General features: G+C 61.2%; 46 protein-coding genes, 1 tRNA gene and 2 pseudogenes. 19 read left to right on the top strand and 30 right to left on the bottom strand.

Going from position 1 to position 49,113, the window contains the following annotated elements; translation table 11 throughout:
• From FCU66_RS04150 to FCU66_RS04135, 4 genes are all read right to left on the bottom strand, one after another.
• On the bottom strand, positions 1-497 hold a 497-nt coding region (locus tag FCU66_RS04150), incomplete at its 3' end, for an alcohol dehydrogenase catalytic domain-containing protein (RefSeq protein WP_168992245.1).
• 372 nt (positions 498-869) lie between these two features.
• A complete protein-coding gene (locus FCU66_RS04145; RefSeq protein WP_136619443.1) occupies positions 870-1,781 on the bottom strand; it encodes an agmatinase in 912 nt (303 codons plus the stop codon).
• Positions 1,782-1,842: 61 nt separating this feature from the next.
• On the bottom strand, positions 1,843-2,349 hold the full coding sequence (locus FCU66_RS04140) for an ester cyclase (protein ID WP_136619442.1): 507 nt from the start codon (positions 2,347-2,349) through the stop codon (positions 1,843-1,845).
• 89 nt (positions 2,350-2,438) lie between these two features.
• The gene (locus FCU66_RS04135) at positions 2,439-3,173 is read right to left on the bottom strand and encodes an SDR family oxidoreductase (RefSeq protein ID WP_136619441.1); all 735 of its coding nucleotides are present in this window, start codon (positions 3,171-3,173) and stop codon (positions 2,439-2,441) included.
• Here FCU66_RS04135 and FCU66_RS04130 point away from each other — a divergent pair.
• The 3 genes and pseudogenes from FCU66_RS04130 to FCU66_RS04120 all read left to right on the top strand — a co-directional run bounded on the left by FCU66_RS04130 (position 3,145) and on the right by FCU66_RS04120 (position 5,619).
• Complete coding sequence (locus FCU66_RS04130; RefSeq protein ID WP_246093767.1) at positions 3,145-4,155, top strand: AraC family transcriptional regulator; 1,011 nt, start codon at positions 3,145-3,147, stop codon at positions 4,153-4,155. The two genes, FCU66_RS04135 and FCU66_RS04130, sit on opposite strands and share 29 nt — an antisense overlap.
• Positions 4,156-4,246: 91 nt before the next feature.
• A pseudogene (locus FCU66_RS04125) lies at positions 4,247-4,657 on the top strand (M41 family metallopeptidase); the annotation flags it as partial.
• Positions 4,658-4,851: 194 nt separating this feature from the next.
• Entirely contained in the window at positions 4,852-5,619 is a 768-nt protein-coding gene (locus FCU66_RS04120) for a GNAT family N-acetyltransferase (RefSeq protein WP_136619439.1), read from the top strand.
• Positions 5,620-5,632: 13 nt separating this feature from the next.
• Here the strand turns inward: FCU66_RS04120 and FCU66_RS04115 are convergent, their stop codons facing one another.
• From FCU66_RS04115 to FCU66_RS04075, 9 genes are all read right to left on the bottom strand, one after another.
• Positions 5,633-6,451, bottom strand: a complete 819-nt coding sequence (locus FCU66_RS04115) for an MBL fold metallo-hydrolase (RefSeq protein WP_136619438.1) — start codon at positions 6,449-6,451, stop codon at positions 5,633-5,635.
• A 3-nt stretch (positions 6,452-6,454) separates the two neighbouring features.
• On the bottom strand, positions 6,455-7,267 hold the full coding sequence (locus FCU66_RS04110; RefSeq protein ID WP_136619437.1) for a TatD family hydrolase: 813 nt from the start codon (positions 7,265-7,267) through the stop codon (positions 6,455-6,457).
• Complete coding sequence (gene metG / locus FCU66_RS04105) at positions 7,267-8,817, bottom strand: methionine--tRNA ligase (RefSeq protein ID WP_136619436.1); 1,551 nt, start codon at positions 8,815-8,817, stop codon at positions 7,267-7,269. The genes FCU66_RS04110 and metG overlap by 1 nt, the downstream gene beginning before the upstream one ends.
• A gap of 141 nt (positions 8,818-8,958) precedes the next feature.
• Complete coding sequence (locus FCU66_RS04100; protein ID WP_136619435.1) at positions 8,959-10,014, bottom strand: DNA polymerase III subunit delta'; 1,056 nt, start codon at positions 10,012-10,014, stop codon at positions 8,959-8,961.
• Positions 10,011-10,685 carry a dTMP kinase gene (gene tmk / locus FCU66_RS04095; protein WP_136619434.1) on the bottom strand — a complete coding sequence of 225 codons (675 nt, stop codon included), beginning with the start codon at positions 10,683-10,685 and terminating at the stop codon, positions 10,011-10,013. The genes FCU66_RS04100 and tmk overlap by 4 nt, the downstream gene beginning before the upstream one ends.
• 142 nt (positions 10,686-10,827) lie before the next feature.
• Positions 10,828-11,994 (bottom strand): D-alanyl-D-alanine carboxypeptidase family protein, encoded by a 1,167-nt coding sequence (locus tag FCU66_RS04090; protein ID WP_168991967.1) that lies wholly within the window; start codon positions 11,992-11,994, stop codon positions 10,828-10,830.
• A gap of 103 nt (positions 11,995-12,097) precedes the next feature.
• Positions 12,098-13,330 (bottom strand): septal ring lytic transglycosylase RlpA family protein, encoded by a 1,233-nt coding sequence (locus tag FCU66_RS04085; protein ID WP_136619432.1) that lies wholly within the window; start codon positions 13,328-13,330, stop codon positions 12,098-12,100.
• 881 nt (positions 13,331-14,211) lie between these two features.
• A complete protein-coding gene (locus FCU66_RS04080) occupies positions 14,212-14,481 on the bottom strand; it encodes a hypothetical protein (protein WP_136619431.1) in 270 nt (89 codons plus the stop codon).
• A 503-nt stretch (positions 14,482-14,984) separates the two neighbouring features.
• Positions 14,985-15,188, bottom strand: coding sequence for a DUF3606 domain-containing protein (locus FCU66_RS04075; protein WP_136620933.1), 204 nt, complete (start codon positions 15,186-15,188; stop codon positions 14,985-14,987).
• Between the two features lie 439 nt (positions 15,189-15,627).
• Between FCU66_RS04075 and FCU66_RS04070 the strand changes: the two genes are divergently transcribed.
• From FCU66_RS04070 to FCU66_RS04060, 3 genes are all read left to right on the top strand, one after another.
• Entirely contained in the window at positions 15,628-15,873 is a 246-nt protein-coding gene (locus FCU66_RS04070) for a tyrosine-type recombinase/integrase (protein ID WP_136620934.1), read from the top strand.
• 73 nt (positions 15,874-15,946) lie between these two features.
• Positions 15,947-16,036 (top strand) — tRNA-Ser (locus tag FCU66_RS04065).
• A 204-nt stretch (positions 16,037-16,240) separates the two neighbouring features.
• Positions 16,241-18,028: an AAA family ATPase gene (locus tag FCU66_RS04060; RefSeq protein ID WP_136620935.1), complete on the top strand. Its 1,788-nt coding sequence runs from the start codon at positions 16,241-16,243 to the stop codon at positions 18,026-18,028.
• Between the two features lie 168 nt (positions 18,029-18,196).
• Here the strand turns inward: FCU66_RS04060 and FCU66_RS04055 are convergent, their stop codons facing one another.
• A complete protein-coding gene (locus FCU66_RS04055; protein ID WP_136620936.1) occupies positions 18,197-18,727 on the bottom strand; it encodes a hypothetical protein in 531 nt (176 codons plus the stop codon).
• A 97-nt stretch (positions 18,728-18,824) separates the two neighbouring features.
• Positions 18,825-19,691: an MBL fold metallo-hydrolase gene (locus FCU66_RS04050; protein WP_136620937.1), complete on the bottom strand. Its 867-nt coding sequence runs from the start codon at positions 19,689-19,691 to the stop codon at positions 18,825-18,827.
• Positions 19,692-19,765: 74 nt separating this feature from the next.
• Between FCU66_RS04050 and FCU66_RS04045 the strand changes: the two genes are divergently transcribed.
• The 7 genes from FCU66_RS04045 to FCU66_RS04015 all read left to right on the top strand — a co-directional run bounded on the left by FCU66_RS04045 (position 19,766) and on the right by FCU66_RS04015 (position 26,156).
• Positions 19,766-20,389 carry a TetR/AcrR family transcriptional regulator gene (locus FCU66_RS04045; RefSeq protein ID WP_136620938.1) on the top strand — a complete coding sequence of 208 codons (624 nt, stop codon included), beginning with the start codon at positions 19,766-19,768 and terminating at the stop codon, positions 20,387-20,389.
• Positions 20,390-20,657: 268 nt separating this feature from the next.
• On the top strand, positions 20,658-21,485 hold the full coding sequence (locus FCU66_RS04040; RefSeq protein ID WP_136620939.1) for a sterol desaturase family protein: 828 nt from the start codon (positions 20,658-20,660) through the stop codon (positions 21,483-21,485).
• A gap of 11 nt (positions 21,486-21,496) precedes the next feature.
• Positions 21,497-22,195 carry a DUF2161 domain-containing phosphodiesterase gene (locus FCU66_RS04035; protein WP_136620940.1) on the top strand — a complete coding sequence of 233 codons (699 nt, stop codon included), beginning with the start codon at positions 21,497-21,499 and terminating at the stop codon, positions 22,193-22,195.
• Positions 22,196-22,251: 56 nt separating this feature from the next.
• Complete coding sequence (locus tag FCU66_RS04030) at positions 22,252-22,659, top strand: DUF930 domain-containing protein (protein ID WP_168992086.1); 408 nt, start codon at positions 22,252-22,254, stop codon at positions 22,657-22,659.
• Between the two features lie 174 nt (positions 22,660-22,833).
• Positions 22,834-23,493: a TerC family protein gene (locus FCU66_RS04025; protein WP_136620942.1), complete on the top strand. Its 660-nt coding sequence runs from the start codon at positions 22,834-22,836 to the stop codon at positions 23,491-23,493.
• Between the two features lie 143 nt (positions 23,494-23,636).
• A complete protein-coding gene (gene rimO, locus FCU66_RS04020; protein WP_136620943.1) occupies positions 23,637-24,950 on the top strand; it encodes a 30S ribosomal protein S12 methylthiotransferase RimO in 1,314 nt (437 codons plus the stop codon).
• Between the two features lie 99 nt (positions 24,951-25,049).
• On the top strand, positions 25,050-26,156 hold the full coding sequence (locus FCU66_RS04015; protein ID WP_136620944.1) for an acyltransferase family protein: 1,107 nt from the start codon (positions 25,050-25,052) through the stop codon (positions 26,154-26,156).
• Between the two features lie 48 nt (positions 26,157-26,204).
• On the opposite strand, the gene FCU66_RS04010 is transcribed toward FCU66_RS04015, so the two are convergent.
• The 8 genes from FCU66_RS04010 to FCU66_RS03975 all read right to left on the bottom strand — a co-directional run bounded on the left by FCU66_RS04010 (position 26,205) and on the right by FCU66_RS03975 (position 34,641).
• The gene (locus tag FCU66_RS04010; protein WP_136620945.1) at positions 26,205-27,272 is read right to left on the bottom strand and encodes a BMP family ABC transporter substrate-binding protein; all 1,068 of its coding nucleotides are present in this window, start codon (positions 27,270-27,272) and stop codon (positions 26,205-26,207) included.
• Between the two features lie 50 nt (positions 27,273-27,322).
• Positions 27,323-28,243 carry an ABC transporter permease gene (locus tag FCU66_RS04005; RefSeq protein WP_136620946.1) on the bottom strand — a complete coding sequence of 307 codons (921 nt, stop codon included), beginning with the start codon at positions 28,241-28,243 and terminating at the stop codon, positions 27,323-27,325.
• Positions 28,243-29,373 (bottom strand): ABC transporter permease, encoded by a 1,131-nt coding sequence (locus tag FCU66_RS04000; RefSeq protein ID WP_136620947.1) that lies wholly within the window; start codon positions 29,371-29,373, stop codon positions 28,243-28,245. The genes FCU66_RS04005 and FCU66_RS04000 overlap by 1 nt, the downstream gene beginning before the upstream one ends.
• Entirely contained in the window at positions 29,370-30,947 is a 1,578-nt protein-coding gene (locus tag FCU66_RS03995; RefSeq protein ID WP_168992087.1) for an ABC transporter ATP-binding protein, read from the bottom strand. Before FCU66_RS03995 ends, FCU66_RS04000 begins: the two co-directional genes overlap by 4 nt.
• A gap of 304 nt (positions 30,948-31,251) precedes the next feature.
• Positions 31,252-32,229, bottom strand: a complete 978-nt coding sequence (locus FCU66_RS03990; protein WP_136620949.1) for a quinone oxidoreductase family protein — start codon at positions 32,227-32,229, stop codon at positions 31,252-31,254.
• Between the two features lie 29 nt (positions 32,230-32,258).
• Positions 32,259-33,077 carry a phosphatidylcholine synthase gene (gene pcsA / locus FCU66_RS03985; RefSeq protein WP_136620950.1) on the bottom strand — a complete coding sequence of 273 codons (819 nt, stop codon included), beginning with the start codon at positions 33,075-33,077 and terminating at the stop codon, positions 32,259-32,261.
• Positions 33,074-33,688, bottom strand: a complete 615-nt coding sequence (locus FCU66_RS03980; protein ID WP_136620951.1) for a DUF1326 domain-containing protein — start codon at positions 33,686-33,688, stop codon at positions 33,074-33,076. The genes pcsA and FCU66_RS03980 overlap by 4 nt, the downstream gene beginning before the upstream one ends.
• A gap of 14 nt (positions 33,689-33,702) precedes the next feature.
• On the bottom strand, positions 33,703-34,641 hold the full coding sequence (locus FCU66_RS03975; protein WP_136620952.1) for a DUF2182 domain-containing protein: 939 nt from the start codon (positions 34,639-34,641) through the stop codon (positions 33,703-33,705).
• A 70-nt stretch (positions 34,642-34,711) separates the two neighbouring features.
• Between FCU66_RS03975 and FCU66_RS03970 the strand changes: the two genes are divergently transcribed.
• Together FCU66_RS03970 and hspQ are read left to right on the top strand one after the other, a co-directional pair.
• A complete protein-coding gene (locus tag FCU66_RS03970) occupies positions 34,712-35,920 on the top strand; it encodes a UbiH/UbiF family hydroxylase (RefSeq protein WP_136620953.1) in 1,209 nt (402 codons plus the stop codon).
• Between the two features lie 163 nt (positions 35,921-36,083).
• Positions 36,084-36,407: a heat shock protein HspQ gene (gene hspQ, locus FCU66_RS03965; protein WP_056587784.1), complete on the top strand. Its 324-nt coding sequence runs from the start codon at positions 36,084-36,086 to the stop codon at positions 36,405-36,407.
• Positions 36,408-36,479: 72 nt separating this feature from the next.
• On the opposite strand, the gene FCU66_RS03960 is transcribed toward hspQ, so the two are convergent.
• Entirely contained in the window at positions 36,480-37,109 is a 630-nt protein-coding gene (locus FCU66_RS03960) for an invasion associated locus B family protein (RefSeq protein WP_136620954.1), read from the bottom strand.
• A 232-nt stretch (positions 37,110-37,341) separates the two neighbouring features.
• Here FCU66_RS03960 and FCU66_RS03955 point away from each other — a divergent pair, with 232 nt between their 5' ends.
• Both FCU66_RS03955 and FCU66_RS03950 read left to right on the top strand, forming a co-directional pair.
• The gene (locus FCU66_RS03955) at positions 37,342-39,162 is read left to right on the top strand and encodes an extracellular solute-binding protein (RefSeq protein WP_136620955.1); all 1,821 of its coding nucleotides are present in this window, start codon (positions 37,342-37,344) and stop codon (positions 39,160-39,162) included.
• 17 nt (positions 39,163-39,179) lie between these two features.
• Entirely contained in the window at positions 39,180-39,860 is a 681-nt protein-coding gene (locus FCU66_RS03950; protein ID WP_136620956.1) for a DsbA family oxidoreductase, read from the top strand.
• A 38-nt stretch (positions 39,861-39,898) separates the two neighbouring features.
• Here FCU66_RS03950 and FCU66_RS03945 read toward each other — a convergent pair whose 3' ends face one another.
• Complete coding sequence (locus tag FCU66_RS03945) at positions 39,899-40,345, bottom strand: hypothetical protein (RefSeq protein WP_136620957.1); 447 nt, start codon at positions 40,343-40,345, stop codon at positions 39,899-39,901.
• A gap of 604 nt (positions 40,346-40,949) precedes the next feature.
• On the opposite strand from FCU66_RS03945, the gene FCU66_RS03940 reads away from it, so the two are divergent.
• Both FCU66_RS03940 and mgtE read left to right on the top strand, forming a co-directional pair.
• On the top strand, positions 40,950-42,842 hold the full coding sequence (locus FCU66_RS03940; protein ID WP_168992088.1) for an ABC transporter ATP-binding protein/permease: 1,893 nt from the start codon (positions 40,950-40,952) through the stop codon (positions 42,840-42,842).
• 273 nt (positions 42,843-43,115) lie between these two features.
• Positions 43,116-44,480: a magnesium transporter gene (gene mgtE / locus FCU66_RS03935; protein ID WP_136620959.1), complete on the top strand. Its 1,365-nt coding sequence runs from the start codon at positions 43,116-43,118 to the stop codon at positions 44,478-44,480.
• A 119-nt stretch (positions 44,481-44,599) separates the two neighbouring features.
• Here mgtE and FCU66_RS03930 read toward each other — a convergent pair.
• From FCU66_RS03930 to FCU66_RS41625, 5 genes and pseudogenes are all read right to left on the bottom strand, one after another.
• Positions 44,600-45,749 (bottom strand): annotated as a pseudogene (locus FCU66_RS03930) (serine hydrolase domain-containing protein).
• 32 nt (positions 45,750-45,781) lie between these two features.
• Positions 45,782-47,173, bottom strand: coding sequence for a glutathione-disulfide reductase (gene gor, locus FCU66_RS03925; RefSeq protein WP_136620960.1), 1,392 nt, complete (start codon positions 47,171-47,173; stop codon positions 45,782-45,784).
• 220 nt (positions 47,174-47,393) lie between these two features.
• Positions 47,394-47,993, bottom strand: a complete 600-nt coding sequence (locus FCU66_RS03920) for a DUF2059 domain-containing protein (protein WP_136620961.1) — start codon at positions 47,991-47,993, stop codon at positions 47,394-47,396.
• On the bottom strand, positions 47,980-48,711 hold the full coding sequence (gene rpiA, locus FCU66_RS03915) for a ribose-5-phosphate isomerase RpiA (protein ID WP_136620962.1): 732 nt from the start codon (positions 48,709-48,711) through the stop codon (positions 47,980-47,982). The genes FCU66_RS03920 and rpiA overlap by 14 nt, the downstream gene beginning before the upstream one ends.
• A gap of 175 nt (positions 48,712-48,886) precedes the next feature.
• A partial coding sequence (locus FCU66_RS41625) for a hypothetical protein (protein ID WP_210239717.1) occupies positions 48,887-49,113 on the bottom strand: 227 nt, incomplete at its 5' end.

Raw genomic sequence — 49,113 nt, 5'->3', positions numbered from 1 at the left:
TAGCAGATCTTGTCGAAGGGCGCGTCGGGATTGACCTTGGCCAGCGCGATCTCGGGCAGCACGGTGAAGTTCGAGAAGGTCGAGCAGCCCATGTAGTGAAAAATCTTGTCCTTGCCGATCGAGAAGCGCGACGAGCCGTCGGGCATCAACCCTTGCCCCTGCGTTGCGCGGATCGCCGTGCACAGATTGGTTTTTCGCGACAGGCAAGACGGGCACTGCCGGCATTCGGGCGTATAGAGCGGAATGACATGGTCGCCCTTCTTGACCGAGGTGACACCCTTGCCGACATCGACGACGACACCGGCGCCTTCATGGCCGAGGATCGCCGGAAACAAGCCTTCGGGATCGGCGCCAGACAGCGTGAATTCATCGGTGTGGCAGATGCCGGTCGCCTTGATCTCGACCAGCACCTCGCCCTCGCGCGGACCCTCGAGGTCGACCTCCATGATCTCCAGCGGCTTTCCAGCGGCGACAGCGACAGCGGCGCGGGTTTTCATCAGGCGTCCTCCAATGCGTTTTGCCGGTTTGCCCGCCGGGCATATCGCGCGTGTCTTCGCAGGGTTTCGACGCCGATATCAGGATTTCACGCAGCGCAGGGCACTTGCCGGCCTGTCTCTGCCGGAACAAAAGGATCTCGGCTATCCGGCGGATGAGGCACCGGCGGATGTAGCCGCACGCGGCCGGAACCTCTAGCAATTCTAGGGAAGTCCGAGCGGGTGTGGTCGATAGGGGACTTCCCTCCGGGAAGCCCAATGCCATTCGATGTTGAATGCCACGTTGCGATCCGAGGCTGAGGCCCGAGTCTGGGTATCCTCTCGGCAACGGATGCAACCTTGTCGGGCCGTCATGCTACGAGAGGAAGCCGGGTTTCAAACCTGCCGCACGATGGTGCCGACCACATTGACGAGAAGGCGCGCGGCGGTCAGGGCCGACAGGCCGTCAATGTCGGCGGGAGGATAGAACTCCACCAGGTCGAATCCTGCGATCCTGGCGCGCTTGCCGAGGCCGGCGACCAGGTCGATCACCTGCGTGTAGGTGAGGCCGCCGGGCGTGCGCGCCGCCACGCCCGGCATGATGCTTGGATCGAGGCTGTCGCAGTCAAGGGTGACGACGACCCGCGCGCCTTCCGGAATATGCCGCAGTGCGGCTTCGACGCCCTGGGCGTGGACCTCGCGGGCGGTCACGAAGCGGCTGCCATAGCGCCGTGCCGCTTCGATTTCGGTGAGACGCGCGCTGCCGACGCTGCGCAGGCCGACCTGCACGATGCCGGCGACATGCGGCATCTCGCTCGCCCGGCGCATCGGGCTCGAATAGCCGTGGCGTTCTCCATCCACGTCGTCGCGCCAGTCGATATGGGCGTCGATCTGCAGGACCCAGACCGGCCCGTGATCGGTAAAGCTGGCGAGGAAAGGAATGGTCGTGGAACAATCGCCGCCGAGCAGGATCGGTACTGCCGGCAATGCCAGGATTTCGCGCATTTTCGCCTCGATCCGGGCCCGGTTGCCGGCATTGTCATGCATGGTGGTCAAGATATCGCCGGCGTCGATGCAAGTGACCGGCTTGCCGCCGAACAGCGGGCCGCCGAGATCGAAATCCCAGTGCTCGATGAGCGCGGCATCGTCCTGGCTCGCAGCGCGGATGGCGTCGGCCGCCAAGGCATGGCCGCTGCTGTCCTTGCCGGGATAGGTGCTGCCGTGACCGGCCGCGAAAATCACCGCATGGGGCATGCGGCCATCGGCGAGGCGATCGGGAAAGCCGAGAAAGGGAGGCGAGGCGGTCATTTGTCGATGGGCTCCGGGTAGCAGCGCAACTGCCTGACCGAGGTCATTGAGGGGGAACCGGTCAGGCCATCATGCCGAGTTGCTTGATCAGGTCGAGCTGGTCCGAGCTCAGCCAATATTCGAGAACCTTGCCGTTCTCGACGCGCAGGAAATCGGCGCCAGCAAACCTGATGGCCGTGCCAGGCTCGGCCTTGGCGCCGGGGAACCCGCCCTTGTATGTGCCGCTCGCCAGCCAGCGCCCCGCGATCATGCCATCACCGAACAATGGCTGGACCTGGACTTCAAAGACGAAGGGATCGATGGCGGCGTGCAACTGGCCGATCCAGCCGGCCATGCCCTCAGGTCCGGCATAGATCGACAGATCCTCGCCTCCCAGCGGGGACATGTGCAGCTTGTAGTCCGGCGCGATGATCTGGTCAGCCATGGCCAGATCGCCATTCCACATGGCGATCCATTTGTCCCAGATCGTAGCCAGTTCGTCGTCGTTCGTCGGCTGTGCGGTGCTCATCGCAGTCATTCCCAGCAGCGGAATTGCCGCCAACGTTGCGCTCATATCACGTCGGTTCATTTTTCAGCGCCTTGATTATCGTGAAAACACTTTTGACCCGCTTGCCGAGGGGCGGGGAGCGGCCGTCGATCCATCACATAAACCGACCATCAATCCTGAGCCGTCGGTCGTATGACGATGCTGCCGACGTCCACATCGGCCGGTTGCTCGATCGCGTAGGCGACACCGCGAGCGATAGCATCGGGCGAGATGGCGAGGTGGCCGATGCGCTTGCCCATGACTTCCTTGACGGCCGGATCGGTCATTGAATCTGCAAAGTTCGTCGAGATCATGCCTGGTGATATTTCGGTGACCCTGAGGTGTGGTCCAGCCTCCTGCCTCAGGGCTTCGGTGATGGTGCGCACAGCGTTCTTCGTCGCCGCATAGACGCCCATGGTCGGGAGGATCTTGATCCCGGCCGTCGAGACAATATTGATGATGTGCCCTGATTGCTGACGTTGAAACACGGGCAGCGCAGCGGCGATTCCATAGAGCGTGCCGCGTAGATTGACATCGATCATGGCGTCCCAGTCTTCCACGCGCAGAGCATCGAAGCGCGATATAGGTCCAATCCCCGCATTGTTCACGATGACGTCGAGCTTGCCGCCCCGCTCGATCGCCACGCCGACGAGGGCCTCAAGATCGCCGCGCTGGCGGACGTCGGTCGTCTTGTATACGGCCTTGCCTCCCGCGGCCGCAATCTCGTCGACGACGGCGGACAGCTCATCCTTGCGGCGGGCGCCGAGCACGACGAAGGCCCCACGTCGGGCGAGAAGCTTTGCTGTCGCACGCCCAATTCCGCTGCTTGCGCCTGTGATGGCGATGACCTTGTCAGTTATACTCATTGCAATTCTCCTTCACTACAGAGATAAGGCATCGGGCAAGATTTTATATATCGGAACATCCATGAATTTATCGCAATCGTCTAACACGACGACTGATCCTCTATCCGACGTGCTGGCCGCCCTCGGCGCGACAGTGACCCGCCGCACGCGGCTGGAAGCCGCAGGCCACTGGGCCCTTGAATTTCCGGCTCTTGATCGACTGAAGTTCGTGGCCTTGTTGAGAGGAACCAGCTGGTTGATCGTGCCGGGGCGAGACGCTCAACTAATGAGCGCAGGTGACGTCTGCCTGATCGGACGCACGACCTACGCGGTGGCCAGCGACCCGACACTGCCGCTTCTCGACGGTCGGGCCCTCTATGACGGCCGCGACGTCGTGCGCCTTGGTGGTGACGAGACAATCTGCATCGGGGGAAGCGTCACGTTCTCGCCGGGAAACGCGGACTTCCTGCTCGACATGCTGCCGGGCTTTCTGCTGGTTCCTCGATCCTCGACGGCATCTGGTGCGGTGACGACGATCCTCACGCTTTTGAATGGCGAAGTGGGACGGGCCGCCATGGGAAGTCAGATCGTGAGCGCCCGCCTGGCCGATGTGCTTCTGGTGGAGGCGATCCGCGCCTACGCGGAAGGAGCCCAGGGCATCCAGACCGGATGGCTTGGCGCGCTCTCGGATCCACGGCTCGGCCGTGTGCTCCGCGCCGTTCACGGGGATGTTGCCCGGTCATGGACGGTGGCGCAACTCGCCAGTGTGGCCGGCATGTCGCGGGCAGCCTTCTCGGCAGCGTTCACCCGCCAGGTAGGACAGCCGCCGCTCGGCTATGTGCGGGCGTGGCGCCTTGCTCTCGCTCATGCGGCGTTGGCGCGTGGCGATGCTGACATAGCAAGCATCGGCAGTAAGCTCGGCTACATGTCGCAGAGTGCTTTCACGCACGCCTTTCGACGCGCCTTTAGGACTACCCCGAAAGCTGTCGCTCGAACACGATGATCGGCGACGGATAGAGTCTTAGCCCGACAGAAGAGGACGGGGAGGAGGGACGTTTTTCGACGAGCAGGTCTTTCCGGAGCGCACCAAGGTCGGCTTCCTCGACCGGATCGCCGTCGCGCTTGCAGGACTGGCAGACGAGGAGATTGTGTTCGGTTCGAGGTCTGCTGGAGGAGGGGGAAGGAAAGGTTCCGACCTTCACATCGCCACCGTGACCGCCCAGCAGGTGGAAGCCGCCTACGGGCTGGGTGCAGGCTTCACGTTCCTGTCGGGGGCAAGCGAGGAAGAACTGCTCGTGACGCTGCATATGAACGGCGGCTTGCAGGCCCGGGTGGAACACGTCCTTGCCGTGGAATTCCGTCGCGCGAAGAAGCTCGCTGAAGAGAAGCGAACCGAGCTCGAAAGGATCGCCGAAGCCTTGCTCCGGAAGAAAACGCTTTCGGCGGAGGACGTGTTATATCTGATCGGCCTGCAGCCGCGCTTTTGCCTGGACCCGCCCCATTAAGCTGACCGCCGGCAGCGGAACCGTCCTTCCAGTTCCGGTCGACCTGCGCTCCGCAACCCGCATCGCAAAGTCGCATAAGATAGATTATGGAACTGACGCATTAGCCAAGAACGGGAAATTGCCGCTGATTTTCATAGGCTTGAGCCAATTGTGGCGTATTGCCTTGAGCGGATAGCCAACGCTAGGCTGTCGAAATGACGAGAGCAAGCAGCCAGATCGAAGCGGCGATCGAGGTGTTCGTGCATGGCTTCAGCGCCGACAGAAGCCGCACCTTTCCTTACGAGGCCAGCCGCGTCGGACCGTTGTGGCTGATGCGCGACGCCGAGCGCAAGAATCCTCGCGACTACCGTGGCGAGGAATGGGTCGTCCATGATGTCGCCGCTCAAGAGGCCGATGCCATCGTGCGGCAGCATGCACGGCCGGGCTTTGCCATTTCCGTTGCGATCGCGAACGAGGATCCGGACGGGCCGACACGAACCGCCTACAAAGCTCTCGGCTATCGGCTGCTTCGGACCGAAGGCTTTTTCGTCCACCGATTGCGCCAGATTCCGAGCCCGCCAGCGGTTGCTGTTGCTTCGGTCGAACGCGTGCAGACAGCCGAACGGGCGGCGCAGTTGGGAAAGATCATCCGCAGGCAGCCGATCGCGGACGATTTGCTCGGCGACAGCGCGCCGTTGCGCCAGTATGTGGCAGTCGATGGCGCCGATATCGTTGGGCGCGTGCGCAGCCTGGATGCCGTGGGAGCCACGTGGTGTTCGAGCATGTATGTCGAGCCTTCGCACCGTCGTCGCGGCATTGGCCAGGCTTTGATGTCGAAAATGTTGCACGACGATCGGGCGCGCAGGTCGAGGTACTCGGTGCTGGCTGCAACCCATGCCGGGGCGCTGCTTTATCCCCGGATGGGCTACGAGCGGATCGGAACGCTGCTCATATTTGCACCAAGGAGCCGAAAGTCCTCATGAAAGTCTATTCGCATCACACTGATTCATAAGGGATTTCAATCGCCATGCCGTCATAGGCGGGTTCGACGTTGGCTGGTGTCTCGGCCATCACCGTGGCGTAGTCGAGCGGCACGTGCATATGCGTCAGCACGGCGTGTCTCGGCGCCAACCGCTCGATCCATTCAAGCGCTTCTCCAAGTGACAGGTGACTTGGATGCGTCCGGTACTGCAGCGCGTCGATGATCAGCACGTCGAGGCCGCGCAGCTGTTCGGCGGTGGCCTCCGGAAAGCCACTGATGTCAGGGCAATAGGCGAGCGCGCCGATGCGAAAACCGAGCGATATGATGTCGCCGTGGATCTGCGGCAGGGGCTCGAGGGTGAGGGCACCCCCCTCTCCTTCGATGACCACCGGTCTGGCGTGGTCGATGAGATGCGGCTTGACGATCGGCGGATAGGAACTGCCTTGCGGCGTCTCGAAACAATATCCGAACGCTTCCCGCAGCCGAAGCATTGTTGCGCTGTCAGCATGGACATCGATCAGTTGGCGCTGATCGAGGACGAAACCACGCAGATCGTCGATGCCGTGGATGTGGTCGGCATGTGGGTGCGTATAGACGACCGCATCGATGCGTTTGACGCAGGCCAGCAGCATCTGCTGCCGAAAATCCGGTCCGGTGTCGATGACGACACTCGTGCGGCCGCCGTTCGCCGCGATCCGCTCGACGAGCGCGGCGGTGCGCATGCGCCGGTTCTTCGGGTTGTCCGGGTCGCAATTGCCCCAGTCGCCGGTGATGCGCGGCGTACCGGGCGACGAGCCGCAGCCGAGAATGGTGAGGCGCAGGCGGTCGGTCATCGTTCAGGCACTTTGCTCGGGCCAAGCACTTTGCTCGGGAGGTCGCGGCATCTTCCCGAACAGGCGGAAGAAATTGTTCGTCGTCAGATCAGCGATTTCAGCCTCGCCGACGCCGATTGTTTCGGCCAGCACCCTGGCGGTATGGGCGACATAGGCCGGCTCATTGCGCTTGCCACGAAACGGCACGGGCGCCAGGTAGGGCGCGTCGGTTTCGACCAGCAGGCGGTCATGCGGCACATCGGCGGCAATGGCGCGCAACTCAGCTGAATTCTTGAAGGTCAGGATGCCCGAAAAGGACACGTAGCCACCGAGAGCGACGCCCACCTCGGCAAGTCGGCGCCGGGAGGAAAAGCAATGCAGGATGAAGGGGAAGGCGCCCTTCCCTGTTTCATCCTCGAGAATGGCAGCCATATCGGCATCAGCATCGCGCGAATGGATGACCAGCGGCAGCCCCGTTTCACGGGCGGCGGCGATGTGATTGCGAAAGCCTTGCGCCTGTGCGTCGCGTGGCGCCTTGTCGTAGAAATAGTCGAGACCGGCCTCGCCGATCGCCACCACCTTCGGGTGGGCGGCCAGCCGCACCAGATCGGCCGACGTCACGTCCAGCTCTTCCGCCGCATTGTGCGGATGGGTGCCGACCGAACAGTATACTTCATCGAAAGTATCTGCGATTTCAAGGATTTGCTGAAACCGCTTCACGCGGGTTGAGATCGTCACCATGCGGCCGATTCCGGCCGCCTTGGCGCGGGCGACAATGGCCGCCCGCTCCTCGGCGAAATCTGGAAAATCCAGATGGCAGTGGCTGTCGACGAGCATCAGACGTTCGCGTCCGGCTGTTCGACGTAACGCGGAAACACCCCTTCCGGCACGGGCAACGCAGTGCCCGGCACCAGCGCATGGTCCGCGTGGACATGCGCGAAATCGCGCCTATCCGCCGGGACCGCCAGCAGATCGAGCAGTTTGTTGGCCGAGCCCGGGACGAAGGGCTGACACAGCACCGCCACGCGGCGCACGACCTCGGCGGTCGTCCACAGCACCGTTTCCATTCGCTCCGGATTGGTCTTCTTCAGCGCCCATGGCGCCTCGCCGGCGAAGTATCGGTCGGCTTCCGCCACCACGCCGAAGATCGACGCCAGCGCCAGATGGATGCCCTGCTCGGCCATCGCCTTGCGCGCCGTATCGAGAGCGGCGGCGGCCTGGTCCAGGATCGCCCTGTCGGCATCCGTCAGGTCGCCACGTTGCGGCACCACGCCGCCGCAATTCTTGGCGATCATCGACAGCGAGCGCTGCGCCAGATTGCCGAGACCATTGGCAAGGTCGGCATTGGTGCGGTTGACGATCGCGTCATGGCTGTAGCTGCCGTCGTTGCCGAACGGCACCTCGCGCAGGAAGAAGTAGCGCACCTGATCGAGACCGTAGTGCTCGACCATCGCGAATGGATCGACGACGTTGCCAACCGATTTCGACATTTTCTCGCCGCGGTTGAACAGGAAGCCATGCGCGAAAACGCGCTTTGGTAACTCGATGCCGGCCGACATCAGAAAGGCCGGCCAGTAGACCGCATGGAAGCGGACAATGTCCTTGCCGATGATGTGCGTGGCCGGCCAATAGCGCCATTGCTCGGCCTTTGTGTCGGGATAGCCGGCGGCGGTGATGTAATTGGTCAAGGCGTCGACCCAGACATACATCACATGCTTGTCGTCGCCTGGCACCGGCACGCCCCATTTGAAGGTCGTGCGCGAGATCGACAGATCCTTCAGCCCGGACTTGACGAAGCTGAGCACCTCGTTGCGGCGCTCAGTCGGACCGACGAAGTCGGGCTGGCTCTCATAAAGCGCCAGCAATTTGTCCTGATAGGCGGAAAGCCGGAAGAAATAACTTTCTTCCTCGTTCCATTCGACGGGCGAGCCAAGCGGTTCGCGACGCACGCCATCGTCGCCGACAGTCGTCTCGCCCTCGTCGAAATAGGCTTCCTGGCGAACCGAGTACCAGCCGCTATAGCGGTCGAGATAGATGTCGCCATTGGCGGCCATCGCTTTCCAGATCGCCTGGCAGGATTCATAGTGGCGCGGTTCCGTCGTGCGAATGTACTCGTCATTCGAGCCGCCCATCGCCTCGGTCATCGCGCGGAAAATCGCCGAATTGCGGTCGGCCAGCGCCAGAGGCGTTATGCCTTCCTTCTCGGCCGTCTGCTGCATCTTGAGGCCATGTTCGTCGGTACCGGTCAGGAAGAACACGTCCTTGCCGTCCAGGCGCTGGAAGCGAGCCAGGGCGTCGGTTGCAATGACCGTATAGGCGTGGCCGATATGCGGCTTGCCGTTCGGATAAAAGATCGGGGTGGTGATGTAGAATGTGTCGCGTGACATGAATGAACCGTCATGAATGTCTGAATGGAAAGGCGTGGCGGTGGATATCGCATCGGGACGGCGATTGCCATCCCGAGCCCAATGCATGCCGCCCAAAAGTGGCCCCGGTTTTGGGGACAACGGCATGCATCGAAAAGGCCGTCACATTCGCATTGCAGAATTCAGGCGGTCGATCATGGTCAGGGCGTGCTGCTTCTTGTCGAGATTGTAGGTGTCGGTCTCAGATATAGCGTCCAGCGCCTCATGCCAAGTGTCCGACAGGGTTTTGGCCCGTGCGAGATCGCCCGCCAGCGCTGCCTGGCTTGCCGCGTCCGACAACAGGTCCAGCGCCCGGCGGTTGAAGATATCGAACTGGATCGCCTGGTCGCGGCCGGCCACCGCTTCGGCAAGGCGAAATGCGCCGCCGACATCGCTCTTTCTTCCCGTAACCAGGGCGTCGAGCGTCGAGGCGATCTCCAGCCCGCCATACTGCGTCAACAGGATGGCGTTGCGGGCGCTGCCCCCTGCCCGCTCGACCAGTGCCGCGCGCGCAGCCGGGTCGTCCGGCGGCGGCGGTTCCGCCGTTTCCAGCACCGCCATCAGCTCGTCGGCGTCGAGTGGCGTCAATCGCACCACCTGGCAGCGCGACCGGATCGTCGGCAGCAGGCTGCCCGGTGCGTGGACGATCAGGATGAACAGGGTTCGTGCCGGCGGCTCTTCCAGATTCTTCAGCAAGGCATTGGCGGCATTGGTGTTCATGTCGTCGGCGGGGTCGACAATGACGACCCGGTAGCTGCCGTCATGCGAGGTGAGCGACAGGAAGCGGCTGACTTTGCGGATTTCATCGACAGTGACGACTGTCTTGAAACTCTTGGTCTTGTCGTTCAGCGGCCGGGTCAGATGCAGCACGCCGGGATGCGCCCCGGTGGCGATCTGGCGAAACAGCGACGAAGCCGGATCGGGAGTAGCAAGGCTTTCCGGCGCCTGCGTGAAATCCGGGTGCTTCAGGAGATGATGCGCAAGATGGAAGGCCAGCGTCGCCTTGCCGATGCCGACCGGTCCGGAGAAGATCAGCGCATGCGGCAGCTTTCCCGCACGATAGGCAGCGGTGAGCATGCCCGCAACCTGGCTATGCCCGACCAGGCGTCGCGTTTCGGATGGCTCCGGCACGCCGTCCAGCGTGTCGTGCTGTTCGGGTGCGATGCGCTCAAAAATCATGCCGGTGTCGCCTGCCTGTCGCGCGCCGGCGTTCTCGCTTCCAGCGCCGCGAAGACGGCGGCGGTGACGACATTCTCGACCGCATCGGGATCGACGGCTGCGTCGACCACGATACAGCGTTCCGGCTCGGCCGCCGCGATCGCCAGAAACGCCTCGCGGCGGGCCTGGTGGATCGCCAGCGTCTCCTTTTCGAAGCGGTCGGCGACTGCCTCGGTGCCGCGCCGCAGCGTTGCGCGCCTCAACCCTTCCGCCGGATCGATGTCGAAGATCAGCGTCATGTCCGGCATCATGCCGTTGATGGCGACCTGCTCCAGCGTCTCCATGAACACCGGGTCGATGCCGCCGGTGACGCCCTGGTAGACGCGCGAGGAATCGAGGAAACGGTCACAAAGCACGATGGAACCACGCTCGACCGCCGGCCGGATGACCTGCTCGACATGATCGGACCGCGCGGCGGCAAAAAGCAGCGCTTCCATCTTCGGCCCGAAGGGTTCGGCGGCGCCCGAAAGCAGCACGTGCCTGACCGCTTCGGCGCCCGGCGAGCCGCCGGGTTCACGGGTAAGGAGGACATCGTATTTCTTGGCGCGCATCTTCCTGGCCAGCCGCTCGATCTGCGTCGACTTGCCTGCTCCTTCGCCGCCTTCGAAGGTGATGAAAAATCCGCGCGCCAATCGAAAGGCCTTTGTCCTTGCATGAGTGGATTGATTGTAGCGCTCTAGATAGTCCGCGTTCGGGAAAACGTCCATGCCGTCGATTTTTTGCTTCTATGCATGTCGTTTCCCCAAAACCGGGACCACTTTTGGGCGACATGCCTTAGCGCAGCCAGCCGACCGCCAGTTCCTTGACGGCATCGAGCGCGCGCTGCGGCAGCGTGCCGACGCCGATCGACTCGGCGGCGAAAAGCGGTGTCTCCTGGCTCAACGTGTCGCCGATCCAGACACGCAGCGCACCCACCGGCTGCCCCTCCTCCACCGGTGCTGCAACCGGGCCGTTGTAGACGATCCTGGCGGTCAGCTTGTCGCGGTTGGTGATCGGCAGGAAAATGTCGATCGGGCCCTTGGCCTTCAGCGTCACCCCGGATTTGGCGCCGCCAAAAACCTGGGCCTCGCCGACCACTTCGTCCTTGGCGAAGATCTCGGTCTTCTCGAAGGAGCGAACGCCCCAGTCGAGCAGCTTTCGCGCCTCCTCGGCGCGCTCCTTGTCGTTGGCCAGTCCGCTCATCGCCGCGATCACCCGCGTGCCGTTATGGCTGACCGAACCGACGATGCCGAAACCCGACACCTCGCTCGCGCCGACCGCCAGGCCATCGGCGCCGATATCCATCGCCAGAAGCGGATTGCGGTTCCTCTGCGAGATCTTGTTCCAGGTAAAATCCTTCTGGCCATAATAGCGATAGAAATCCGGATAATCGCGCCACAGGTGCACGGCGAGCAGTGCCAACTCGCGCACGGTCGTCTGCTGGCCACCCGCCGGCAGGCCGGTCGAATTGACGAAAGTCGAGGTCTTGAGGCCGATCTGGCGGGCGCGTTCGGTCATCTGCGCAGCAAAATTGTCTTCGGATCCGGACATGCCTTCGGCGATGACGATGCAGCCGTCATTGGCCGCCTGCACGGTCACGCCTTGAATGAGGTCCTCAAGCCGGATCGACGACTTGAGCTTGGCAAACATCGTCGATGTTCCCGAAGGCGCGCCACCTTTGCGCCAGGCGTTTTCACTGACCACGAACGTGTCGTCGAGCTTCAGCCGGCCCGACTTGATCGCGTTGAAGACCACTTCCATGGTCATCAGCTTGCCCATCGAGGCCGGCTGTATCGGCTTGTCGGCATCCTTCGAAAACAGCACCGTCCCGGTCTCTGCGTCGATCATGAAGACCTGCGCGGCCTTGGTCTCGAAAAGCTGCGCACGGGCCGGAGCCTGGGAAAACAGCAGCAGGCCAAAAACCAGAAGCCCGGCGAGAGGCGGGAGCAAGCGCAATTGCATGATGTTCGACCCGTTGGCCGGCACGGCCGGCAAGCCCGCGAAAAGTATCAGGCTTTTTGCGCGGCGGATCAACCGCGCAGCGGAAATCCGCCCCGGCTTGCGCTCAGTTGCGCACAGCCAGCGCATCGGGCGCGCCATGCGACCATGCTGCCTGCAGCAAATCATCCAGATTGCGGTGGCCATCGGGATAGAGATTGACCGAATACCAATCCTCGCCATCGAGTTCCGAACGCTGGATCTCGATCTTGCCATATGCGGCGAGCTGGGCGGCAATGCGCTTGGCCTCCGCTGCATCCTCGAACGAACCCGCCGCGACGTAGTCGGTGGACGGACCGGCCGGCGGCGGCTGGCGCTTCCACGATTGAAGCACGTCGGCCGGCGACATGCCGTCGCCACCCAGCGCGGCGAAAGCATTGGAGGCGCGTTCCACCCGCTCGTCCGCATAGGACAGCGAGGCCACGGCAAACGGTGATTGCGGCGGCAGACTGATTTCCGGGCGCTCCGGCACGATCGGGCCGAAATCGGGCAGCGCCAGATCGCCGTAAGCCGGCGTCTGCGCGGACATCACCGGCTGGACCGAATCTGAATCGGTCAACTGCCCCGGAAACGGCACGGCAGCAGTGCCGGCAGGCAGGCTTGGCGAAGGGCCGTTCATGGCGACCATGACGCCGGTCGGCAGTCCGTTTGACGGGTCCGGCGCCCTGTTGCCGGGGTGGTAGGAGGCCATCAGATACTGGTCGTCGTCGCCGTCGAGCGGTGCACGGCCGACATATTCGACCTTCACTTGAGCGGTGCCGATGTTGGCATAACCAAGCATCTGGGCGGCGCGCTCCGACACATCGATGATGCGGCCTTCGTGATAGGGGCCGCGATCATTGACGCGAACGATGACCGAACTGCCGGTCTTGAGATTGGTGACGCGGGCATAGCTTGGCAGCGGCATGGTCGGATGCGCCGCCGTCAGATGGGTCATGTCGTAGACTTCGCCATTGGCGGTAAGCCGGCCGTGGAAGGCATCGCCATACCAAGAGGCCAGGCCGACCTTGGCGTAGCGCTTGTCTTCCTTCGGGTAATACCACTTGCCGCGGACCTGATAGGGCTTGCCGAGCTGATCCCTGCCGCCGCCACGCTGCATGCGCCCGTTCCGGGAGAACACACGCGGGCTTGCTTTCACGCCATATTCGGATTCGGAGAAGTATTCCTTGGAGCGGGTCTTTTTGTAGACCATTGCTTTGGGCTCAGGCTGCGACGCGCAAGCCGCCAGCAAGGCGGCCGACACGGCCAACAACGCGACTGTAGCAGCGCGACGAAGACGCGGGTGCGTCACAGCCTGCATTTTCCTGATGTCCCCTTCAGTCTCAACTCAAGACGCCGCGTTCAACCGTCAGAGGAGCCAAAACACTCACCCGACAAATACCAACGACGCCTAGAACCCCGATCCTTTGTGCGCAGGAATTGTTTATCACGGTATTAACCGATTGTGGCCGGAACCGGGCAAGATTGTGACGTCGCCGCCCTGTGGCGCGCCCCTGTCCGTACGACTGTCATGTCGTGCTCTTTGCCCTGGCGCAAATACCTTTTGGCTCCTCCTGCAGCGTGCGCTGGCGCGCGCCGAGCTGGCAGCACCTGCATCATCTTCCGGATCGTTCTTGCCTGTCGGTAGCGCAATGGACGCAATGACCGCTATCGGCAAGATTCTGAAGGAAGGCGCTCGAGGTTCCTGATTGTAGACCCTTATTTGGACGAAACGATTCTTACCGACTTCGCTCCGATGGCGCCGGAATCAGTGAAGGTGGATCTCCTTTCCGATGTTGCTTCGATGAAGGCCACTCTAGTACCGGCGGTGAAGCGTTGGGCAACGCAGTATGGCAACAAGCGCCCGATCGAAGCCCGAGGCACATCTCCCCGAGCACTTCATGACCGACTGATAATTGTCGACGACAACAGGGTCTGGAGCGTGAGCCAATCCTTCAAGGATCTTGTGGCGAGGTCTCCCGCGTCGATAAGCTTGGTCCCAGCCGAAGTAGCGGCACTCAAAATCCCTGCTTACGCATGTGGGCATCTGCCACGTTGCTGTACAAAAAAAGCCCGCCACCCTGAGGCAGCGGGCCATTCCTGCAAATTTGCAGCTTTTTCTTCAGCAGGTGTCCGGCTGCTCCCGCTCGGTGTCGGCACTAGTCTGGCCGAAAAAGGCCCGGAAGCCGAAGCCGCCATCAATTATAGCCAGTTCGAAAACCACGGACTGGTGTCATACCCTAAGCGCGGATTATAATGATCCAGGAAGTTTGCGCCCCCATTTGATGGTCGCGCAACAACGGTGCGTGTCGATTTACAACCCGGTTTCGGGGTTGGCTTGCTGCCAGCCTTCATATGAGCTGCAGAACACGAGGTTGCAGCCTGAGCGGTGGCCACCTTTTTCTTCTCTTTCGCAACAGCTGCTCCGGTGGCGGCCAATACCATTGCTACGCCAAAGACAACGAGTTTCATTGAAACGCCCTCACCCTGCACAATCCGAAATGATTGCGCCTAGCTAACGTCACGTCAACGACATTTTGTCCGCAACGACGGCGAATAGTGCCAGTAAAAAGAGCCCGCCACCGTAAGGCAGCGGGTGACCTAACCCCAGTTGGCGGATTTTCAGTGCCGGCCCGTGGGTGCGTCAAGGAACGCCTCGAAGGCCTCAGCCGCCTTGTCCGAAGGCGTTTCCGTAGAGTTGCAGCCCCGTACAATAGCCGCAGCGATCTGAGGTGCTATTCACCTGCTTGCATCTGTCTGCGCCTACCGCCTCTTCGCCTTCGGCGTGATCTCCTCGATCCTCACCTTGTCGCCGCCGCTCACGACATAGGTTGTGGCCGGCTTGTCGGTCATCTCTTCCCCTCAGTCGATAAAAGCCCGCGCCATGGAGGGACCAATGACGCGGGCCGGCTGAAACCAGCCTTCGCCGGATGCCAGTGACAACATCCGAGCGTGAACTCAACTATTCGAAACAGCTAATGTTCCGCATGCGGTGCTGGTCGGCCGTGTTGCCTGTCATCACCCTTCAAACCCTGCGCAGCTTCGATCACTGCCTTGCGGCTGTTGCCGTGTTTTAGGATCAACTCCCAAATCAGGTCCGGAGACAAACCGTTCTCCGAGGCGAAATACTCGACCTGATGGTCGTGAATATCGTGCTGCCTGCGCTTGTCGCCGGCCATTTGAGCCTCCGCTCTGCAGTCTGATGCTGCCGTCGGGAAATGGCCGGTGCAGGGGATGCTTGGGTGAAGCGGGCCGCACCGGCCATTGCGGGTCAGTGTTTTGGGATCTCCCCCCGCATTGCCGAAGCTAAATGAATATTAGCAATAGCTCAACTAAGACTGAAGTCCCTAAGTCCCTCAACCGAACGTTGGCTTCCAGTCGCGATTGCGCGCCCGCTGTTGGCCTTCGTAGTCAGGAACGAATGTGAAGAACACTGGCCGGCGGTCGCGTCCCGCAGCCTTGCAATCCGAGCAAGCGAATCGCCCGACCAGATCTTGTTGCATGGAACCATGACCCGGCCCGAGACGGTCAATCAGCGCCTGGATGTCGAGCTTTGTCGACTTGCAGCACATGGCATGCCCGCAGTTGACATAGACGGTTTCCCTCACACATGAGTGGGTGCGCGTTCTCGGCAAGACATCCCTGCCCCGCATCCGATTCCACGACCTTCGGCACACCCACGCGACACAGATGCTTTCAGCCGGCGTTCACCCCAAGATTGCAAGCGAGCGTCTGGGCCATTCGAACATCGGGATAACGTTAGACCTCTACTCCCACGTTATGCCCGGCATGCAGGCGGATGCAGCGGAGCAAGTTGACGTTGCGCTTCAGGCCGCTATAAGCGTCGAGCGTAAAGGCAAATAGTTGCAAAGTGCGTTGCAAATGGCTTTTTCAAGTTCACTGCAAATAGACAAAAGCGCAATGATTGCAATTAGTTGGAGGAATGGCCGAGCGGTTTAAGGCACCGGTCTTGAAAACCGGCGTGGGTGCAAGCTCACCGTGGGTTCGAATCCCACTTCCTCCGCCACTTACAATTGAAAATGTTCACTTTTTATCATTTTGAACAACTCGTCCCCCGAATCTACCCACAAACTAGTGACCGTAGCGTTGCGAGTCACAAAGCGAGGGCGGCACGTGCTGCAAACCATTGCGAGAAAAACGCGCAAACTCCCCCTTTCAATGTTAATTAACAGCAATCGACTCAATCCACGGCTTTTGTAGCGATTGGGCAATGTACCTCACACAGATAGAATTAGAGAACACTGGCCCAATTCCGCTTCTACGCTACAAATTGCCATTTGACGAAAATGCGCGCCCAAAGCCAGTTGTCTTCGTCGGTCAAAACGGTTCCGGAAAAAGCGTTCTAATATCCCACATTGTTAGTGCACTCTTAGAGGCGAAGAGTACGGTTTTTGAGGATCACGAAGTCGACCCCGGCAAGGTTTATAAGCTTCGTAGTTCGATATTTATCCGACATGAGCAACCTTTCAGCCTGGCTAGCCTGGAGTTCACCGGCGGATTGTTTCAGAAAGAAATACAACTTTCTGTGCCAAAAGAAGAATACGTAGAAAAATATCAATCTACACCATCAAATCCTGTTTGGAATAACATCCAGGAGCTGGATAACTCCGCATACGTTTCCAATTTTATGCAACATAGAAAGGAGCTAGAAAAGGATATAGAGTCGTCAATTATTTTATATTTTCCGGCTAATCGATTTGAAGAACCTTCTTGGCTAAATCAACTGAATTTGCAAAATAAATCTAATTATCTGGCTGCAAATCAAGTAAAAGGAAATTCAAACCGGCGAATTATCAATTATGCGCCGATGAGGGAGAACCAGGACTGGTTGCTTGACGTTTTATACGACGCTGAGGCGATAGAACGAAAAATCAAGATGGTTGAATATGCTAATAACCTTAAACTTCCGGTCTTGGTATCCGAAGGAAACTCAACAAATATCAAGATAGAGATAGAAAAGTTTTTCCTTGAATTGCTAGGTGGGCAACCTCCCGCGCAATGGAATGTTGGAAGACGAGGCGCCCGATCTATACAAATGGCTGGAAATAATAAGGTTCTATCTGGAAACCTTTTTAGCCTTTCAACGGGACAATCGTTATTAATTGACAGTTTCCTGTCAATATTGAAGACAAATGATATGTATAACGGCGTCTTTAATGGACTGGCCGAGATATCGGGAATTGTGATTGTGGATGAGATTGATGTCCACATGCACACAGAGTTACAGGCGACTATTCTGCCTAAGTTGGTTGCCATGTTCCCCAAGATACAATTCATCGTCACTTGTCATTCCCCGATATTCCTCATGGGATTAGATAAAATTTTGGGGCAAGATGGATTTGACATAATCGAGCTACCCTCCGGCACAAAAATTGACACGGAGAGATTTGCGGAATTCGAGTCTGCGTATGGCCACTTCAAAAGAAGTGTGAGATTTGAGTCTGATTTAAAAGAGGCTATTTTTGCTTCTCATAGAAAAAATCTATTCGTAGAAGGCGATATTGATATTTCGCTGTTAAAGCGAGCGGCAATCGCTCTTGGTAGAGAAGATGCATTGAACGAGTATGAAATTTACGACGCCAATGGCTATGGCGGGCTTGATAAAATCTGGCGAAATTTTGATAGCCGTTTGGCAATTGCTTTAAATCAGAGAGTTGTCCTGCTTTATGATTGTGACATCGAGAAAACGAATGCCGTTAGAGAGCTGGCTTACAGGCGGGTAATGCAAGCGCGAGATCGACGAATCAAAAAAGGGATCGAAAACCTTTTTACTGATGATTTGATACAGCGCGCACGGGAAGCTCGGCCTGAGTTTTTCGATGTGACGCCTGCATACGAGAAGGTGGTCAAAGGGGTTACTGTTCCCGTCGAGGAAATATGGAATGTCAACAAGGACGAGAAGCGTAGCTTAGCGAACTGGATTATTGAAAACGGCTCCAACGAGGATTTCGCGGACTTTGCTGATGTCTTCAATATGCTGGCTGAACTCGCGGCGTGAGTTGGCTCAAATCCGGAAAAACTCGTCCCTAACGGCCTTCGTCGCCTTCATCCTCTTCGCGATCTCTTCAACGCGATGGCGCGGAAAGATCGCGTCGAGAGCCGGCAACAACTCATCAAGCGTCCGCAAATTGGTCGCCTTGGCGCGAGGGAGAGGGACAGCATGCATCTAGCCTTTGCTGGCAGGCGTCGGCGGCACCGGCAGGATGATTTCGGAGGCGACCTTCCAGTCTTTCGCGGCCTTCTTCCAGGTGATGATCATCAGGAACGGCTTGGGCGTGCCGTCCTGTCCGGCATAGGACACGGCGATGTTCATCGGCGCATAGGATTCCGCGACGTCGGAGGTCAGTCCGACGACCTTGAGCCTGGAGAGATCGGGCGTCAGCACGACAGGACCCGATGCCGCTATATCGTGCAGCTTTTGATCGATCGCGTTGTTGCCCCAGAATCCCGCCCAGTTGCCTTCCGATGGAATGGCGCTCTTTGCGACCAGAAGGGCCGAAGGCGATTGCCAGAACATTGCGTGCAGGCCCTGGATGTCGTGCTTGTTCGCCAGTTCCATGAGCTTGCTGAAATGCGACGAGATCGTGCTGAGGGTGCGAGCGTCCAGCGGGTCCGTGTAGGCGGCCGGTGCCGCGGTCGCGAACCCCGCCGAAAAAGCTGTGAGGGCGAAGACAGCGGCGGAAAGTATTCTCGGCATGGCGGTATTCTTTCTATAAATTGAAGCGGGTCGGGTGGGGTCGACATATCGGAAGCGAAGGATCGGGCCGGTCGCGTCGGCCGACCCGTCTCCGGTTTCAAGCCTGCTTCTTGGCAATGTTGGCGGCACCCCAGAGCGAGCCCACATTGGCGCGGTTGGGATGGAGTTCCAGCATCGCGTCGTAGAGTTCGCGTGCGGTCGTCGTCGCTTCGTTCAAGCGATTGAAGTCGCGGATGTATTGTTGCGTCTCGCCGATGATGCGGCGGTCGTCGTCGTTTTCAGGTATCTTGTGTCCGGCAATCACCGCGCGAGGATTCAGGGCTTCAAGCTTGTCCAGGGCGGAAATCCATTCGAGCCGGCTCTGCGTCGTGGTTTCGCCGAGATAGAGGTGAATGCCGTTGTAGACGACATCGCCGCCGACAATCAGCCCCGCCGATGGGACGTGCAGGTATGTCGACACCGCCGTATCGGTGCGTCCGGCGTTCACCGCGACGAGCTTGTGCCCTTCGAGTTCCAACTCATTGTTTTCAAGTGGCGCGGCGGCGAGCAGCCTGTCGGGAATCTGCCCAGGGAAAAGCCTCCGCCAGAAGTTCTCGACCGAAGCCGGCGAGAGATGCTTGTGCATGGCCTCCACCACTGCCGGCGTCGCGACTGCCCTTGCGTTCGGAAAACGCTCCAGCAGCGGTGCGAGCCCGAAGAAGTGATCGCCATGCCCATGGGTGACGTAGATGGCGGTCAGATTCTTGCCGCTCGCGGCAACCCAGTCCGATAGCGTCTGGGTTTGGTCAGTGGTGAGAAACGTATCGACGAGAACTGCGTCGCGCTCGCCGTAGATCAGCGTCGACGAGTTCGCCACCCACATAAATTCTTCCCTGCCCGGCGGCACATCGCGACTGAGGCCGGGACGCTTTATGTTGAGTGTACTCCAGTTGAGACCATTATTGTGGGTCGTGACCGTGGTCATGATTGTCTCCATTTGACATCGGCGCCCAGAGTGCGATAATCATAAAATGACCGGTCGTCTTGAATTAGTCAAGGATGTTTGAAGTGGAATCTTCTCCCGCCGCCCGAAGGGGTCCGAAACCGAAGCCTGACACCCGCAACAATCTCGTCCAAGCGGGTTTGCGGATGTTCCATACCGAGGGATATGCCGCGACGGGCATTCAGGGCATCGTCGAAAGCGTCGGCGTACCCAAGGGCTCGTTCTACAATCACTTCGCCAGCAAGGAGGCGTTCGGCGTCGAGGTGATCGATGCCTATTTCGCGCGCAACGAGGACAAGCTGCGTACTATGCTCTGCGATGCGGATGTTGCGCCGCTGGTCCGGTTGGAGGCCTATTTCGACGACAGGATCGAGGCATTCAGGGCAGCCGGATTCGTGAAGGGATGCTTGCTTGGCAATATCAGCGCTGAGGTTGCCGATCACAGCGCCCTCGTCCGCGAGCATCTGGTCAAGCATTTCGGATCGTGGAGCGGGTTTTTCGAGACCTGTATTGCGCAGGCGCAGGAAGAAGGAGTGATCGACGATCAGCTCCCCGCAGCTTTGTTGGCCCGCTTTGTGCTGAACAGTTGGGAGGGCGCGTTGCTGCGTATGCGCGCCGAAAAGAGCGATGCTCCGCTGATCGAGTTCAAGCAGGTCGTCTTCGGCAGGCTTCTCGCCTAATGCCGTCCCAAGCAGGGTGGCATAGAGAAACGATTTCCGGTCATTCTAGAGCGCTTTAGCGTAGACCTAGTGCCCATTTTCATCGTTCGTGGCTCGCCACAACCTGAAGAAATTTTAATAAAATCAATATCTTGATAGTCGAGCGCCCCGCGCTTCTTGCCACAATCCGCGTTCGCCGGTGCCTTGATGCCGAAAGCAGAGCCTTTAGCCTTTGGAAAGGGAGTTGTGGTTCTTCTCAGAAGCGCAGACGGCGCGCCGGGGCGAGTGAATGGACATCTTTGGCATCAAGGCACTGTTGATCTGCGCGCTGATCCTCATTCCGTTCGAACATCTGTTTGCCGAGCGGCCGCAGAAGATTTTCCGCAAGGGTCTGACTGTCGACCTGATCTATCTGCTGTTCAACGGCTTCATCATAAAGGTGGCCATCTTCATGATCGCGGCCGGTGCCCTCGGCGCCGCTGCAATCCTGGTCCCGCAATCGATAACGCAAGCCGTCAGCGGTCAGCCTGTCTGGCTGCAGGTTGCGGAAATCATCCTGATCACCGACATCGGCGTCTATTGGGCACATCGGGCCTTCCACAAAATCCCTGCACTTTGGAAGTTCCATGCAGTTCACCACGGCATTGAGGAACTGGACTGGCTCGGAGCTTTCCACAACCACCCGGTCGACGCCATCGTGACAAAGGCAATATCGCTGACGCCGATCTTTTTCCTTGGCTTCTCCGAAGCCTCGATCGCCATCTTTTGGACTATCTACCTTGGCCACACGCTGCTTGTTCATTCAAACGTGCGGATTCCGTTCGGCCCTTTGAAGTGGCTGATCGCCGGCCCGCAGTTTCATCGCTGGCACCATGCCAACCAGCGCGAAGCCTATGACAAGAACTTCGCCGGGCAGTTGCCTTTCCTCGACATGCTGTTCGGCACCTATAATCCCACCGGTGACAAGGTGCCGGAGAAGTACGGCGTCGACGATCCGATCCCTTCCACCTATTTCGGCCAGATCGTCTATCCGCTTCTGCCCCGCAGGAAGCTAGTGAATCGAGCAGTGCCGAGCAGCGAAGCACCACCGGAAGGCTTTTCGCGTCGAATCGGCTAAACCTTCGAGGCATGAACGAGACCTCACTCTATGCGCCGGTGAAGCGGTTCCTCGAAACCCTCGACTTCGTCGTGAAAGGTGAGATCGGCGGCTGCGACATCGTCGCGCTGCGCGAGGGTGAGCCACCCGTTGTCGTCATCTGCGAGCTGAAGCTGCAGTTCAATCTCGAACTGGTGCTGCAAGGCGTCGATCGCGCGGCGGCCTGCGACGAGGTGTGGCTGGCCGCGCGCATGTCGGCCCGGGGCAAGGGCCGCGAAAGCGATGCCAGGTTCCGCAATCTCTGCCGCCGCCTTGGCTTCGGTCTGCTTGGCGTGACCGCGACGGACCGGGTCGAGGTGCTTCTCAGCCCGATCGCGCTGGCGCCGCGCAAGAATGCGCACCGGCGCTCTCGCCTGGTCGACGAGCACCAGCGCCGTCGCGGCGATCCCGTTGCGGGAGGAGGATCGCGCAATCCGATCATGACGGCCTATCGCCAAAGCGCCCTCGCTTGCGCTGCCGCCATGGTGGACGGACCCAGGCGGCCGCGCGATCTGAAGGCGCTGACGCCGATCGCGCCGAAGATCCTGCAGCACAATGTCTATGGCTGGTTCGCACGCGTCGACCGCGGCCTCTACGATCTCACCGATGCCGGCCGCGCCTCGTTGGTCCGTTGGCCGCAGGCACCGCACGATGAATCCCGACACGCAATTTTGAACGAATCGACCATTTGATTGATGATGCCTGCGGGGTCCGGGACGGTCCCCTTGGTTGATTTCTCCGACAAAATATGTTGCTTGTCCCGCCCATGAAGAAGCTCTGCATGACCGCCTTGGCGTCTGTGACACTGAGTTTTCCAGCCAACGCAATGGACAATGCATTGCGCGCCGGCTTGATGAAACTCGATCCCCAAACCCGCCTTGAACAGCGTTGTGACGCCGAAGTGCTCGACCGGATCACCCACGACGATCGCAAGTTCAAGGCCGATCGCGTCGTCGCCTACGCCTTCGCAACGCCCGAGATGGGCGCTGATGCAATCAGGAGCCCGGGTGCAGCGTTTCGCAGCAAGGGGCAATGGTACCGGCTGAAATTCAAGTGCCAGACGGCGCCCGACCATATGGAAATTTTGCAGCTCCGCTACCGGATCGGCGACGAGATTCCGGAAGCCGATTGGGCAAAGTACAATCTCTACGATTGATTTGTGATCGGCCGCGGCGGTTTTGCCCGGCTGCCGGCGAGTGCCGCGGATCCTTTGATCCGGCTTGCTTTAGTGCCGCCGCCACCAGTGATCCCTTGACGCCAAGGGACCACCAAGTTAGGGCCGTCTGAATAATCGACGAACACTCGGCAAACCAGCAAGGGCTTCCGGTCGATGGACATTTTCAGCGCTGCCAGCCTGACCGCCCTGCTCCAGGTCATCGCCATCGACCTTGTGCTTGCCGGCGACAATGCGATCGTCATCGGCCTTGCCGCTGCCGGCCTGCCGGCCGAACAACGCAAGAAGGCGATCCTCATCGGCGTGCTGGCGGCAACGGTGCTGCGCATCGGCTTTGCCGCGGTGACCGTCAAGCTGCTGGCCATCGTCGGCCTGCTGCTGGCCGGCGGTATCTTGCTGCTGTGGGTCTGCTGGAAGATGTACCGCGAGCTGCGCACGTCCCATGCCGACGAGCTGGAAGCGACCGAGGCGCTGTCGAACTCCGATCTCAACAGCGACAAGATGGTGGCCGGCAAGACGAAGCGCAAAACGCTCGGCCAGGCCGCCTTGCAGATTGTCGTCGCCGACGTGTCGATGTCGCTCGACAACGTGCTGGCGGTCGCGGGTGCCGCGCGCGATCATTTTCCGGTGCTGGTCATCGGCCTCGTGCTGTCGATCGCGCTGATGGGCCTCGCCGCGACGTTCATCGCAAAACTGCTGCATCGCCACCGCTGGATCGCCTATGTCGGCCTGCTGATCATTTTCTATGTCGCTGTGGACATGGTCTATCGTGGCACGGTGGAAGTCTGGCCGCATCTGAACGGCGCGGTCAGCTGAGGCTGCCGGCCAGCCGCGTCTTCGATCCGCAAAGGTCCGCAGCGCAATCGCCGTGCGTTTTGCCGCATCGCAGCCGTGCCCATACCAATGCCGCAATAAGTGTGGTACTGCGCCGGCAATCCTGAAAAGCCCGGAAACCCTCTATGTCCGCTCCTCGCGTGAGTTTTGTCAGTCTTGGATGCCCGAAGGCCCTTGTGGATTCGGAACGCATCATCACGCGCCTGCGCGCCGAAGGCTACGAGATCGCCCGCAAGCACGACGGCGCCGACCTTGTCGTCGTCAACACCTGCGGCTTTCTCGATTCCGCCCGCGACGAGTCGCTCAATGCCATCGGCTCCGCGCTTTCGGAAAACGGCAGGGTCATCGTCACCGGTTGCCTTGGCGCCGAGCCGGATGTCATTCGCGAGAGGCACCCCAATGTGCTGGCGATCACCGGGCCGCAGGCCTATGAGAGCGTGATGGCCGCCGTGCATGAGGCCGCACCGCCTTCGCACGACCCCTATATCGATCTCTTGCCGCCGCAGGGCGTCAAGCTGACGCCGCGGCACTACGCCTATCTCAAGATTTCCGAAGGCTGCAACAACCGCTGCACCTTCTGCATCATTCCCGCACTGCGTGGCGACCTCGTCTCACGACCGGCGGCCGATGTGCTGCGCGAGGCCGAGAAACTGGCCAAGGCCGGCGTCAAGGAACTCCTCGTCATCTCGCAGGACACCAGCGCCTACGGCATCGACATCAAGTACCAGACGTCGATGTTCGGCGACCGCGAGGTGCGCGCAAAATTCCTCGACCTTTCCGAGGAACTGGGCAAGCTCGGCATCTGGGTGCGCATGCACTATGTCTACCCCTACCCGCATGTCGCCGACGTCATTCCGCTGATGGCCGAAGGCAAGATCCTCCCCTATCTGGATATCCCCTTCCAGCATGCCTCGCCGCAGGTGTTGAAGAATATGCGGCGGCCGGCGCATGGTGAAAAGACGCTCGAGCGTATTCGCGGCTGGCGCGAGGTCTGCCCGGATCTCGCCATCCGCTCGACCTTCATCGTCGGCTTCCCCGGCGAGACGGATGACGATTTCGAGATGCTGCTCGATTGGCTCGATGAGGCAAAGATCGACCGCGCCGGCTGCTTCAAATACGAGCCGGTCCGGGGCGCCCGCTCCAACGATCTGGGCTTGGAACAGGTCCCGCAGGAGATCAAGGAAGCGCGCTGGCACCGATTCATGCAGCGCCAGCAGAAGATTTCGGCGACACAGCTGGCCAAGAAGGTCGGCAAGCGCTTGCCCGTGCTGATCGACGAGGCGCACGGCACATCGGCAAAGGGCCGCACCAAATACGACGCGCCCGAGATCGACGGCTCGGTCCACATCCAGTCGCGCCGCCCGCTGCGTCAAGGCGACATGGTCACCGTCAAGATCGACCGCGCCGATGCCTATGATCTCTATGGGTCGGCGGTCTGACGGGGCCGTATTTACTACATCTTGCGATAGTTCTGCCCGCTTAACCCGTTAAGCCGCGATCCGCTCTATGGTTTCCGGATCGTAAAAGCGGGAACTCGGATGAACACCAGACCTGCGGGGCAGGATTACATCGCAACGCTGGACCTGCTCAGGCTGGTGGCAGCACTTGCCGTTGTGTTCTTTCACTATTTCTTTCGCGGCGCGGCCGCCGAAGGCTTTCTCGCCGAGGGTTATCCGCTTGCCGCACCGGTGGCTCTCTACGGCTATCTCGGCGTCAATCTGTTCTTTCTGATCAGCGGTTTCGTCATTGCCTGGTCGGCGGAAAACCGCAGCTGGGACCAGTTTGCGATCGCGCGGTTCGTTCGCCTTTATCCGGGCTTCCTGCTCTGCATGACGATCACCTTCGCGATCGTCTTCCTTGCCGGCTCACCGCTGCTTCCGGTCTCTTTCGTCCAGTATGCCGCCAATCTGTCGATGTTTGCACCAGCCTTCGGCCAACCCTTCATGGACGGCGTCTACTGGTCGATCGTTCTTGAACTGGTTTTCTATGGTTGGGTGACGCTGGCCCTGTTCACCGGGCTCTTCCAGAAACGCAAGCTGGAATTGATCTTCATCTGGCTGGCGATCTCGGCCTTGAACGAGTTCTTCTTCGGCAGCGGCGCGGTCCGGCTGCTGTTCATCACCGAGTTCGGGCCGTTCTTCGCCGCCGGCGTGCTGGTCCACCACATCCATGCGCATGGCCGTTCACTGCCGGCCCTGCTGCTGCTTGCCGCCGCGTTCCTGATCTCTTGCGGAACGCTATCGGTGACGCAGCACTGGATGCAGAACCACTACGGCATTGCCGTTTCGTCGGCCAATCTCGTCGTTGCCAATATCGTCATGCATGGTGCGCTGATTGGGGCGGTGCTGCTGCGCGACCGTGTCAGGCCATCCTCGCTCACTCTGGCGCTGGGCGGGCTGACCTATCCGCTCTATCTGCTGCACCAGGACGTCGGCTATCTCGCCATCAATGCCGCAGCCCCTCTGGTCGGGAAATGGTTTGCCGCCTTTGGCTGCGTCGCACTCATGCTCTTCGTTTCGTGGGCGATCTGGCGCACGTGCGAACGCCCCGCGCAGCGACTGCTCAGGATTTGGCTCGGCCGCGCGGTCGATGTCGGAAGGACGCGATTTCGCCGCGTCTCTGCCGGAGCGCAGCCCGCCGAATGAAAAAGGGCGCCTCGCAGCGCCCTTCTCATTTCTGGTCTGTCGCGCTGCTTACTGCGGCAGCTTGTCGTCGACACCCTTCACATAGAAATTCATGCCGAGCAGCGTGCCGTCGTCGGCGACTTCGCCATCCTTCAGCCATGGCGTGCCGTCCTGCTTGGCGACCGGTCCGGTGAAGGGGTTCCAGCCGCCCGCGATCTTCTTCTCGGTCGCCTCGGCCATCGCCTTCACGTCGTCGGGCATGTTGGTGTAGGGGGCGAGCTTGACCGCGCCGTCCTTGATGCCAAGCCAGACATTGTCCGGCTTCCAGGTGCCGTCGAGGGCTGCCTGGACCCGGCTGATGTAGTACGGACCCCATTCGTCGGTGAGCGAGGTCAGCTGTGCCTTCGGCGCGAACTTGATCATGTCGGAGGACTGGCCGAAGCCGTGCAGCTTGCGCTCCTCGGCCACCTGCAGGGCAGCGGTCGAATCGGTGTGCTGGACGATGATGTCGGCGCCCTGGTCGAACAGCGCCTTGGCGGCGTCGGCTTCCTTGCCCGGATCGAACCACGAGTTCACCCAGACGATCTTGGCCTTGAAATTCGGGTTGATCGATTGGGCGCCGAGCATGAAGGAGTTGATGCCCATCACCACTTCGGGGATCGGGAAGGAAACGATGTAGCCGGCAACGCCTGCCTTCGATTCCTTGGCAGCGATCTGGCCGAGCACATAGCGGCCTTCATAGAAACGCGCATTGTAGATGCCGAGATTGTCACCGGTCTTGTAGCCGGTGGCGTGTTCGAACATCACCTTGGGAAATTTCTTGGCGACCTTCACTTCCGGGTCCATGAAGCCGAAGGAGGTGCCGAAGATGATCTTGCAGCCTTCGCGCGCCAGGCGCTCGAATGCGCGGTCGGCATCGGGGCCTTCGGAGACGTTTTCGAGATAGGCGGTCTCGACCTTGTCGCCGAGCGCCTTCTCCACCTCGAGGCGGCCCTGGTCGTGCTGGTAGGAATAGCCGAAGTCGCCGATCGGGCCGGTGTAGACCCAGCAGGCCTTCAGCTTGTCCGCGGCCTCGGCGGTTGCCGCCAGCGATAGGGCGGCGGTCGTGGTCATCAGGGCAATAAGCAGTTTTTTCATTGTGTTACCTCTCTGAGTTAAGCCTTGGAGCTTCCCGTTTGTTTTTATTGTCAACGATCCGGAACGAATGGCTGCCCCAAGGAAGCCGGCGTGTTCATCATCGTCAGACGCTTGTTGCGCGAGATTAGAACGAGAACCACGACGGTTGCCAGATAGGGCAGCGAAGAAAGGAACTGCGAAGGCACTGGAATGCCAAAAGCCTGTGCATGAAGCTGGCCGATCCACACCGCGCCGAAGATGTAGGCGCCGGCCAGCACCCGCCATGGCCGCCACGAGGCGAACACGACCAGCGCCAGCGCGATCCAGCCGCGGCCGGCACTCATGTTCTCCACCCATTGCGGCGTGTAGACCAGCGACAGGTGGCCGCCGGCGAGACCGGCACAGGCGCCGCCGAAGATCACCGCGAGATAGCGGTAGCGGATCACGTGGATACCCAGCGCATGGGCTGACGTGTGGCTGTCGCCGATCGAGCGCAGCGTCAGTCCGGTCCGGGTCTTGAACAGGAACCACATGACGGCGGCGGTCAGTGCGATCGAGATGTAGAAGATCGGATCCTGGCCGAACAGCAATCTGCCGATGACAGGGATCGAGGTCAGGCCGGGAATGTCGAGGTTGGGCAGCCGTTCGCCGGGCTGGCCGACGAATCTGGTGCCCATCATGCCGGACAGGCCGAGGCCGAGCAGCGTCAGCGACAGGCCGGTCGCCACCTGGTTGGTGGCCAGCGACAGCGTCATGACGGCAAACAGCAGCGAGAACACCGCGCCCATGGCGATTGCCGCCAGGAGGCCGATCCAGGGCGAGCCCGTGAGGTAGCTGGCGCCGAAGCCGCCGACGGCGCCCATGATCATCATGCCTTCGACGCCGAGATTGAGCACGCCGGAGCGCTCGACCACCAGTTCGCCGATAGCCGCGATCAGCAGCGGCGTTGCCGCCGTGGCGATGGTCAGAAGGATGTTTACGGTGATGTCCATCAACGGGCTTCCTTCAACTTTGGCGCGACTTCGAGTTTCGCGGTGCCCTGCGGTTTGGTCAGCGCCAGGCCGATCAGGCGAATGCGGTAGTGAATGAGCGTGTCGCAGCCGAGCACGAAGAACAGCAGCATGCCCTGGAACACCCGCGCCACCTTGTCGGAAATGCCGAGCGCGCTTTGCACCGCCTCGCCGCCGAGATAGGTCAGCGCCAGCACCAGTCCGGCGGCAACGATGCCGAGCGGGTTGAGGCGGCCAAGGAACGCCACGATGATAGCGGTGAAGCCGTAGCCGGGCGAAATGACGGGCTGCAACTGGCCGATGGCGCCCGAGACTTCCGAGATGCCGGCAAGGCCGGCCAGCGCACCCGACAGCAGGAAGGCGAAGAACACCATCCGGTTGAGGCCGAAGCCGGCGAAGCGCCCTGCCCGTGGACTTGAGCCCAGCACACGCACCTCAAAACCTTTCAGCATGCGGCTCATCAGGATCCAGACCAGCACCGCGGCGACCAACGCGAAGACAAAACCCCAGTTTGCCCGTCCGGCATCCGGCATCAGTTCCGGCAACACGGCCGAATCGTTGAACTGGATGGTCTGCGGGAAGCCATGGCCTTGCGGGTCGCGCCACGGTCCGCGCACCAGCCAGTCGAGGAAGAGTTGCGCGACATAGACCAGCATCAGGCTGGTCAGGATCTCGTTGGTGCCGAAGCGTGTCTTCAGCAGAGCCGGGATCGCTGCATAGGCCGCGCCGCCGACCATGCCGAGCAACAGCATCAGCGGCAGCACCAGCGGGCCTTCGAACTGCGGAAACAGCACCGGAATGATCGACCCGACAATGCCGCCGAGGATGAACTGGCCTTCGGCGCCGATGTTCCAGATGTTGGCCTTGTAGCAGACCGACAGGCCAACAGCGATCAGGATGAGCGGCGCTGCCTTGATCGCCAGCTCATGCAACTGCCAGACCTGGCTGATCGGCTCGATGAAGTAGATGCGGAATGCGGTCAGCGGATTGACGCCGAGCAGCGCGAACATGATGGCACCGGCGATGATCGTCAGCGCGAAGGCGATGAACGGCGACAGGGCCGAAAACAGCGCGGAGCGCTGCGGGCGTTTGACGAGTTCGAGGCGCATCATGCCGTCTCCAGTCTATGTTCGGCGTGACCGGGTTCGGCGCCGCCCATCAGCAAGCCGACCTTCTCGAAGGTCGCTTCGGCGATCGGCATCGGCTTCGACAACTCGCCATTGTGCATGACCGCGATCGCATCCGATATCTCGAACAGCTCGTCGAGATCCTGGCTGATCACCAGCACCGCCGATCCGCTGCGCGACAACTCGATCAGCGCCTGGCGGATGTGGGCGGCAGCGCCCGCGTCGACGCCCCAGGTCGGCTGGTTGACCACCATGACGCTTGGCCGGCGGTCGAGCTCGCGGCCAACGATGAATTTCTGCAGATTGCCGCCCGAAAGCGCCGCGGCCTCCGGATCCGGCACGCTCTTGCGCACATCCATCGCCTCGATGATGCGTTGGGCGGCAGCGTAGATGGCGGCGCTCTTGACCATGCCGCCGGCGCCGACAAACGCCTTGCCGTCGGTTGCATGGCGCGACAGCAGCAGGTTCTCGGAAAGCTTCATGCGTGGCGCGGCACCGTGGCCGAGGCGCTCTTCCGGCACGAAGGCGGCACCCAGCAGGCGCCGTCCGGTGATGGTGAGGCCACCTGCGTCCTTGCCGCGAATGCGCACCGAGGCGGCATCCTGCTGCAACACCTCGCCGGAGACGGATTCAAAGAACTCGCCCTGGCCGTTGCCGGCGACGCCTGCGATGCCGATCACCTCGCCGGCCCGGACATTCAGGTTGATGCCCTTGAGCGGGATCGAGAACGGCGTTGCCGGCTTGCGGCTGAGGTTGCGGATTTCGAGCAGCGGCTGCGCCTTGTCGATCCCCTCGACCGGCGCGCGCACCACGGCCTGCACCTCGTTGCCGACCATCATGCGGGCCAGCGACGAGGCGGTCTCCTCGCGCGGGTTGCAGTGGCCGACCACCTTGCCGTGGCGCAGCACGGTGGCGCGGTCGCAGATACGTTTGACCTCTTCGAGCCGGTGCGAGATGTAGAGGATGGATTTGCCCTCCGAACGCAGACGTTCCAGCGTCTCGAACAGCTTGTCGGCTTCCTGCGGCGTCAGCACCGAGGTCGGTTCGTCGAGGATGATGAGCTGCGGTGTCTGCAGCAGGCAGCGGATGATCTCGATGCGCTGGCGCTCGCCCACCGACAGGTCGCCGACCAGCGATTCAGGATCGAGCGGCAGGCCATAGCTGAAGGAAAGCGCCCTCGCCTTCGCCGCGATGCTGCTGATCGGCGAGCCGTCGTCCAGCGACAGCGCGATGTTTTCGGCCGCGGTCAGCGCTTCGAACAGCGAAAAATGCTGGAACACCATGCCGATGCCGAGCTTTTTCGCGACGCCGGGGCTGGAGATCCTGACCGCTTGGCCGTTCCAGAAGATCTCGCCGGAATTGGGCTCCAGCGAGCCGAACAGCATCTTGACCAGCGTCGACTTGCCGGCGCCGTTTTCGCCGAGCAAGGCGTGGATTTCACCTCTGGCGATGTCGAGATCGATATGATCGCACGCCGTCAGCGTGCCGAATATCTTGGTGAGGCCACGGACCTCGAGCAGGTTCGTGTCGTTCTGATTTGCACTCACAGTGCCTCCCATCTGGTTAGCCAGATATGTTCTGTGTTCCCGCAAGCATGGTAGGCGCGGCCTGCTCTCATCGGAAAGCGGCACACGTCTTGAAAGAGCTTCAAGAATTTCAGCGGAAATTCAAGGGATAGCAAGGCAGAATGGACTAAGAGACTGTTTTGAAATTCGCTCTGGCGAGTCATATGGGGGTGGTTTCGAGAACCGGAGCGCAGCGGACGTTCGGGTCCGTGAGCTCAGTTCTACTGCGACGCAGTAGAACGGGGAAGCGCAGAAAACGCCCTCAGATGGCCGCCAGAGTAGAGTTTCTAACCAGTCTCTAAGGGATGAGAATGGTCGTCCCTGTGGTCCTGCGGCCCTCGAGGTCGGAATGCGCCTCGCCCGCGTCCTTGAGCGCATAGCGCTGGTTGATCTTGATCTTGACGGCGCCACTGAGCACGACTTCGAACAAGGCAGCGGCGGAGGCCTCGAGGTCCTCGCGTTTTGCGTTGTAGACGAACAGCGTCGGCCGGGTTGCGAACAACGAGCCCTTCTGTGCCAGCAACGACATGCTAAACGGCGGAATCGGTCCCGAGGACTGGCCGAAGCTGACGAACATGCCAAGCGGCCTCAGGCAGTCGAGCGAAGCCGGAAACGTGTCGTTGCCGACCGAATCGTAGACGACGTCGCATTTCCTGCCGCCGGTGATTGCGGCGACGCCGGCGACGAAATCCTGTTCCTTGTAGTTGATGACATGGTCGAAGCCGTGCGCCTTGGCGAGCTCGATCTTGTCGGACGAGCTGGCTGTGCCGATGACAGTTGCGCCGAGGTGTTTCGCCCATTGGCCGAGGATCAGCCCGACACCGCCGGCCGCGGCATGAAACAGGATCGTGTCGCCGGCTTTCACCTTGAACGTCCGGCGCAGCAGATATTCTGATGTCATGCCCTTCAGCATCATCGCGGCCGCCTGTTCGTCGCTGATACCATCCGGAACCTTGACCACGCGGCTGGCGTCGATGACGCGCTCTTGCGCGTAAGCCCCCGTCGTCACGGCATAGGCGACGCGATCGCCCGGCTTCAGCCAGTCGACACCCTGGCCAACCTCCAGCACCACGCCGGCGGCTTCGCTGCCAGCGACAAGCGGGAACCCGCCGGGCGGCGGATAAAGGCCCGAGCGATGATAGACATCAATGAAATTGAGGCCGATCGCCGTATGCCGGATCAGGATCTGTCCCGATCCCGGCTGGCCGGGATCACTGTCCTCATAGGTCAGGACTTCCGGGTCGCCATGGGCGTGGATACGGATCGCTTTGGACATCGTCAGGCTTCCTTGAGAAGAGTGGCTGATCAGGCCTTTTTGGCACCGAGGTTGGGAAAGAACTGCATGACGCCACCAATGCAGGCAAGGTAGAGCCCGGTGATGGTGATGCCGATCTTGGTGAAGGTGCTGACCTGTTCGCCCAGCACGCCGATCTGATCGTAGAAGGCGGCCAGTGCCGCTTGCGCCAACGCAAGCGCGCCGAAAGCGCACCACAAGAGGGTCATCGCAAGATTGATGCGCCGCAGCCGCACCACCCGTACCGGATGGATGAAGTTGATCGGCACGAAAGTCAGGATGCCGGCCACCACCACCACCGCGAACGAAACCCATTGTCCGGGCTCGATGACGAACAGCGTGAACACCACCATGTTCCAGACCACGGGGAATCCCTTGAAGAAATTCTCCTTCGTCTTCATGCCGGTGTCGGCATAATAGATGGCGCTGGAGACGACGATGATCGCCGCCGACAGGAATGACAAGCCCTCGCCCATGAAGCCGCGCTGGTAGAGCGCGAAGGCCGGGATCAGGACGTAGGTCACATAGTCGATGATGTTGTCGAGCATTTCGCCCGACCATGTCGGCAGGATTTCCTTGACCTCGAGCTTTCTGGCGATCGGCCCGTCGATGCCGTCGACGAACAGCGCCAGCCCGAGCCACCAGAACATCGCCGTCCAGCGCTCTTCGCTCGCCGCCACCAGCGACAGGAAGGCCAGGAACGAACCCGACGCGGTCAGCAGGTGGACGGAGAACGCCCTCGCCTGCGGCCATGTGACCTTCTTCTTCGGCCGCGGAATCCGGTCCGTGATCTTTTTGGCGGCTTTTCGGGCCGTTGTGTTTTTGCTCACGGGCCCCGCCAATCCAGCTTGCAGATTTCGGCCGAACGGCCGGCGAAATTCCAGTTGCGGCCGAAAGCCCGCATCTTGCTCTTGTCGGACCTGGCCACGATGATCTCCGGCGCGATCCAGTATTCCGAATTGCTGATCACCGTATCCTTGTCGCGATCCTTGCCGGGGATGGGTGTCACCGCCCCGTCGATGATCTTCGGTATCTGGAAGATACGCGTCTTGTCGCGCGTCTCATAGGTGATCGGCACCTGCTCGACGCCGAGGAATTTGCCGACGAGGATGGAGAGCAGCGAGGTGGTTCCGCCCGCCTTGCCGGTGAAGATCTTTGTCAGCGCCTTGACCGCGTAGACCGAGGCTCGCTTGTCGATGAACAGGCCGGCGGTCCAGTTGCCGCGGCTCATGTAACCGGGGATTTCCATGACCAGCCCAAGATTGAGATTGGACAGGTCGACGTCGCCGAAATGACCGGCGTCGATGCGAAACCCGGCCCAGGTCTGGCAATAGCCTTCGGTTGGCGGATGGTTGCCCAGGGACAGCACGCAAGGGCAAAAAACCGTGCAATTGCAGGAGAGTACGAGCTCTCCCTTCATTGCCCAGCCATGATCTGCCATCGATTTTCCCCCACTCACAGCGAGACTACTAGCAGCGCGGCTGCCCAGACAAGCAGTATCGCACCGGCCAGCCGGGTTGGAACCCTGCTGGCTGTTTGTTTTTCGATCAGGGTGAACAGCCCGATCAACGCCATCCAGAAGACGTTCATGACGCCGACGGCGAACATCACCAGCATCAATGCCCAGCAGCAGCCGAGGCACCACAGGCCTTGCGCGATCCCAAGCCGAAAGATGCTGGCGGGCCTGGCGCTCCAGTTCGCGAAAAGGATCGAGAACGGGTTCTTGCATTTCTTCAGGCAGGCTTCCTTCAGGCCACTGAACTGATAGAGGCCGGCGACCAGCAGCGCGAGCGCACCGGCAGCGCCGACGACCGGGTCGAGCATCTCGCCTGAAGAGGCGAATGCATGCGCGGCCAGGGTCAGCGCCGCGAACATCACCGAGGCGGCGAGCCAGACGCTGAGGTAACCGGCGACCAGCACCAGCGGATGAACGACCGGCTCGCCCTTGATGCGTGCCGTATCGGCGATTTCGCAGTAGGTGCGGATCATCGGCGCGGCCGAAGGCAACATCGTCGCGATCGCCATCAGGAACCACATCGAAACCAGCGCAGCTGCCTGCAGGCCGAGATTTCCGCCCAGCGGTACCGGCGACAGGCAGAGCGCAAAGAACCGTTCCAGGAAATCGGGCAACGGCAGTTGCGGCAGGTTGCGCAGGATAGCGTCGCCGGGGGCGCTGACGCCTGCAATCCGTCCTTCGGCGCCGCGGATCGCCATCGCGGCAAGGGACAGCCAGGCAAGCAGGATACAGGCGCCGACAACGACGTTCACCGTGACGCGAGGATTGCGCGCGATGGTGGCCATGGCGCGGCCGGCGCGGTCGAGATGGCTGAAGTCGTCCTGCTGGCCGGTCATGTCATCCGAATGAGCCGAATCGCCGCGTTGATCAAGCGGCATGATCTGACCTATATGCTCATCGAACGGCAGGTCGGGTGGACCGCCTCGCACTGCAAGCCGGAAGCCGATCTTGGAGCATAAGCAAACTGCGCGGATACTGGTTGCTGGCACGGGGCCGGCAGGACTGATCGCGGCGCTCGGTTTTGCCGCTGCCGGTTTCCCGGTGACGCTGGTCGGACCCGAGGCCACTGCCCCCGATGGCCGCACGACGGCCCTGATGAACCCCGCCTTGAAAGTGCTTGAGCGGCTGGGTGTTCTCGACGACATCAAGCCCAAGACGGCGCCCCTGAAAGTCATGCGCATCGTCGACGCCACCGGCCGGCTGATCCGCAGCCCGGTCGTCACCTTTCGCGCCAGCGAGATCGATGAGGACCAGTTCGGGCTGAACCTGCCCAACAGCGTGCTCAATCCGGTGCTCGCCAGCAAGGTTGCCGCGCATGCCGGCATCGAATGGCAGCGGTCGATGGTGGCGAACTGGCAGCTCGATGCCGAGCACGTCCGTGCCGTCCTGACCGACGGCAGCTCGGTGGACGCATCGCTGGCGGTCGCAGCCGATGGACGGCTGTCGCCGGCGCGCCAGGCGGCCGGCATCTCGACCTCGGCTCGCTCCTATCCGCAGGCCGCTCTTGTGCTCAATTTCCGCCACAGCGGCGACCACGCCTTCACCTCGACGGAATTCCACACCGAGACCGGTCCGTTCACGCAGGTTCCCCTGCCCGGCAATCGCTCCAGCCTGGTCTGGGTGGTGAAGCCCGAGACCGCGACCGAACTCGCCGCATTGGACGATGCAACGCTCTCGATGCGGGTCGAACAACAGATGCAGTCGATGCTGGGCCGGGTGACGGTCGAGCCGGGCCGGCAGATCTACCCGCTTTCGGCGGTGACACCGCTGCGTTTCGCAAGGGACCGGGTAGCGCTGGTCGGCGAAGCCGCCCACGTGTTTCCACCGATCGGTGCGCAAGGCCTCAATCTCGGTATCAGGGATGTCGACGATCTGATTGGAATCGCTTGTGAAAATCGCAGCGATCCGGGAGCCGCCAAGGCCCTGGCCGCCTACGACTTCAAGCGTCGGCCCGACATTCTGGCGCGCAGCAGTGCGGTCAACCTGCTCAACATGTCGCTGCTTTCCGACATGCTGCCTGCCCAGATGGCCCGCGTTGCCGGGCTCGGCGTGCTCGGTGGCTTCGCGCCGCTTCGCGCTTTTTTCATGCGCGAGGGGCTTCGTCCCGGCAGCGGCTTCGCGGCGCTGGCCGGCAGCCTGCGAAGGCCGGCGCGCTGACGGCTTCCTACAATCTGCGTTGTCGACGGTCATTGACATTGCCGCGTGCAGCAAAACCTTTGCGTCGCGTCCTGCGTAGCTTCAAGACGCGCTTAAATGCCACGGGATTGAATTGACGCGCGGTCTGCGCCAAATAAGCTCAAGGAATTCAGTGGTGAGTACGATGAAAACAGCCAAATTCGCAATCGGACAGGTGGTTCGCCACCGGCTGTTTCCATTCCGGGGCATCATTTTCGACGTCGATCCGCAGTTTGCCAACACCGACGAATGGTACGAAGCCATCCCCGCCGACGTGCGGCCGCGCAAGGATCAGCCGTTCTACCATCTGCTCGCCGAGAATTCAGAGACCGAATACATCGCCTATGTCTCCGAGCAGAATCTGCTCGAGGATCAGTCGGGTGAGCCGGTCCGGCATCCGCAGATCAAGGAGATGTTCGACAAGAAGCCGGATGGAGGTTACCAGCCGAAACGGCAGTCCAGGCACTAACCTATTGAGAGACGGGCACAAAAAAAGCGGGGCATGACCCCGCTTTTTTGTTGGCTCGGCGATATCGGCCGATCAGTTGGCGGTCTTCGCCTTGTCCTGCTCTTCCTTGAGCTTCTTGGCGAAATCCTGGTTGTTCTTGGCGACAAAGTCCTGAAGCTTCTTCTGCCGGTCCTCGATGTCCGACTGCTGCAGCGCCGGGCCGTCATAGGCGCCGCTGAAACCCTGCAGGGCAATCTTGATCGGATTGGGCTGATTCTGGAAATTGACGGAGGTCAGCGTGATCGCCTGGCCCTTCTTGAACGCAGCGACGAGCTGATCGGTTAGCGGCACTTCGGCCACGCAACGATCCGGGAAGCAGATTACATAGTCGAGCTTCTGCGCCTTGCCGGTGTCGATCTGCAGGCCGATGCCGGGAGGCACCAGACGGCCGGTCGGGACCGTCACCTGGAACACCTTGCGGTTCACCTTGCCCTTGAGCTCGATCAGGCTGACGCCGGTGATCAGCTGGCCGTTGCCGGCGGTGGTGATGTTCTGGACGTTGCAGATGTCGACGTCTTCCTGCTTGGTGCAGGCCTTGAACCACCCTTGCGGAATCTGCTGTTGCTGCTGTGCGGAAGCAGCGGGAAGTCCTGCGCCCAGAAAGCCGATCACGCCAGCGGCCATGACCGACAGGCGGTACGCGTTGCTGTTCAGGCTCGTCATGTCGTGCACTTCCTCTCAAATGATCCCGGGACCGGCTTCTTCGTGCCGTGTGGTCCAGCTACCTGTTGCCGAAATGAGGCAACAGAATGACTTCGGAGGGCGTGTTACACTGCAAGCGAGGCCGAATCCAGCCCGACGCTCGCAATTGTTGAACGCGCGGTTGGCCGGCGCGCAGCCGCCTCATGCTAGGGTGCACACCGAATCATCAAGCCGACCCAGTAAGGAGACGGTCATGGGCCGCGTTCTTGTTTGGCTGATCACCGCGATATCGTTTCTCGCACTTTCGCATCAGCCGGCCGCATCGGAGCCGAAGCACGCGATCGCCATGCAGGGCGAACCGGCGCTGCCCCCCGACTACACGCATTTCAACTACGTCAATCCCGATGCGCCGAAGGGTGGTTCGATCACCTATTGCGTCGTCGGCAGCTTCGACAATCTCAACCCTTTCATCCTCAAAAGCCTGCGCACGACGGCGCGCGGCATGATGGATCAGAATTACGGCAATCTCGTCTTTGAACCGCTGATGCAGCGTAACTACGATGAGCCCTTCAGCCTGTATGGCTTGCTTGCCGACACCGCTGACATGGACCCCGAGCGCAAGAGCATCGAGTTCCATCTCAACCCGAATGCCAAATGGTCGGACGGCCAGCCGGTGACGCCGGAGGATGTGCTGTTCACCTACGATGTCTATACCGACAAGGGCCGTCCGCCCTACAGCGCACGGATGAGCTTGATCGCCAAGCTTGAAAAGACCGGCGACCACAGCGTTCGCTTCACCTTCAACGACAAGGCCAATCGTGAGACGCCCTTGATCATCGCGCTGACGCCGATCCTGCCGAAACATGCCTTTAACAAGGAGACCTTCGACAAGACGACGCTGAAGCCGCTGATTGGCAGCGGCCCCTATACAATAGCGCAAGTGCAGCCCGGCCAGCGCATCGTCTTCAAGCGCAACCCGGACTATTGGGGCAAGGGCGTTCCAGCCAAGCGCGGCTTCGACAATTATGACCAGATCACCATCGAATATTTTCTCAACGCCAACGCCAAGCTCGAAGCGTTCAAGAAGGGTCTCTGCGCCATTGACGACGACAGCGATCCGGTCAAGCGTGAGCGCGATCTCGATTTTCCGGCGTTCCACAAAGGGGAAGTGATCGCCGAAACCTTCGACACCGGCATTCCACCCGTGGTGACCGGCTTCCTGTTCAACATGCGGCTGCAGAAGTTTTCCAACCCGGTGGTGCGGCGTGCACTCGGGATGCTTTACGACTTCGAATGGGCCAACAAGAACCTGTTCGGCGGAAAATACGCGCGCGCGATGAGTTATTGGCAGAATTCCGAGCTTTCCGCGCTCGGCCACCCGGCCGACGACAGGGAAAGGGCGTTTCTGGCACCCTACCCCGGCCGCGTACCGGCTGATGTGATGGATGGCACGTATCGACCACCGGTCACGGATGGTTCAGGTCAGGATCGCAAAGTGCTGAAAGCTGCCTTCGATCTGCTGAAAAGCATCGGTTATCACGTGCAGGACGGGACGATGCTCGATCCCGACGGCAAACCCTTCGGCTTCGAGATTCTGGTTGCTTCACAGGACGAAGAGCGCCTCGCCGGCATCTACCAGCGCACGCTGGAGAAGATCGGCATCGATGTCACCATTCGCAGCCTCGATGGCGACCAGATCCAGTCACGCAAGCAGCGCTTCGATTTCGAAGCTCTGATCGGGTCGAGCGGCTTCAACAATTCGTTGTCGCCCGGCATTGAACAGCTCGGACGCTGGGGGTCCGAAGCGGCCAAGGCCGAAGGTTCGTTCAACCTTGCCGGGGTCGCTGATCCTGCGGTGGATGCGGCGATCGAGGCGATGCTGCGCGCCCGTTCGAAGGAAGACTATGTCGCTGCCGTTCGCGTGCTCGACCGACTGCTGATCTCCGGCAACTATATGGTGCCGACCCAGTACAACACACAGCAATGGATTGCCTACTGGAACTACCTGGAACATCCGCAAAAGACGCCCATATTTGGGTATCAACTGCCAACCTGGTGGCGCAAGCCGAATTGAAGATACAGGAGATCGAGATGAGCGAACCGAACGCCATCACCGTCGATGTGGTGTCCGATGTGGTCTGCCCATGGTGCTTCATCGGTCAGAAGCGGCTCGACAGAGCGATCGCCGCTGTCGGCGATGTCGACGTGCATATTCGCTGGCGGCCGTTCCAGCTCGATCCGACCATTCCGCCGCAAGGCAAGGATCGCCACGACTACATGCTGGCCAAGTTCGGCAGCGACGAGCGTATCCGCGAGATTCATGCCCGCATCGAGCCGCTCGGCGAAGTCGAAGGCATTTCCTTCGCCTTCGACGCCATCAAGGTGGCGCCGAACACATTGGATGCGCACCGCCTGATCCGCTGGGCGGGTGCCGCCGGCGAAGCCGTGCAGAACAGGCTGGTGCGCCGGCTGTTCCAGCTGAATTTCGAGGAAGGCGCCAACATCGGCGACCATGCCGTGCTGATCGAAGCCGCGCGCGAGGCCGGCATGGACGCGTCCGTCGTTGCCACGCTTTTGCCGACTGACGCCGATGTCGAGGCGGTTCGCACCGAGATCGCCACCGCGTCGCGCATGGGCATAACAGGCGTGCCGTGCTTCCTGCTCGAGGGCAAATACGCGGTCATGGGCGCGCAGGATGCCGATACGCTGGCTGATGCCATTCGTCAGGTGGCGGCTGCCAAGGCGCGTGGCGAATTGGAAAAGGTCGAATGAGGCTGGCCACCCCTCTCCTTTCCCGACAAGAGCAAGTCTTACTTCACCGTCACCTTGGCCTTGCTGATGAAAAATCCATGGCCGTTTGTGGCCGTGCAGGTCAGTCCCTTGGTTGACGACTGGCACGAGAACGGCCCTGCGCTCCAGCTGTTGCCGTAGCCAAGCTTGTCGACATCGCTGCAGCAGCCTTGCTCGCCTGGGTTTTTGATCAGTGTCGCCGGCCCCTTCGGGCCCAGGATGATGGTGACATAGCTCGGCTCGACGCGGGAGCAACTTAATTCCGGGCCGCCATCCCTCGGCTCATAGGTGCCGGTGCCGCCTTTCGCCGTGTAGATGCAGCCGATGTTGCCGGTCGGCGTGTTGAACTCGATCTGGCCGTCGGCGCCGGCTGGGATGCTCTGCTCGGCGGCATGCGCTAGAGGTACCCAGGCAAAGAGGGGCAACCAGGCGAACAGGGACAGGATTGCGGCCGCGCGTGCAAGCATTGGGAACTTCCTTGTTGGAGAACCGGACATGCATGGGTGTCGACAATGCCCGGCAAGGTTCAATCCCGAACGGATGAATTGTCAAACACAGTTCCTGAGTTGACCAGACAAGACGGAACGCGCCGCTCGGACGATTTTCCGGTCACTTCCTGCCTCCGGCAAGGACGATAATGGCAAGCCCAGCGAGGTCACGAACGGCAAATTTTCCGATGTTCGGGCCAGCCCGCTCTGAGAAAATCGCTCGGTTCGTGCGATTTCGAGTTCACAAAACCGTGCGGCAACCTTCCCTAGGGGAAGCTTCTTCGATGGCATGCCTCCGTAGATCAAGCATTTGAAATCAATGAGGATATCCTGATTTCTGCCGACCGTTGTCGCCATATTTCAGCGTGTAATCTGTTGCCTCTTGGCAACGGCCGTTGGGTGTAATCAGTTCGGCCAGCTTTAAAATTAATGGAAAATGATCAATTGGTGTTACCATCCGTAACAAAAGAAAAAAAGGTTAGGCGGGATCGTGATTCGGGTCGGTAGACCATCGCAAGAGTCAGTACCGGAAAAAACACCTCGCGATGCCGCAAGGCGATCGCCTCTGACGCCGGTATCGTCGATGCGCGGCTTCTGGGGCCTGATGCGGGCCTACTGGGTCTCGGACCGCTGGAAGGAAGCCTGGACACTGACGCTGGTGATCGCGCTGCTCACGGCGCTGTCCAGCAAGGCCGGTGTCTGGTTCGCCGAAGCCTCCGGCGAGCTGGTCAACTCGATCGCATTCTTCCATGACGCCGCCAACACCACGCCGCTTCGCTCGCTGCTGGTCAATGCCGGCATCCTTGTGCTGCTGGTCGTGCTCAAGGACGCCGGCTTCACCGGCATCCGCAACCTTGTCTCGGCGACGTTGCACCGCAAATGGCGCGGCTGGCTGGACAGCCGCTTCAATGAAGCGTTGCTGGATGGCAATCATACGCATTTCCATGCGCAGCATGCGTCGACCGGCAGCGGCGCGCCCGCCCCCGACAACATCGACCAGCGCGTCCAGGAATCCATCAAGGACATGACCGGCGGCGCCATCGGGCTCGCCATGGGTGTGCTGGGCGTCGCCACCTCGCTTTATTTTGTCGGCCAGAAACTGCTCGAAAACTCTGTCGAGGTGAAGGGGCTGGAGTTCCTCGGCAGCTATGGCAGCGCCATCCTCGCCTTCCTGGCCGTCGCCACCTACGTGCCGCTGAACACATGGATCGCGGTCAAGCTCGGCGGCCTGCTTGAGCGCCTCAACGTCAGGATGCAGCAGGCCGAGGGCAGCTATCGCGGCGAGCTGACGACGTTCCTGCGCCGCAGCTTCCATGTCGCGGCGTCTCAGGGCGAAGGCGTGCAAAGGACCATGCATGGCCGGCTCTATGTCGACATCGACGGCACCTGGACGCGGCTGAACATCGTCAACACGGTCTACATGTCGTTCGAGCTGATCTACAATTTCATCGGCGCCCGCATTGTCGCCTATGGACCGGGCCTGGTGCCGTTCATCCACAACGGCCTCGATCTCAAAGGCTACATAACCGGCTCCGAACTGGTCAATTCGCTGATCGGCCAGTGTTCGTGGTTCATCCACGTCATGCCCGCCATCGCCACGCTGCGCGCCAACAGCCAGCGTGTCACCGAGCTGACCAACGCGATCGAGAACGTCCAGCATCCGCAGGAGTTCTACAGCCAGACCGGCCGCTCCGACTTCAACTATGCCAGCCAGAACCCGGTTTTCGGCCTGACCATCCAGAAGCTCGAACTGGCGCATCAGGGCGAGGATGCCACGCCGTTCCTCAGTGCCGTCAATTTGCGCTTCCGGCGCGGCGAATGGACCTTCCTGAAAGGCGAGTCCGGTTGCGGCAAGACCTCGCTGATCAAGGCGATCAACGGCCTGTGGCCCTATGGCCGCGGCACCATCGTCTTCCCTGAAGGCGTCAAGAGTTTCTATGCCGCCCAGGAGGTCAAGCTGCAGCCGGTGTCGCTGAAACAGCTGGTCTGCTTGCCCGGCTCCGAGTACGACCATGGCGACGCGCAGGTCGCGTCAGCGCTGCACAAGGCAGGCCTGGGCGACTTTATCGAGCACATGGCCGACGAAAACCGCGAAGGCAAAAGCTGGGATCAGGTCCTGTCGGGCGGCCAGAAACAGAAGCTGGTGGTGGCCCGTATCGTGCTGCAGCAGCCGGGGCTGCTGTTCCTCGACGAGGCGACCGGCGCGCTCGACCCCGATGGCAAAATTGCTTTCCACCAGGCTATCAAGGACAACTGCCCCGATGTCACGGTGATCAGCGTCATGCACGAGGCGGTGGCGCCGCGATCGATGACCGGCAACGAATTCTATCACAGCATCGTCGCGATCGCCGACGGCGTCGCCACCAAGAAGCCGCTGGTGCCGACCCTGCCTGTCGAACTGACCACCATTCTCGCGCAGCCAAGGCCGGTCGAGGACAAGTGGCTGCGTTTCTCGCGCCGGCTGAAGCAGAAATAGCGACGCTGTGACCCGAGCCGGCCGTGTCATGCGGCGGCCGGTGATCACAGTCTCGCGATCTCGGCCGCTCGCCGGCATTTTCCTTCCTCACCGCGATTGACACGGCAAGGCGCGCTCCTATGTTGCGCCCGCTTGCAGACAGTCAAACTACGAACCCGCAAGCGGAAAGGTCACCGCGCCATGCCTGGCGACAGTCACAGTCGAACGCAACCGCCGTCCGCCTAGACGTGACCTCTAATGGTTCATGTCCTGCCGGACGGCAAGGAGTGAACCATGAACGAATTTACCGCCGTAGCGAGCGACGAGGCCGTCGCGATTGCCCGTATCCTAGCCAATGATCACGTCGCCGACATTGTCGAGGCCCTGAACAGGGAGCCGCGCGAAACCGCGACGGAACTGCTTTGTGAAGTGACGTTCGAGCGGCTGGTCGAGATCTTCGATCAGCCCGAACTCGACGGCGCGTCCGAACTCATAGAGGCGCTGCCGCGCGCCAAGGCGGGCAAGCTGCTCACCGCCATGTCGGTCGACCGCGCCGCCGACATCCTGCGCGAGCTCGACGAGCCGGCGCGTTCCGAGCTGCTCGGCGGGCTTGCGCCGCCGCTGCGCGCAACCCTGCTCTCCATTCTCGGCTATCCCGAAGGCAGTGCCGCTTCGATCATGACGACGGAGTTCGTCAGCGTGCCCTCGGACTGGACTGTCGGGCGCACGCTCGACTACATCCGCAAGGTCGAGCGGACGCGCGAGACCGTCTACGCGATCTATATCGTCGATCCGCAAACGCATCTGCTCGTGCGTTCGACCGGCCTGCGCCGGCTGATCACAGGCGAGCCGGACGATTCGATCATGACGGTGGCGCCGGATCGTGTCCCGGTGACGGTCACACCGCTGACCGATCGCGAAACCCTGGCGCAGACCATCTCGAAATACGATCTGCTTGCCGTCCCGGTCGTCGACCACGGCAAGATCCTCGGCATCGTCACCATCGACGACATCATCGACACGATGATCGAGGAGACGACCGAGGACGTCCACCGTTTCGGCGGCATGGAGGCCCTCGACGAGCCGTATATGAAGATGAGCTTCCTCGCCATGATCAAGAAGCGCGGCGGCTGGCTGTGCGCGCTGTTCATCTCAGAGATGCTGACGGCCAACGCCATGCAAAGCTATGAGGGCGAGCTCGAGAAGGCGATCGTGCTGACGCTGTTCATCCCGCTGATCATGAGCTCGGGCGGCAATTCCGGCTCGCAGGCGACGTCGCTCGTCATCCGGGCGCTGGCGCTGCGCGAGATCGGTCTCGGCGACTGGTGGCGGGTGGCGCTGCGCGAGCTGCCGACCGGTCTCGTGCTGGGCGCCATGCTCGGCGTGGTCGGCATCTGCCGCATCGCGCTCTGGCAATATATGGGCTTCTACGACTATGGCCCGCACTGGCCGCTGATCGCCACGACGGTCGGCGCGGCACTGGTCGGCATCGTCACCTTCGGTTCGCTGTCGGGGTCGATGCTGCCGTTCGCCTTGAAACGCATCGGCTTCGATCCGGCCAGCGCATCGGCTCCGTTCGTCGCCACGCTGGTCGATGTCACCGGGCTGGTGATCTATTTCTCGGTCGCGCTGGTGATCCTGCGCGGAACGCTGCTCTGAGCAATTCCAGGAAAAGTGTGAAACGGTTTTCCGCCCGGAATTGCGTCAAAACAAATCTAGCAGCATCAACTGTCTCCGCCGCCGGTCATGGCCGGCGGTGGGTTCCGCACTTCCCCGTCTTAGATTTGCCTGCCATAGACGGCGTCGCGCAGCGCATCGGGGAAGGCGCCCGTCATGCCTGATATGGCCGTGTTGGTCAGCGCCACCACCGTCAGGTCCAGTGTCGGGTCCACGAACCAGGAATGACCGTAGACACCACCCCAGCGCCAGGTGCCGGCGGCCTGGGGCGTCGACGCGGCAAGCGGGTCGCCGCAGCACACCAAATCCGAGCCCCCAGCCCCAGCCTGGCATGGTGGTCTCCAGGCCCGCTATCGCGTCCGTGGTCATCGCCGCTGCCGTTTCTGGGCGGATGACTGATCCACCCCCGGAACGCAGCGCCTCTAAAAGCTTGAGGACATCGCCGGCGGTGCCGTTCATGCCGGTGCCGCCCGAGGCGAAGGATGCAGGGTCGAAGACGCGCCCAGGCGAGAATGAGATAGCGCCGTCGCCGAAGGGCACGCGATGCTGCTCGCCCATGGCAATGGCCTTGTCAGGTCCATCGGCGTAAGGCGTCACCAGCCGTGATCGATCGCGCACGACAAAGGCTGCCTCTTCCATGCCGAGCGGCTGGACGACCAGGCGATCGACCAGCTCCGGCAAAGTGGCGCCAGTGGCTCTCGCCATGGCCTCGCCCAGCACATCCATCGCCACCGAATAGCCCCAGCCTGTTCCCGGCACATAGGACAGCGGCACCGAGGCGATGCGGCTGAGGTTCTCGGCCATCGAAAGGCCGGGCTGGTCGAGACCGTCGGAGACCCCTGCTCGATGATAGGGTCCGTCGGCCGCCTCGCGGAAACCGTAGCTCAGGCCGGCGGTGTGCGTCAGCAGCTGTCGGAGGGTGATGACGGGCTCGCTGCCATCGGCCAGCCGCGGCCGGAATTCCGGGATGAACTTCGCTGTGGGATCGTCGAGGCCGATTACGCCGGCTTCGACGAGAGCAAGCGCTGCGGTCGCGACAACAGGTTTGGTCACCGACGCCAGCCGGAAGATCGCATCCGCCGTCATCGGCTTCTTCGATTCACGATCGGCAAGGCCGGCGGCCCGGCTGTAAAGGATTTCGCCGCGTCGGGCGACAAGGATCACGGCGCCGACAATGCGCTCCGCCTCGACGGCCCTGTCGACAACCTGATCGACGCGTCCGCCAAAGTCATGGTCGAGCGGTGCGGGCATTGATTGCTCCCTTGGCGACGAGCCGCCTGGCATCAGCCGATGCGCTCGCCGTCCTTCACGCGATAGGTCGGCTTGTACAGGGTGACCAGTTCTTCCGCCGCTGTCGGATGCACCGCCATCGTGCGGTCGAAATCATCCTTGGTCAGGCCGGCTTTCAGCGGAATGGCGAGAAGCTGCGCCATCTCGCCGGCATCCGGCCCCAGTACGTGGGCGCCAAGCACCTTCTTCGACGCGCCATCGACCACCAGCTTCATCAGCATCTTCTCGTCGCGACCGGACAGCGTGTGCCGCATCGGCCGGAATGTCGCACGGTAGATTTCAATGTAGGGGAAGCGTTTGACGGCATCGTCCTCCGACAGGCCGACGGTGCCGATCTCCGGCTGTGAAAACACGGCGGTCGCGATCGTCTCGTGATCGGGCGCGGTCGGATTGCCCTTGAAGGCGGTTTCGATGAAGCACATCGCCTCGTGGATCGCCACCGGCGTCAGCTGTACGCGGTTGGTGACGTCGCCGATCGCCCAGATGTTGTCCACATTGGTGCGCGAGTATTCGTCGACCGCGATTGCGCCGGTCTTGGTCATCTCCAGGCCGATGCCTTCCAGGCCCATATTCTCGGTGTTGGCAATGCGGCCGATGGCCAGCATCACCTGGTCGACCGTCAGCACCTTGCCGCCGCTGACGAGCGCGTCGAGCCGGCCGTCCGGTCGTTTGCGGACCGATTCGGACACGGAATGGCAAAGGATCTTTATCCCCTTCTTCTCCATCGTCTCGTGCAGCATGCGCCGCAAGTCCATGTCGAAACGGCTGAGGATCTCCTTGCCGCGGTAGACCAGCGTGGTGTCGACGCCGAGGCCGTGGAAGATGTTGGCGAATTCGACGGCGATGTAGCCACCGCCCTCGATCATGATCGCCTTGGGCAGCTCCTTGAGGTCGAAAGCCTCGTTGGAAAAGATGCAATGTTCGTGGCCTGGCAGCGCCGGATGCGCCGCCGGGCGGCCGCCGGTGGCGATCAGGATCTGGTCGGCGGTGACGGTGCGATCTTCGCTGAGAAGATGCACCACATGCGGATCGACGATCATGGCGCGCGAATGAAAAGCCTCGCCGCCGGCGCCCTCGACGTTCCTCTTGTAGATCGCCTCCAGCCGGCTGATCTCGCGATCCTTGTTGGCAACCAGCGTCTGCCAGTCGAAACTGGCTTCCGGGACCGTCCAGCCATAGCCGGCGGCGTCGGCGAAATGCTCGGGAAATTGCGAGGCATAGACATAGAGTTTCTTCGGCACGCAACCGCGGATGACACAGGTGCCGCCATAGCGATACTCCTCGGCGATGCCGACGCGCTTGCCGAGCGCGGCCGCCACGCGCGCCGCGCGCACCCCACCCGAGCCGCCGCCGATGACGAATAGATCGTAGTCGTAACCGGCCATGACGCGGCTCCCTCAAGCTTCAGAAATGTGAGTGACAGGTAGGCCGCGAAGCAGCAAAAGAAAAGCCCGGACAAGCCGGGCTTTTGCAGATGGCCGCTAGAGCATGATCCCGAAAAGTGGAATCCGGTTTTCGGAAAAGATCATGCTCAAATAAAGAGCTAGAGCCCCATCCCGATTCCATCGGGGTGGAACAGGCTCTAGGCCGTTTTGAAATGCAGGATCAGTTGTTGTCCGCGGGGGCCGCGCCATCGGCGGGTGCGGCGCCATCCGCCGGGGCGGCTCCGTCCGCGGGCGCGGCAGGCGCTGCCTGCGCCTTGGCCTTGGCGGCAGCGGCCAGCGTTTCGCCGACCTGCTGGGCAAGATCACGGCCGACGCCGTTCTGCCAGATGTCGGCTGCCTTGACCAGGTCGCGGGTCACCGTCGGGCCGCTGTCGAGCAGCTTCTTGCCCGAATCGGAATTGTAGAAGGTGGCGATGTCGGTCAGTTCCTTTTCGGAGAACACTTTTGCGTAGGCGAGTGCTGCTTCCTTCTCGAGATCGGCGCGGCGCGAGGCCAGCGCCAGTGCCTTCTCGCTGATGGTCTTGCCGATCAGTTCCTGCATGTCCGGGTTCTTCTGGATGAGCTGCGACTCGAGCGCTGCGGCCGCCTGCGGCAGGATGTTGTCGAACGGGTCGGTCGCGTGGATCGCCGCGACGGCCGCGCGAGCGGCCTTCAGGTGCGATTCCGTGACATCCTGTGAAAACGCCGGCGACGAGAAGGCAAGAACGGCTGAAGCCGCCAGAACGGCGCAAAGGCTGCGAACCCGGTTATGCAACATCATGATCGGTAGAACTCCCTGGTTTTCGGGCGGCATGGACGGTTTGGATACCGTCGCCGCCGGCGATGATGGCCGCTGAAGCCAGCCCGATGAAAAGACCATGCTCGACAACGCCCGGAATGGCGTGGAGAGCATTCGAAAGCGCTCTTGTATCCGGAATGCGGCCAAAAGATGCATCGAGGATAAAATGGCCGCCGTCTGTAACAAAAGCCCGGCCCCCCGTCATCCTCAATATAACTGGACCGGAAAGACCGAGCTTTTCAGCCGCGGCGCCAATCGCGATTTCGGTTGCGCGCAGGCCGAACGGGTTGACTTCGATCGGCAGGGGAAAACGGCCGAGCGTCTCGACCATCTTCGAGCGGTCGGCAATGACGATCATGCGCTGGGACGCCGCGGCGACGATCTTTTCGCGCAGCAGCGCGCCGCCGCCGCCCTTGATCAAGGTCAGCTCCGAGTCGATTTCGTCGGCGCCGTCGACGGTGAGATCGAGCTCGGGTGTTTCTTCCAGCGTCGACAGCGGCACGCCGAGCTCACGGCAGAGCAACGCGGTGCGCTCCGAAGTCGGCACGCCGACGATGGTCATGCCGGTGGCGACCTTTTCGGCAAGCAGCCGCACGAATTCGTCGGCCGTGGTGCCGGTGCCGATGCCAAGCCGCATGCCGTCGCTCACATGGGCGAGCGCCGCGCGTGCGGCTTCGACCTTCAATTGCCTTGCATCCATGCCGCTTGCTGCCCTGAAACCTGACGTTTTGGGCTCCTAGCATCTTTGCCGGTCTGGTCAAAGCCTTTGGCAGCGGCCTGCTGCTGTTGGTGAGTGGCATGTTGTGCAACGCGAGGGCAGAGAGCGATGCGTGGGCAGCTCCGATAGGAATTTTTTCTTGATCCGGTGATGGCAGCTATGCTACATATTTGCCCATGGTGCCGATTTGCGCCAACGACCCGCCGCCGTGGCGGGTTTTCCATTTCGGGCAGCTCGCCGCGAAAATGCCCGGTCCGGTGGAGCCTGCTTGCTTGGCCTGCTTGCCCAGGGCAATCGCTTCAGGTTTTCGAATTCGCCCCGTCACCCTTTTCCCGACGCTGGCGCCGCCCCTCACCTGCCTGCCGGCATCCTCTCCCCGTATAG

Origin of the sequence: Mesorhizobium norvegicum, from assembly GCF_004919685.1 — a bacterium.
Classification (GTDB): Bacteria; Pseudomonadota; Alphaproteobacteria; order Rhizobiales; family Rhizobiaceae; genus Mesorhizobium; species Mesorhizobium norvegicum.
This window is presented reverse-complemented; position numbering and strand designations above follow the sequence as displayed.

Excerpts from the sequence above, each read along its gene's own strand:
- gor (WP_136620960.1), bottom strand. The coding sequence starts at position 47,173 with ATGGCCGGTTACGACTACGATCTATTCGTCATCGGCGGCGGCTCGGGT.
- FCU66_RS04110 (WP_136619437.1), bottom strand. The coding sequence starts at position 7,267 with ATGCTCGTCGACAGCCACTGCCATCTGGATTTTCCAGATTTCGCCGAG.
- FCU66_RS03960 (WP_136620954.1), bottom strand. The coding sequence starts at position 37,109 with ATGACGAGCCTGAACAGCAACGCGTACCGCCTGTCGGTCATGGCCGCT.
- FCU66_RS03945 (WP_136620957.1), bottom strand. The coding sequence starts at position 40,345 with ATGCTTGCACGCGCGGCCGCAATCCTGTCCCTGTTCGCCTGGTTGCCC.
- FCU66_RS04130 (WP_246093767.1), top strand. The coding sequence starts at position 3,145 with ATGGCGATGACCTTGTCAGTTATACTCATTGCAATTCTCCTTCACTAC.
- hspQ (WP_056587784.1), top strand. The coding sequence starts at position 36,084 with ATGAAAACAGCCAAATTCGCAATCGGACAGGTGGTTCGCCACCGGCTG.
- FCU66_RS04035 (WP_136620940.1), top strand. The coding sequence starts at position 21,497 with ATGAACGAGACCTCACTCTATGCGCCGGTGAAGCGGTTCCTCGAAACC.
- FCU66_RS03995 (WP_168992087.1), bottom strand. The coding sequence starts at position 30,947 with ATGGGAGGCACTGTGAGTGCAAATCAGAACGACACGAACCTGCTCGAG.
- rimO (WP_136620943.1), top strand. The coding sequence starts at position 23,637 with ATGTCCGCTCCTCGCGTGAGTTTTGTCAGTCTTGGATGCCCGAAGGCC.
- FCU66_RS04060 (WP_136620935.1), top strand. The coding sequence starts at position 16,241 with ATGTACCTCACACAGATAGAATTAGAGAACACTGGCCCAATTCCGCTT.
- FCU66_RS04075 (WP_136620933.1), bottom strand. The coding sequence starts at position 15,188 with ATGGCCGGCGACAAGCGCAGGCAGCACGATATTCACGACCATCAGGTC.
- FCU66_RS04140 (WP_136619442.1), bottom strand. The coding sequence starts at position 2,349 with ATGAACCGACGTGATATGAGCGCAACGTTGGCGGCAATTCCGCTGCTG.
- FCU66_RS03980 (WP_136620951.1), bottom strand. The coding sequence starts at position 33,688 with ATGGCAGATCATGGCTGGGCAATGAAGGGAGAGCTCGTACTCTCCTGC.
- FCU66_RS04145 (WP_136619443.1), bottom strand. The coding sequence starts at position 1,781 with ATGACCGCCTCGCCTCCCTTTCTCGGCTTTCCCGATCGCCTCGCCGAT.
- FCU66_RS04005 (WP_136620946.1), bottom strand. The coding sequence starts at position 28,243 with ATGGACATCACCGTAAACATCCTTCTGACCATCGCCACGGCGGCAACG.
- FCU66_RS04015 (WP_136620944.1), top strand. The coding sequence starts at position 25,050 with ATGAACACCAGACCTGCGGGGCAGGATTACATCGCAACGCTGGACCTG.
- FCU66_RS03920 (WP_136620961.1), bottom strand. The coding sequence starts at position 47,993 with ATGATGTTGCATAACCGGGTTCGCAGCCTTTGCGCCGTTCTGGCGGCT.
- mgtE (WP_136620959.1), top strand. The coding sequence starts at position 43,116 with ATGAACGAATTTACCGCCGTAGCGAGCGACGAGGCCGTCGCGATTGCC.
- FCU66_RS03975 (WP_136620952.1), bottom strand. The coding sequence starts at position 34,641 with ATGCCGCTTGATCAACGCGGCGATTCGGCTCATTCGGATGACATGACC.
- FCU66_RS04135 (WP_136619441.1), bottom strand. The coding sequence starts at position 3,173 with ATGAGTATAACTGACAAGGTCATCGCCATCACAGGCGCAAGCAGCGGA.
- FCU66_RS04115 (WP_136619438.1), bottom strand. The coding sequence starts at position 6,451 with ATGACCGACCGCCTGCGCCTCACCATTCTCGGCTGCGGCTCGTCGCCC.
- FCU66_RS04100 (WP_136619435.1), bottom strand. The coding sequence starts at position 10,014 with ATGATTTTTGAGCGCATCGCACCCGAACAGCACGACACGCTGGACGGC.
- FCU66_RS04050 (WP_136620937.1), bottom strand. The coding sequence starts at position 19,691 with ATGACCACGGTCACGACCCACAATAATGGTCTCAACTGGAGTACACTC.
- FCU66_RS04120 (WP_136619439.1), top strand. The coding sequence starts at position 4,852 with ATGACGAGAGCAAGCAGCCAGATCGAAGCGGCGATCGAGGTGTTCGTG.
- FCU66_RS04080 (WP_136619431.1), bottom strand. The coding sequence starts at position 14,481 with ATGAAACTCGTTGTCTTTGGCGTAGCAATGGTATTGGCCGCCACCGGA.
- FCU66_RS04040 (WP_136620939.1), top strand. The coding sequence starts at position 20,658 with ATGGACATCTTTGGCATCAAGGCACTGTTGATCTGCGCGCTGATCCTC.
- FCU66_RS04010 (WP_136620945.1), bottom strand. The coding sequence starts at position 27,272 with ATGAAAAAACTGCTTATTGCCCTGATGACCACGACCGCCGCCCTATCG.
- FCU66_RS03950 (WP_136620956.1), top strand. The coding sequence starts at position 39,180 with ATGAGCGAACCGAACGCCATCACCGTCGATGTGGTGTCCGATGTGGTC.
- FCU66_RS04000 (WP_136620947.1), bottom strand. The coding sequence starts at position 29,373 with ATGATGCGCCTCGAACTCGTCAAACGCCCGCAGCGCTCCGCGCTGTTT.
- FCU66_RS03955 (WP_136620955.1), top strand. The coding sequence starts at position 37,342 with ATGGGCCGCGTTCTTGTTTGGCTGATCACCGCGATATCGTTTCTCGCA.
- FCU66_RS04045 (WP_136620938.1), top strand. The coding sequence starts at position 19,766 with ATGTTTGAAGTGGAATCTTCTCCCGCCGCCCGAAGGGGTCCGAAACCG.
- FCU66_RS03990 (WP_136620949.1), bottom strand. The coding sequence starts at position 32,229 with ATGTCCAAAGCGATCCGTATCCACGCCCATGGCGACCCGGAAGTCCTG.
- FCU66_RS03940 (WP_168992088.1), top strand. The coding sequence starts at position 40,950 with ATGCGCGGCTTCTGGGGCCTGATGCGGGCCTACTGGGTCTCGGACCGC.
- FCU66_RS04055 (WP_136620936.1), bottom strand. The coding sequence starts at position 18,727 with ATGCCGAGAATACTTTCCGCCGCTGTCTTCGCCCTCACAGCTTTTTCG.
- FCU66_RS04030 (WP_168992086.1), top strand. The coding sequence starts at position 22,252 with ATGTTGCTTGTCCCGCCCATGAAGAAGCTCTGCATGACCGCCTTGGCG.
- rpiA (WP_136620962.1), bottom strand. The coding sequence starts at position 48,711 with ATGGATGCAAGGCAATTGAAGGTCGAAGCCGCACGCGCGGCGCTCGCC.
- FCU66_RS04090 (WP_168991967.1), bottom strand. The coding sequence starts at position 11,994 with ATGCAATTGCGCTTGCTCCCGCCTCTCGCCGGGCTTCTGGTTTTTGGC.
- FCU66_RS04025 (WP_136620942.1), top strand. The coding sequence starts at position 22,834 with ATGGACATTTTCAGCGCTGCCAGCCTGACCGCCCTGCTCCAGGTCATC.
- FCU66_RS04085 (WP_136619432.1), bottom strand. The coding sequence starts at position 13,330 with ATGCAGGCTGTGACGCACCCGCGTCTTCGTCGCGCTGCTACAGTCGCG.
- metG (WP_136619436.1), bottom strand. The coding sequence starts at position 8,817 with ATGTCACGCGACACATTCTACATCACCACCCCGATCTTTTATCCGAAC.